This is a genomic window from Streptomyces sp. NPDC050703 (assembly GCF_040654435.1).
Taxonomy (GTDB): domain Bacteria; phylum Actinomycetota; class Actinomycetes; order Streptomycetales; family Streptomycetaceae; genus Streptomyces.
In genome coordinates this window covers 1-56,331 of the sequence record NZ_JBFAHX010000033.1, presented here as the reverse complement: position 1 = coordinate 56,331, position 56,331 = coordinate 1, and the positions used below count along the sequence as shown (strand labels likewise).

Here is a 56,331-nt window from a genome sequence, read left to right as displayed (position 1 = left end):
GGCCCCGGCGGCAAGGCCGTCAGCCACGTCAAGGGCATGACCGCCGACGAGGTGTACCTCTTCACGCGCCTGGCCGGTGACAAGGTCGGCGCCACGAAGATGGACCGGCCCGAGGACATCGAGCCGTCGCCGCACACCGGCAAGGTCTACGTGGCGCTCACGAACAACTCCGACCGCGGCAAGCCGGGCAAGGCCGGTGCCGACGAGGCCAACCCGCGCAACCTGAACAAGCACGGCCAGATCCTGGAGCTGACCGAGCGCCGCAACCGCGCGGACGCGACCTCCTTCGGCTGGTCGCTGTTCCTGGTCGCCGGTGACCCGGAGGACCCCGCGACGTACTTCGCGGGCTACCCCAAGGACCGGGTCTCCCCGATCTCCTGCCCGGACAACGTCACCTTCGACCCGCACGGCAACCTGTGGATCTCCACGGACGGCAACAACCTCGGCTCCCACGACGGCCTCTTCGGCGTCGCGACGCGCGGCAGCAGGCGCGGTGAGCTCAAGCAGTTCCTGACGATGCCGAACGGCGCGGAGACCTGCGGGCCGCTCGTCCAGGACCGGCGCGTGCTCGTCTCCGTGCAGCACCCGGGCGAGGTCGACGGGGCGTCCGTCGAGAAGCCCGCGAGCGCCTGGCCCGACGGACCCGGCAAGATCGTCCGCCCGTCGGTCGTCTCGGTCTGGCGCGCGGACGGCAGCGACATCGGCGTCTGACCCACGCCGGACGGCCGAGCGGCTCCGGCGGCTACCGGGACGAAGGAACCAGCGTTCCGGTGGCCGCCGCGCGCGTCTCGCCGGCGCGCAGGAGCCACTCGGCGTAGGCGGGGGCCTGCCGGGCGGCCTCCCAGTACGCGGCCTCCAGCTCGCCGTAGACCGCGTCCAGTTCGTCGTCGGTGCGGGCCGCCGCCAGGAGGCGTACGCCGAGGGGGTCGCCGGCGAGGGGGCGTACGGCCATGTCTGCGCGCCCCCGCGACGTGGGCTGGCAGAGGGTGACGACCTCGCCGGAGGCGACGAGGGAGGCGGCGGTGAGGTAGTCGCCGTGCAGGACCGGGGGGTTGAGGCCGGCCGCGGTCAGGACGCGGCGCAGGCCGTCCCACTCGCCGTCCACCGTGGGGTCCACCATCCAGCGGTCGTCCGCGAGGTCCCGGAGGCTGACGACCGGGTGCCGCGCCGCCGGATGGTCGGCGGCGACGGAGACGAACTGCGGCTCGCGGCCGAGGAGGACGCGTCTTCGGAGCGTCTCCGGCAGCCGCAGCGGGCTGCCCTCCACCTCGTGCACGAACGCGACGTCGAGCTGGCCGTCGGCCACCATGCGCAGCAGCGCGTTGGCCGAGACGTCCATCTGGAGCGAGATCTCCGTGCCCGGCAGCCGCACGCGCAGCTTGCGCAGCCAGCCCGGTATGGCACGGCTCGCCGTGGACCCGATGCGCAGCCGCGGCCCTTCGGTGGCACGGGCGGCCGCGGCCATGGTCTCCGTGACCAGCGCCCTCATCTCCGTGACCAGGGGGCGGGCACGGCTGAGGACCACGCGGCCGAGCGGCGTCGGACGACAGCCGGTGCGCTCGCGGGCGAAGAGCTGGCCGCCGAGCGCGTGCTCGATGCGGCGCAGCTGGGTCGTCAAGGACGGCTGGCTCATCCCGAGCTGGCGGGCCGCCTTGTGCAGGCTGCCGCTGTCGGCGATGGCGCACAGCGCGCGGAGGTGCCGGACCTCGAGCTCCATGGTCGATGAGCGTAGAGCCGCTACGGCCGCCGCACCAGATACCCAAACCCCATGAGAACCAGCCGTTTCGGGCGGGTGCGCGCGGGGTGATAGCTCCGGGCTATCGGGCGTTGCCATCATCCCCGGGCGTCACATGCTCCCCGAGACTCACACCCACCGATCCGTTCACCTTTCATCGACCCCCCACGGTCGTGGAACGAATAGGGAGCCCCCCACACATGAGCAAGCGTTACCTGTCCCTCGCCGCCGTCATCGGCCTCTCCGTCGCCGGTCTCGGCGCGACCTCGGCCACCGCCGCGCCCGCCGCCCCCACGGCATCCGCGCACTCGGCCACCTCGACCTGGGCCGCCTACGAGGGTTCGAAGGCGGAGGCCGAGAACAACAAGGCGTTCTTCGAGGCCGTCGTGAAGGCGGTCGCCGAGAAGCGCGCGGCCAACCCCGGCGCCAAGTCCGTGACCGTCGTCTACGACGCCTCCGGAGCGCCCACCTTCGCCTCGCAGATAGCCGGCAGCGCGTCGATCTGGAACAGCGCCGTCTCCAACGTGAAGCTCCAGGCGGGCACCTCCGGCGCCAGCTTCGAGTACCGCGAGGGCAACGACCCGCGCGGCTCGTACGCGAGCAGCGACGGCCACGGCAACGGCTATGTGTTCCTCGACTACGCGCAGAACGAGGAGTACGACTCGACGCGCGTCACCACCCACGAGACCGGCCACGTGCTCGGCCTGCCCGACACCTACGACGGCCCGTGCAGCCAGCTGATGTCGGGCGGCGGCCCCGGCCCGTCCTGCACCAACGCGCAGCCGGACGCCACCGAGCGCGCGAAGGTCGAGCAGCTCTGGGCGAACGGGTTCGCCAAGGCGTTGGAGAAGGTCGACGCCGGCCACTGAGTGACCAGTCGGAGGGGTCCGCGTCCCTGACGCGGGCCCACGGGGCCGCGCGGGCCGCCCACGTCACGTCGTCTTCGGCGACGCGATGGCCCGCGCGGCCCCCACCTCTTGCCGCAGGGGTTCGAGGACGCTGTCCTTGGGGCCCACGGTGAAATCGGCCCGCACCTCCCTGAGGTGCGCCGAGGCGCGCAGACCCGCCGCGAGCCCCCGCAGTTCCGCGACGACCTCGGCGATCTCCTCGGGCGCCGGTTCCTCGGCGCCGTGCCGGATGCGGACGCGCGCGGCGGTCGTGGCGTCCAGGACGCGTTCCACCGCGACGACCAGCGGCCACCAGGCGGCGGCGCGGGAACCGGTCGGCGGCGGCTCGGTCAGGGCGCGCTGGAACTCGGAGCGGATGGCGGACAGGTCGCGGTAGAGGCGGCGGCGCATCCGGGCCCGCGCGGCCGGGTCCTCGTGGGCGCCGAAGACGCACTCCACGTACCGGGCGGTGTCGGCGACGGTGTCCGCGAGCCGGTCGCCGATCCGGGTTCCCCAGCTCTCCGGCCAGAGCAGGTAGCCCGCGACGAGCGCGATGGCGCAGCCGATCAGGCTGTCGACGAGCCGCGGCACGACCAGGCCGAGCCCCTGGTGGTTGAGGATGTCGGAGAGCAGCAGGATGACGGGGGTGATGGCCGCCGTCTGGTGGCCGTAGCCGCGGGTGGTCAGGGCCGGGATGAGCGGGGCCAGCAGCATCATCACGGGCACGTCCCACCAGCCGTGCGGCACCTCGCTGAGCACGACGGCGGCGACGACCAGGCCCGCGGCCGTGCCGACGGCGCGCAGCACCGCGCGTGAGAACACCGAGCCGAAGTCGGGCTTGAGGACGAACGTGACGGTGAGGGCCACCCAGTACGACCTGGGCACGTCGATCAGCGACACCAGGGACTGCGCGATGCCGATGCAGAGCGCGAGCCGCAGCCCGTAGCGCCAGGAGGCGCCGGAGAGGATGACGTTGCGGGCGGCGCGGCGGGCGCGGACCCGCAGCGCGGCGGGCCTGCCGAGGCGGTCGTCGGCCTCGATGAAGCCGAGCGGGTCGGGGTCGCTGAGCGTCTCCGCCGCGTGCCGCACGGCGTGGTCGAGGGCCCGCGACGCGTGGTCCCGCGGCTCGGAGAGCTCAGGGAGGCCGGGGGCGCCGCCCCTGTCGGGGCCGTCGCCGCCGCGCCACACCGCCTCCGCGAGGGCGCGGACGGCCGCCGGGACCTCGGCGGGCAGGGTCACGTGGGCGTGGCGGGCCCACTGGTGGGCGGCGGGGGCGGCTTCGACGACCGGGGTGAGGGCGTTCAACTGGGCGACGAGCCGCACGAGGTCCGCGTTGCGGCCGTGGTCGAGGGCGCGGCGGGCGAGGACGAGGTCGTAGCTCTGGTTGAGGGAGACGGTGACGGCGCTGCGGGCGTCGTCGTAGGCGTCGGTGCCCGCGGCTTCGAGGAGCGCGGCCACGGAGAGGTAGGAGTCGGCGACGGCGGCGCGCTCGGGGACGCCGGACCGCAGCGGCCAGGCGAGCAGCGCGAGGACCAGGACGAGGAGGCCGCCGCCGGTCATCAGGGCCGGGGCGAGCCACCACTCGCCGGGCATCGGAAGGCCGGCGCCGACGACGCAGTTGAGCAGGAGGAGGAGGCCGGAGACGGAGGCGACGGCGCCGATCGTCGACATCATCCCGGAGACGAGCGCGACGAGGGTGACGGCGCCGACGGCCACCCAGCCGTGGCCGAAGGCGAGCGAGCCGAGGGTGACGCCGATGGCGCCGAACAGCTGCGGTACGGCGATGTTGAGGATGCGCATGCGGTAGGCGTCGGCGGTGTCGCCGATGACGCCCGAGAGCGCGCCCATGGAGGCGAGCGCCCCGTACGCCGGCCGCCCCGCGAGGATGCCCGCGGCCAGCGGCAGCGCCATCGCCACGGAGGCGCGGGCGACGGCCGCCCAGGGGATGGGCGCGGACTGCGGCTTGAGCGACCTGACCAGCCAGGCGGGCGGGGCGAGGGGGCGCTGGGGGCCGCGTGATGCGCGTGACTCGCGGGATTCCGGTGGGGTGGGAGGGGTCTCACGAGGCATGCGTCCAGTATTGCCGGTATACGTGGCTTTCCGGTCAGTCCGCGGACTCCGCGCGGTGCAGGGTCAGGGTCACCGCCAGGGCCCGGTGGTCCGTGTCGCCGATCTCCAGGAAGCGGGCCTCGCGGGCCGAGAAGTCCGGGGTCGCCAGTACGTGGTCGATCTGGGCGCCCAGCGGTGCGGGCGCGGCGGCGGGCCAGCTCGGGGCGCGGGACGTCCCGTCGAGGCGGGCGGCGTCGCGGAGCCCCGCGTCCAGGACGGAGCGGAAGGCGGCGTGGTCCTGGGTGGCGTTGAAGTCGCCCGCCACGATGGTGGGGCGGCCGTCGCCCGCCGCGGCGTAGTCCCCGATCCTGCCCAGCTCCTCGCGCCACAGGGCCACGCCCTTGGGCAGCGGCGGCATCGGGTGGGCGAGCTGCACCCGTATCTCGTGGCCCTCCACCTCGGCCACGGCTCCCGGCATGCCGAGGGTGCCGGGGATGCCCTTCGCCGGCTTCAGCGGGACCTTGGCGAGGATGACGGAACCCTCCGCGCCGTACGCCTCCACCGCCTCGCGGTAGGGGTAGTCGCCGCGGGGCAGCTCCTTGCGGAGCAGGGCCGAGCAGGCCGGGTCGCACTCCTCCACGAAGAGGAGGTCGGGGTCCTCGTCGCGGACGGCCTCCACCAGGCCCGGGGTGCCCTGGCCGAACTCCACGTTCGACGTCATGACGCGCAGCTCGGCCACGGCGGGGCCCTCGGGGGCGTCCGTGTCGCCGTACGGCTCCGTGTACCAGGCGACTCCGCCGAGCGCCGCCACCGCCCAGACCATGCCGGTCCGCCATCTCGCCAGGGCCGTCAGGAGCAGGGCCGCGGCGGCGGGGGCCAGGAGCCAGGGCAGGAAGGCGAGGATCTGGGGGACCGGGGTGAAGCCGTCGGAGTCCGCCGCGCGGAAGGCGAGGATCGCGGTGACCGCGGTCAGCAGCAGGGCGGCGAGGGTGGCCCTGCCTCTGCGGATCGGCCTCCGGCCCGGGGTGGCGGCATCGGCCTCGGCCTTGGCCTCGGGATCGGCCTCGGCCTCGGCGTCGGCGTCGCGGGTGACGGTCCTGCTCTTCAAGGCCGGCCTTTCGGGTTGGCTGGTGCTGCCGGGGTCCTCTTCCTGTAACGGTTGTTCGCCGGGGGGCGGTTCCTCGGGGGCCGTTTCTTCTTGGGCGGGGTGTTGTCCGCGGGTCGGCTGTGGCTCGTCGCGCAGTTCCCCGCGCCCCTGGGGGGCTGGTTGGGGTTTTTGGCTGCGGGCTTGTTGTGGTTGGTCGCGCAGTTCCTCGCGCCCCTCGGGGGGGGGCTCGGGTTGTTTGGCTGCGGGTCGGCTGTGGTTGGTCGCGCAGTTCCCCGCGCCCCTGGGGGGCTGGTCCGGGTTTTTGGCTGCGGGGCTGTTGTGGCTTGTTGCGCCGTTCCCCGCGCCCCTGGGGGGGCTTGGGTGCGGCGTTGCCCGTGGGTCTAGCGGGGGTTCTCGTGTCGGTGGTTGGTGCGGGGGCGGTGGGTCGTCAGCCAGGTCGTCAGGGATACCGCCGTGCCCAGGGCCATGATGATCCATGCGGCGATCCACAGGGATTCCGTCAAGGCGTCGTAGACCGCGCCCGCCGCGTCGCGGGAGACGTCCGCGGGGAGGTCTCTGAGCGTGAGGGCGCGGGTGAGGGCGACCGTCGTGGCCAGGACCGCTGCCGCCAGGGCCGCGCCCGCGGACGTGGCGATGACCGCCCTGCGGCGGCGGACGGCCAGGAAGATGCCGGCCGCCGCGGACACCACCGCCGCGGCCGGGAGCCAGAGGCCGGCGGTCTGGAGCATGTGGAAGCCCTCCCGTAGCGGGCCGAGGTCCCCGGAGTCGAGGATCGTGACCTCGGTGTGCCGGACCGGGATCCTCGACGCGAAGGGCACGCCGTCGTCGGACAGTTGCCGCTTGACGCGCTGGACGATGGGCGCCAGGTCGATGGAGACCTCGCCGTCGGAGTCGTCGTCGAGGGCGCGCTCCACGGCGTGGTGCGCCGCACGGTTCGCCGCGTTCCAGGCGGTCTCGTACGCCGCCGTCCCGGTGAACGAACCCACCGCGTCGCGTACGAACGCCGTGACCGTGCCCTGCAGCGGTCCCGCGTCGATCTCCTTCATCACCGCGTCGGTGACCGCGTTGCCCACGGCCGTGCGCACCGCCGGGTCCGAGGAGAGCGGCGCCATGGTCGCCACGTAGCCGTCCTCGTCCCCGATCTCGTACCGCGACCAGGTCGAGAGCGCCCCGAGGGGCACGAGGAGGCAGGCCACGACGAGGAGGACTGCGGACAGGCTGCTGCGGACGCTGCGGGGCACGCATCCAGGCAAGGCCCCGGCCGCGGGCGGCGCGAGCGGGGCGACTGCATATGGGGCAAGCGGGGGACGCGTGCGGGGCGGACCGCCGCGGCGGGAGCGGGCCGGGACGGCTTCCGGTGGAGGGCTCGGCCGAACGGGTGTTACCTGGATGAGGGGACGAGGAGGCCGATCATGAGCATCGCATCGACTCTGGGCGCGGTGGGCGTCACGGCCCTGCTGACCGTGGGTTCCGCCGCCTCCGCCACCGCCGCGAGCCCCGCGCACGACGACGACGGCGTCATCTGGGGCACCGTCGTCTCCACGCCCGACCTGAAGGTCAGGGACGAGCCGAGCACCGCGGGCAGGATCGTCGCGAAGCTGCCGAAGGGCAGTGAGGACCGCGTCGACTGCGCCACGCACGGCACCGTCGTCCACGGTGACTCCCTCTGGTACTGGCTGACCGGCGTCGGCGGCTGGGTGAGCGCGGCGTACGTCGACACCCACGGGTGGCACGTGCCGAGCTGCGCCGAGGAGGACCCGTGCCCGAAGTGGAAGGAAGCGAAGGACCGGGACTGCCACGAGCCGTGCGCCTACAGCAGGCACTGACCACCGGCGACCCGGACCGCTGACCACTGACCACTGACCACCAGAAGGGAACCGTCATGGCACATGCCGCCCCCCTCCACCACGTGCCCGCCTCGCGGTCCGCCTCGGCCGCGGCCTGGGCCCTGCCGCTGCTCCTCGGTCTCGCCTACGGCTTCTGGGTCGCGACGACCCGCATCCACGGCGGCCCCGTCACCGTCGGGAAGGTGCTGCTCGGTGTCCTCTCGGGACTCGTGCTGACCGCCCTGGTCACCGCCCTGCACCGGGTGGGGAGAAGGCTCCCCCGCGGGCTGCGCGCCCTGTCGTGGGCGGTGCTCGCGGGGGCGGCGCTGGGCTTCCTGTACAACCAGAGCGGGAAGAGCGTGCTGGCCTGCGTCGCCGTGTCCCTGGCGCTCGCGGCCGGCACCTTCGCGATGACGTACTACCGCTACTGCACGTCGGAGCCGTGAGCCGCTCCCGCCGGCGGGCCGGGCGTTCTCACAGGGCGCTCGGCCCGACCGCGTGGGCCATGGCCCGGTACCCGGCGTCGTTCGGGTGCAGGTGGTCGCCGCTGTCGTACGCGGGGGCGAGCCGCTCCGGGTTCCGGGGGTCGGCGAGGGCCTTGTCGAAGTCGACGTAGGCGTCGTACTCGCCCGAGGTGCGGACCCAGTCGTTGAACGCGTCGCCGACGGCCGCCGCGTGCTTGCCGTCGTGGTCGGAGCCGCCGAACGGCAGCAGCGTGGCCCCGACGATCCTGACGCCCTTGGCACGGGCCTGGCGGATCAGCTCCCGATGGCCCGCGATGAGTTCGCGGGCGGACACGACGGGGGCCGGCTTGTAGGTCGGGGTGTCGCTCTCGCTGAAACCGATGTCGTTGACGCCCTGGAGGACGACGACCGTGCCGACGCCGGGCAGGTCGAGGGCGTCCCGCGCGAACCGGTTGGCGCTCCGCTCCCCGTACCAGGCGGAGTCGTTGAGGACCAGGTTGCCGCCGATCCCCGCGTTGAGCACCGGCCGCGGGGTGCCCGCCGCCGCGAGGCGTTCGGCGAGCGCGTCGGACCAGCGGCGGTCGCGGTCGGTGGTGGAGGCGAAGCCGTCGGTGGTGGAGTCCCCGAAGAGGACGATGCCGTTCCGCTTCGAGCGTTCCTGGCCGCTCACGTCGACGCCGGAGAGGTAGTACCAGGACTCCGTGGACTCGTCGAAGGCCCCGCCCCCGGTGTCGGCGGTGTGCTCGCCGTCGGCCCGGTAGCTGGTGGCGAAGGACTGGGCGTGGAAGGTGGCGGGCCCGGTCGTCCCCGCCAGGTGCAGGGTGACCGTGACGGACTCGAAGGGGGCGAGCCGCAGTCCGGCCGCGTCACTGGAGAGCTGCCCGTGCGCCGGGACGCTCACCGACCGCTCGCCGCCGAAGGTGAGCCGCCGGACCGAGCCCTTCTCCACCGACGCCCCCTTCCCCGTACGGGCGACGGTGGCGCCCGCGATGCGGAGCGGCGAGGTCCCGTAGGCGTTGGAGAGGCGGACGCGGGCTCTGTCACCGCCCTCCGTGACGCGTATGACCTGGCGCAGGGTCTGGCCGCTGAAGCCGTCCTCCGACCAGTTGGGCTTGAACCCGGTGCTCGGCCGCTGCGGCGACGCGGCCCAGGCCGCGGTCCAGGCGGGGCCCTTGCCCGCGCGTTCCGTGGCGGCGTGGGCGCCGGTGAGGGCGAGCCCGGCGGTCAGGGCGAGGGCGGACGCGGCGGCGACGACGGTGGTGCGGGTACGCGAAATCATCGGGGGCTCCGGGGAGTTGGGAGGGAGGGGCCGGGTGCGGCGGCTGCCGTCCGGCCGGTGATCCCACGATCCGCCCACCGTGCGGGAGCATCAAGGGCGAACCATGGAACGATCGACGCACTCACGCTTATCGACGCAGGTCACGGGGGGTACGTGGTGGAACGCCAGGAGCTGGAGACCTTCTTGACGCTGGCCGAGGAGCTGCATTTCGGCCGTACGGCCGAGCGGCTGCTGCTCTCCCAGGCACGGGTCAGCCAGACCGTGAAGAAGCTGGAGCGCAAGATCGGCGCCCCGCTCTTCGAGCGCACCAGCAGGGTGGTCCGCCTCTCACCGCTGGGACGGCGGTTCTACGAGGACATCGCGCCGCTGCACCAGGAGATGGAGGCGGTGGTGGCCCGCGTCAAGGACGCCGCACGGGGCATCGAGGGCGAGCTGTCCGTCGGCTTCCTCGGCTCGGGCGCGGGTTCGCTGACCGGGGCGATCCTCGCAGCCTTCCGCGAGCGGTGCCCCGGCTGCGAGGTGCGGATGCGCGAGACGCAGTTCCAGGACCCGCTGGGCGCGCTGCGCGGCGGCGAGGTCGACCTGCTCTTCACGTGCCTGCCGGTCGAGGAGCCGGACCTGACGGTCGGGCCCGTGGTCATCAACGAACCGCGCCTGCTCGCCCTGCCGGTGGGCCACCCCCTCGCCGGGCGGGCGTCGGTCTCCCTGGAGGAGCTGGCGGGCGAGACGTTCTTCGGCGTGGTGAACGGCGCCCCCGCGTACTGGTGGGACTTCCACGTGCCGCCGCGCACCCCGAGCGGCCGAGCGATCCGCCGCGGCCAGGCGGTGGCGACCTTCCAGGAGCTGATGACGTTGGTCGCGGCGGGCCGGGGGATCTCCCCGGTGGTGGCGTCGGTGGAGCGCTACTACGCCCGCCCCGACGTCGCGTTCGTACCGCTGCGCGACGTGGCGTCCGCCGACGTGGCCCTGGTCTGGCGCACCGCGGGCACGAACGCCCGCACGGAGGAGTTCGCCGGGTCCGTCCGTGACGTGGTGAAGGCGAACGGGGGGCCCGCGGCGTTCTGACGCGGGCGGCGGACACGGGCCGGTGCGGACGACCGGCCGGCCCCGCGGCCTTCGGGGCGCCGTCAGGGGCCGGTGCGCTGCTCCGGGGTGTCCGTGCAGAGCGCCCAGATGACGAAGAGGCCGATCGCGATGGAGATGACCGCCCAGACCGGCGTGTACGGCAGCCACAGGAACTGCGCCACGATGCCGAGCGCGGCCAGCGCGACACCGACCGCCTTGGCCCAGCCCGCGCCCCTGAGGATTCCCCAGCCGGTGGCGGCGATGACGAGGCCGAGGACCAGGTGGACCCAGCCCCAGGTGGCGAGGTCGAACTTGTAGACGTAGTCGCCGACGCGTTCGTAGACGTCGTCCTTGGCGATGCCCGCGATGCCCGCGAACACGCCGAGCAGGCCGTTCACCAGCATCAGGACCCCGGCGAACATGGTTCCGCCCCCGGCCCAGGCACTGGCGTCGCTCCCGTGGCCGCGCCGGTGCGGGTGGCCGTGGTCCGGCCCGCCCTCGTGTGCCGTGGCACTGCTCATGGCCGCCCTCGCTCTCTGTCGGGGATTCACAGCGTGTGACGGCCACGCGGGGTGCGGCGAGCGGGCACGGCCCGAACGGGTGACGGGTCCTGGGCCCGAGCGGCGTCAGGACGCCTTCGCCACCGCGTCGGCGACCGCCGAGGTGATGCGCCGTATGCCCGGCGACCGCACGGGGCAGGGGCGGGACTCGGCGGTGGTCGGGGCGAGGCAGAAGTGCAGGGGGTCGTCGCTCCGGTGCAGCGCCGTGCGACTCTGCCCCGGCTCGGTGCAGAACTCCGGGTTCCGCTTCTCGTAGGGCGTGCACGGCAGCTTCTCGGCCCAGGTGTAGCGGGCCGCCGCGGGGGCGACCGCGCGTCCCGCGTCGGCGGTGAGGCCGCCCGAGGCGCGCGCCCTGGCCTCGTAGACCCCGTTGACGCGGCGGACGCGGTCCGGCGTCATGGGGTCGGGGCCCTGCAGCACCCACACCACACGCGTGCGGCCGGTCCCGGCGGCGCCCTCGATCTGCGCGGCCAGCCTCGCCGCGTCGGCGCGGTAGCGGGCGAGGTACTCCGCGCGCCGCCCGTCGTACGTGATGCCGTCCATGCACGGCGTGTAGCCCCACGCGTTGCCCCAGAACTGGAGCACCACGAAGTCCGGCCGCTCCTCGCGCACCAGCGCCGCCGCCTTGTGCTTGCCCGGCACCAGGGACTTCTTGCCGGTGCCTTCGAGGTAGTCGCACAGGGTGGTGCCGGAGTAGGGCGCGCTGCGGTAGCGGGCCCCGAGGCGGCTCTTGAGCCGGTCGCGCAGGTCGTCCTGGTTCTCCATCGCGAGGGAGTCCCCGAGGTAGAGCACCTTCGGGGCCCGCGCCCGGGTCTGTCGCGCGTGCCGCTGCCGCGCCGCGGCCGACGGGCCCGGACGCGAGGTCTCTTGGCGTGGCGTGGGGTCGGCCCGCGGGGCGTCGGCGACCGGTGCGTCGGGGACGCGGGCCGGCGGTGCGCCGCTCTCCGCCCCGGGGTCCCCGCACCCGGCGAGCAGCAGCGCACCGACCAGCGCCCCCGCGCTCCACAGCTTCCGCATGCGGCAACTCCCGCCCCAGTCCGCCGAAACGGCCCCAAGGCAAGCACAGCCGCGCGGTCCGCGGAAGGCATGCGCCTGCCAGAGGCGCGGGGCGCGGCGGAATGGCCGGAGTGCGACGGCCGTTCGCCTACCGGGCGACGAACTGGGTCAGGATCGCCTGCACCTCGTAGATGTCGACGCCCTTGGTGAACGTCTTCTGCAGGGGCGTCGCGTTGCCGGAGATCCAGATCTTCAGCTCGGCGTCGAGGTCGAAGTGCCCGGCCGTCTCCACCGAGAAGTGCGTGATGCTGCGGTAGGGGACCGAGTGGTACTCGACCTTCTTGCCGGTGATGCCCTGCTTGTCGACCATGATGAGCCGGCGGTCGGTGAAGAGCATCGTGTCGCGTATCAGCAGGTACGCGGCGTGCACCTGCTCGCCGTGGCCGAGCAGCCGCGCGTACTCCTGCTGGGCGCCGGCCGGGTTGATGGTGTGGGCGTTGCCGAAGAGTGCCATGTGGTCCCCCCTGGGACGAGATGTCGCCTAAGTCGTACGACCCTAACCGGGCGGACGCCCGGCCGGACCGTCCGGAAGGTGCCGCGGGGGCCGGTCCGACGCCCGGTCCGGCGCCCGGTACGCGGAACATGCGGCCGCACGAGGTGTGAAGCCCTGCCCATGGGTCTGCAAGAATCGGGGCCCGTACGAAGGGCCCGCGAGGGCCCTGTACCAGTGGGGTGGGATGACGATGATGGTGCTGCTGCTCGGCATCGCGGTGCTGATCGCTGCTGCGGGCCTGGGTGCCGTCATATGGGCGGCGCGGGGCGGACCGCGCTGGGTCAGGGGCGTGGCCAAGGCCACCACGGTCGCCGCCGAGATCGCGGCGTCGGCCGCGAAGTCCGGCGGCCGCAGGGGCAGCGGCTCGAACTCCGCCGACGCCTGAACCACCGCCGGCCGCACCGCGGTCGGTCCGGTCACCGGGCGAACACCCTCGCCCGCCGGTCCCGCCGCACCGTTCAGAAGTCGTCGGCGCCTTCACGCAGCTCGTACGTCCAGTAACCCGTCTTCCAGGCCGCCGGGACCACGGCGATGCCGCCCCGGCCGGGAGCGGTCACGGCCGCCGTGCCACCGCCGCCCCCGAGGGTGACGGAGAAGCCGCTGACCGGCTCGGTGGGCTCGTCGACGCCGCCGTTCGAGAGGCGGACCATGGCGTACGCGGGCGCGCCGGCCTCGAGGACGACGGGCGCGGCGGGCCTGCTCGCGGCGACCGGCGGGACGTGTGCGCGGTGGCCCTCCAGGAACTGGATCTCCGGGTGACCGGTCATCCGGCAGGAGTGGCCCGAGGTGTTCTTCGCGGTGAGGACGATGTGCGTGAACGGCGGACCGCCGTACCGCCCGGCGCTGATCTTCAGGTCCTTGGTGGTGCAGACGGGCGCGGCGGCGACGGTGGCCCCGGGGCGCGTGGCCGACCCGGCGGTGCCGGCGGTGCCGGCGGTCCCGCCGGTCCCGGGGCGCTCGGCGCGCTCGGCGCGGGAGACCGTGGCCGCCTCCGCGTCGCCACCGGTGCCCTCTCCCCGGGCCGCGCCCTTGGCGGGGTCCACCGCGACGGTCGCCTCCGCGGGCCCGGCCGCCCGCAGACCGGAGCCGTCCCCGCCGCAGGCGGTCACGGACAGGGTGAACACGGCGGCGCCTGCGGCGGCGAGGAAGGCGGTGCGGCTGCGGGACGTACGCATGGGAGTTCCCCCAGGGGTGGCGGCCGTGAGGCCGAGGAGACGTGAAGGCGAGGAGGCAGCGGAGGACGGGGAGGTGCGGCGGCGCGCGACGGCCCGGTCAAGTGCCGGTCGCGCCGCGGCGTCCTGCTGACGCCCCCGAGTCTTCCCCGCCCCGCTCACGTCCCGCTGCCACCCCGCTCACGTCCGGCTGCCGCCCGCGGGAGCTCTCAGCGCGCCAGGTCCGCCAAGCCCCGCAGCCCTTCGAGGACCTCGGCCGCGGTGGGCGCCGCTGCCGGGTCGCTCAGGTGCTGGATCATCACGCCCGACATCAGGGCCAGCTGGACGCTGCCGACCGAGCGCAGGGTGGCCCGCGGGACCTCGTCCTCGGGGACGCCCGCCAGGATCGCCGCCATGCCGCGCCGTCCCTCGGCGGTGCCCTGGGCGAGCGCGTCCCGCAGCTCGGGGTTGCGGCGGGCCTGCATGAACAGCTCCATCGACGCGAGCCACAGGTCGGGGTGGGCGGTGAACTCCGCGATGAGGCTCTCCCACATCTGCTCGAAGTGCCGCTTCGACGAGCCGTCGGCGTCGGGCGTGAGCGCCCGGCCCATCGAGTCGCCCCAGGCGTCGAGGAGTTCGAACAGGGCCTTGTTGAGCAGGGCTTCCCTTGAGCCGTAGTGGTAGCCGATGGCGGCCATGCTCACGCCGGCCGCGGTGGCGATGTCCCGGACGCTCGTGCGGTCGTACCCGTTCTCGCGCAGGCACGTCTTGGCGGCGTCGAGAAGGGCTTCGCGGTTCCCCATGCGGTCAGCGTACCAAGGCGATGGACGGCCGTATGAGGCGTTTGCGCAAGGCGTCGCCCGAGGTGAAAGCCCAGGAAGAGCGCCGAGACGGACACCTGGACGCACGTATGGGACGACCGATCTATACGAATGTATTGCGCGAGCGCCCAATCCTGGCCTACGGTCCTCGCCATGAGACACACACGGAGCGTTTCCCGGTGGTCCGTCACCGCCCTCGCGCTGGGCGCGCTGGCGTTCGGCACGGTCACGGCCACGGCACCGTCCGCGTCCGCCGCGCCCACCGCGCCCACCGCGCCCGGCACGGTCGTCACCACCACCGGCGGCGAGGTGCGCGGCACCGCCGACGGGAGCGTGCGCGCCTTCCAGGGCATCCCGTACGCGGCCCCGCCCGTCGGCGAGCGCCGCTGGGCCCCGCCGAAGCCCGCCGCGCCCTGGCCTGGCGTGCGCGACGCGACCCGGCCGGGCGCCCCCTGCGCCCAGCCGAAGGGCCTGCCGATCGGCGTGCCGAGCGAGAGCGAGGACTGCCTCTACCTCAACGTCACCGCGCCCGCCGCGTCCGACGGCAGGCGCCCGGTGATCGTCTGGATCCACGGCGGCAGCCTGATGTACGGCACCGGCGACATGTACGGACCGAAGCGGCTGGCCGCACGGGGAGCGGTCGTCGTGTCGATGAACTACCGGCTCGGCATCATGGGCTTCCAGGGCTCGCCCGCCGTCAAGGGCGCCGAAGGGCTCGGCCTTGAGGACCAGCAGGCGGCCCTGCGCTGGGTCCGCGCGAACGCCGCGTCCTTCGGCGGTGACGCGGGCAACGTGACGCTCATGGGCCAGTCGGGCGGCGGCTACAGCGTCTGCGGCCACCTCGCCTCGCCGAAGTCCGCGGGCCTCTTCGACCGCGCCGTCCTGCAGAGCGCGCCCTGCGCCACGGGCGGCTCCCGCACCCGGGCCGCGGCACGGGCGGAGGCAGCGCGCGTCACGGAGAAGGTCGGCTGCGAGCGGCACACCGCGGCCTGCCTGCGCCGGAAGCCGGTGGCCGAACTCCTCGCCGCCTACGGCGCGTTCCGCGAGCCCCGGCCCGTCGCCGGCACCGACCTGATGCCGCTCGCGCCCGCCGAGGCCCTGCGCACCGGCCGGTTCAACCGCGTACCGGTGCTCATCGGGGTCAACCGCGACGAGGAGCGCGGCATGGTCCTCGGCCGGGAACTGGCGCCCGGCGGCGCGCCGATGAAGCCCGAGGAGTACGAGCCCGCCGTACGCGCGGAGTTCGGCGCCGACGCCGACGCCGTGCTGAAGCGCTACCCCCTGGGCGCCCACGGCTCGGCGGGCGAGGCCATGGCGGCGGCCCTGACCGACGCCAGGTGGGCGACACCGACGCTGGACACCGCGCGGCTCCTGGCGAAGTGGACGCCCACGCGGATGTACGAGTTCGCCGAGGACGACACGCCCTGGTTCCACGGCTACCCGGAGCCCGGCTTCGCCCCCCGCGCCCAGCACATGGCGGAGCTGGCGTACTTCTTCGACCTGGCGCTCTTTCAGGACGTACGGCCGGAGCAGGAGCCGTTCCGCGACCGGCTGCTGCGCACCTGGGTCGGTTTCGCCGACTCGGGCCGTACGGACTGGCCGCGGTTCCGCGAGGGCGACCGGTACGTGCAGTCGCTGTCGGCGGAGCGCTGGGACCGCGCGGACTTCGCGCGCGACCACCGGTACGCGTTCTGGAAGAGCGTCGGCTGACGGGAAGAGCGTCGGCTGACGTTCGCGGCGGACGCGGACACGGGGGACAGGACGGCCGCGGCCCGGGCGGGGGCGCGGCCGTCGCCGTCGGTCGAGCCGCGGGGCACCGCGCACGATGCCCTCGGCGACCGCCTCGGGGGACATGCCTCGGCGCACGCGTGGGCCCTGATGAGCGCCGGCGCGTCGTCGACCCGGCGGCCCCGCCGGACGCACAGCACGCCCGCCGCCCGCCGCCTGCCGCACCGGCTCCCGCCGGCCGGTGCCGCCGTACAGGTCGGGTGCGTACGCCGGAGGACCACCGCCGGTACCCGCTTCCGCCGCCTCGCGCGGGCGGCGCGTCTGCACCCCAGGTAAGAGAGGCGAATCCCCCTTGGGCCGGAGACGGGCGGCCCACAGGCGCCCATAGCCTGGTCAGGACATGAAGCGAACCGACGACCGGCTGCTCCCGGTCCTGCTGATCTGCGCCCAGGCCCTGGTGTGGCCGGGGGCGCCGCTCGTGCGCGGGGCCGTGCCGTCCGGGGCGTCCCTGCTTGTCTGGGCGCTGGTCGCGGGCGTGGTGACGGCCGCGCTCGCGCTGCGCCGGACCCGCCCGGTCCCCGCCCTGGCCGTGACCGCGGCCGCCTGCGCGCTCGGCGCGGGCCCGCTGCCCGCGGGCGCGACGGCGGTGCTCGGCACGGCGGGCGTCGCGCTCGCCCTGTTCACCGTGGCGGTCGCGCGGGACACGTTCACCACCGTGCTCTGCGGCGCCGCGCTCGCCTGCTGGCAGCTCCTCCAGGACCTCAGCCTGCATGGGCTCAGCGACCGCGACGGCCTCGACCTCGTCCTCACCGCCCTGCTGTACGCCGCCTCGTGCGGCACCGGCATCCGCGTACGGCGCTCCCGTGCCGCACGGCGGGCGGCCGAACGGCGGCTGCGGCGCGCCGAGTCCGAACGCCACCGGTTGCCCGCCGCCGAACGCCGCCGCATGGAACGGGAGCTGCACGACGTCAGCGCCCACCATCTGACGGCCGTGGTGGTCACGGCGGGCGCGGCGCTCGGGCTGCGCGAGCGACGCCCCGAGATGGCCGACGAGGCGCTGGCGTTCGCGGCGGAGACCGGCCGCGAGGTCACCCGGGCGCTCGGCGAGGTACGCGGTCCCGCGCCCTCGCGCGAGGACCGGCCGTCCCCCGACGAGCGGCTGCGCGACCTGGTCGCGGGCTTCCGCCGCCTCGGCCGGGAAGTGGACTGCGCGATCGACCCGCTGCCGGAGGGCACCACCGCGGACGCGGCGTACGGCATCGTGCGCGAGGCGCTGACCAACGTGGCGCGGCACGCGCCCGGCGCCCGCACGCGGGTGGTGTGCCGGTACGGGGACACCCGCACCGACATCCTCGTGACCAGCGAGGCACCGCCCGCCGGGGCGGCGGCGCACGGCACGGGGCTCGGCGGCGGGCGCGGCACGGGCTTCCTGCGCTCCCGGGCGCGGGAGGCGGGCGGCACGCTGTCCAGCGGCCCCACCGAGGCGGGCGGCTGGGAGGTGCGGGCCGTCCTGCCGGGCAGGACCGCGTCCGAGGCCGAGCGGTCCGAGACGCGCGGCTACCGCGTGGCGCAGCTGGTGGCCGCCGCCGGCCTGGTCGCCCAGCCGCTGCTGCCCGCCCTGATCATCCGGGCGGAGACCGCGTCGGGCGGCACGGACGTCTCGGCGGGCGTGCTGTTCGCGCTCCTCGCGGCGGCCCAGGCCGTGGCGCTCCTCTGGCTGCGCGGGGCGCCGCTCGCCGCGAGGGGCGCGCTGCTCGGCCTCGCCCCGCTCTGGCCGGTGGCGATGGCCGCGGGCGACTACACGGGCCCGGCGGCCCTGCCGCCCGTGCTCGGCCTGGTGGCCACGTGCGCGGTGGCGGCTTCCGCGCACGCCCCCGCCCGGCCGCGGCTCGCCTTCTGCCTGGCGGCGGCGGTGGTGCACGCGGGGGCCGCGACCGCCGCCGTCCTCGGCCGGGGCACGGCGGCACCCGCCTGGGCGGTGGGGGCGTGCGCTGTCGCGGGGGCGTCCGCCGCGGTCGGCGCGGCCGGGTGGTGCGGCGTCCTGCGCGGCAGGCGGGAGCGGGCCGACCGGGGCGCGCGGGAACAGCGCGTCGCCGCCTGGACCGAGGAGGCCGTACGGGACGCGTGGGCCGAGCGGCGCCGCATCGCGGCCGGCCTGGAGACCACCGTGCTCGCCCGCACCACCGACGTGGTCGCGGAGGCGGAGGCGGGCAGGCTCGAAGCCACGGCGGAACGCGCCCGCGAGGCCCTGGCCGCGATGCGTGCCCTGCTCGACACCGTCAGGGAGGGCGAGGCGGCGCCGAGCCTGCGCCCGCAGCCGACGCTCCAGGCCCTCGACCTGCTGGCCCAGCAGTGCGGGGCCACGGGCCGCGACGTGGAGATCCACCTGACGGAGCGGGTACCGGAACGCCTGCCCGCGGCCGTGGACCTGGCCGCGTACGGCGCCGCCGAGACGCTGCTCGCCACGGAGGACGAGACCCCGGCACGGCTCGAACTGGACGCCACGGCAGCCGACTTGCTCCTCTCGGTCACGGGAGTGGCGCGGGCGGCCCGCTCCGCGGCGGTACGCGAACGCCTGGCGGCGCGGATCGAGGCGCTGGGCGGCACGGTGACGGCGGACCCGAAGGGCGCGGTCCTGCTCAGCCTGCCGCTGCGCCGGCCGGTCCCGGACGCCGCCGACGAGACGGTGGAGGAGCGATGACCCTCAAGGTGCTGGTGGCCGACGACCAGGGCGTGGTCCGCGCGGGCTTCGCGGCCGTGATCGACGCCGAGGAGGACATGACGGTCGTGGGAGAGGCCGCGGACGGCGCTGAGGCGGTGCGGCTCGCCGAGCAACTGGCACCGGACGTCGTCGTCATGGACGTCCGGATGCCCGGACTGGACGGCATCGCCGCCACCCGCGTCGTCACAGGACGCGCGGACGCGCCGCGCGTGCTGGTCCTGACCACCTTCGACCTCGACGCGTACGTGTTCGACGCCCTGCGCGCCGGAGCCTCGGGCTTCCTCCTCAAGGACGTACGGGTCCCCGAACTCCTGGACGGCATCCGCGTGGTGGCGACCGGCGAGAGCGTCCTGTCCCCCTCCGCCACGCGACGCCTGATCAGCCACTACGCGTCGGCGACGGGACCCCGCACGACCGCGGCCACGGCCGCCGGCGACCCCCTCCAGACCCTGACGGCCCGCGAACGCCACGTACTGGCCCTGGTGGCGCAGGGCCTGAACAACGCGGAGATCGCCGAGGAGTCGCACATCACGGTGGGGACGGTGAAGTCCCACGTGAACGCGCTCCTGCGGAAGCTGGGCCTGCGGGACCGGGTGCAGGCCACGATCCTGGCCTACGACCTGGGCCTGACCCACCCGAACCCACCGGGCCCCCACGCGTGACACCCCCACGCACCCCCGACCACCACCTCCACCCCACACCCCCACACCCCAGACCACCCCCACACCCCCAACGCCCCTCACACCCCAGACCACCACCTCCACCCCACGCCCCCCATCCCCCCACCCAAGGAGCCCCCGTGACCACGGACCCCGTCCGCCGCTTCTCCCCCGCCGACCTCACCGCCCTGGCCTACGCGGTGGTCTGCGTGGGGCTGCTGATCTGGGCCGTGGTGGTGACCGCCATGGACTCCACGGACGAGTCGATGGCGGGAGTGATCCCCCTCCTGGCCACGGCCCCCACGAGCCTGCTGTTCCTGGCCCTGCCGGACGGCGCGGCCTACTTCGCCGCCGCGGTCGTCGCCGGCACCCTGATCAACGCCGCGATCATCAGGTGGTGCGGCCACGCGCTGAGCCGGGGCGCGCGGCGGGGGGCGGGGGAGTGAGGCGGCTTCCGCCGGAATTGAGGCAGACAGGAGCGGGCGGCCTGCCCGAGTACTAAGGTTCCGGTGTGCACTGCATGTGGTGCACATCACATCGGTTCGACCGGCGCACCGGAGGGGACGGCCAACGCACGTTTGAGGTGTGCGCCAGGGGGTGGGGGCTATGTACGAGTTGAGCAAGGGCGCCAACGTGAGTCTGGCGTCCTTGAGCGGGAACGCCGAGAGCATCGACTCCGTGATCGTGGGTCTGGACTGGACGAGTCCGACCGGTGAGGGCGACGCCGACGTCTCGGTTCTGCTGCTCGACGCCGACGGAAAGGTCCGCAGCGACGCGGACTTCTACTTCTACAACAATCCGGTCGCCGCCGACGGCAGCGTGCGGCTCCTGGGCAAGACGCCCACCGGCGGCGGCAGCAAGGATGTGATCAGCTTCGACCTGAGCGCGGTCCCGGAGGCCGTCGACCGGATCGTCGTGGCGGCGAGCCGTTACGACGGCGGGCACTTCGGGGAGCTGGACGACTTACGGCTGACCGTGTCCGACGGCACGGGCGAGGACCTGCTGCGGTTCGCGATCGACGAGGCCGATTCGGTGAGCGCGTTCATCTTCGGTGAGATCTACCGCCGCGCAGGACAGTGGAAGCTGCGGGCCGTCGGCCAGGGGTACGACACCGGGCTGGCGGGCCTGGCCACGGACTTCGGCGTGGACATCGACGACGACGCGGCCGTCGAGCCCGCGGTGTCGCCCGCTGACGAGGAGTCCGCGCAGCCGGCCCCCACGCACGCGCAGCCGTCACCGTCCCTGTCGCCCTCGCTATCCCCTTCGCCTTCGCCTTCGCCTTCGCCTTCGATCTCCCCGTCCCCGTCCCCGTCCCCGTCCCCGGACGGCGTTCCGGCGCCGCGGCGGTCCGAGGAGCAGGCGGCACCGGTGAAGGCACCACGCCCCCGGACGGCGAAGAAGAAGGTCACCCTGCCGAAGGTGGCCAAGAAGTCGCTGGCGGAGAACGAGTCGTGGAAGGAGGCGAGGCTCTTCCCGGTGTCCTCGCTCAAGAGCGACCGGGACCGCGAGATGCGGGCCACCTCGGTGCTCCTGTCGGTGATGGCGAACATCCCCGAGTTCGGCAGAAGGCTCACCGCCGCCTTCGGAGCCCCCGCGGGCCGCATGGAAACGTTCACCGAGGTCTCCCTGCCGCACGGGGACACCCCGCGGCGACCCGACGGAGTGATCCGGGTGGAGCGGGCGGGCAAGCTCTGGACGGCGCTGGTCGAGACCAAGACCAACGGAAACGGGCTGAAGGCCGAACAGGTGCAGGCGTACATGGACATCGCCGCGCGCCGCGGCTACGAGGCCGTGATCACACTGTCGAACGACGTCGCCCTGGAGGGCAGCCCCCTGGTGGACGTCAGGACCGACGGCAGGCGCAAGCACAAGGTGGCCCTGTGGCACCTGTCGTGGGCCGAGGTCGCGCACCAGGCCCAGATGCTGCTCCGCCACGAGGGCGTGGGCAACATGGCGCACGCCTGGCTCCTCCAGGAACTGCTGCACTACGTCCAGCACGAGAACTCCGGCTGCCACGGCTTCCAGAACATGGGCTCGGCCTGGGTCCCCGTACGCAACGGCATCGACGACGAGACCCTGTGCCAGGGGGACCCGCGCACCGTGGAGGTGGTGGAGAGCTGGGAACGGCTCATCCGCCAGGTCTGCCTCAGGCTCGGCGGAGAACTCGGCCAGAAGGTCCTGCCCGTCCAGCGCGCCAAGCGGGGTGTGGACCCGGCGGCCCGGCGCTCCCTCCTGGCGGACACCCTGTGCTCCGAGGGAAGGCTGCGCTCCGAGCTGCGCATCGAGGGCACGCCCGGCGTCCTCGCGGTCACCGCCGACCTGCGGACGGGCCGCATCCGTACGTCAGTCGAGATCCCCGCCCCCGCTCAGGGCTACCCGCTGACCTGGGTCAAACGGCTCGTCAAACGCCTCGCCGAAGCCCCCGCCGACCTGCATGTCGAGACCTTGGTGGAGGACGGGGCGGGCGGTCCGCGGGGCACCCTGGAGCGGCTGCGGCCGGAGCCGGCCGACATCCTGCCGAAGAACGGCACGCGGATCACGGGGTTCCGGCTCTCCCTCTTCAAGGGCATGGGCAACGGCCGGGGCAACGCCGAGTCCGGCTTCATCCGCAGCGTGGACGACGCCGTGCACCGGTTCTACGCCACGGTGGTGACCCACCTGGACAACCCCGCACCCCGCCGCGCGGCCCCGGCGGAACCGTCCCTCACCACGTGACACCGCATCATCGACGGCCTCCGGCCTCCGCACGGCGGGGAACGGAGGCCACCCGCTGGCAGGCCGTTCGGTGGCCCCGTGTCACTCGGCCCGATCCGAGAAGTGGTGCAGCAGGGCGAACGGGGACGACAACGCGGTGCCGCTCAGGGTCAGGACATCGGTGTCCACCGCTTCGAGCACGACGGCGACCGCGAGATCCACGGCGTCGACGGGCCCGGTGGCCGTGCCCGTCCTCTTCGTGCCCGCCCCCGCGGGAACATACTGACCGGGCTCCATCGCGACCCGGACGTCCGCTCTGGTGAGGACCTTCGCCTTGCCCAGACCCTCGGTGGAGTAGACGTACTCCCGGCCCTCGTACGAGATGCGCAGCGCCCGGTCCTCCTTCCGCAGGGCGCGGGCGTTGAACCGCAGCTCCGCGGGCCGGCCGGCGAGGGTCAGCTCGGCCCTGGACAGCGAGGGCTGCCCCGACCTGCGCTTCCCGCGGAAGATCGTCTCCGGGAAGCCGGGACCGCTCAACCGAACGGTGTCCATGCCCTTCTCGGCCGGCCGGTAGAGCGGGCACCGTTCGACGGTGACGTTCCCGAAGCGCCCCACGTCCCCGCTGAGCCCCGCCGTGGGCACCTCGTCCTTGGTACCGGTGCCCTTGGCGCCGGAGCGTCTGGTACCCGATCCGGAGCTGAACGGAATCAGCTCGAACTTCAGGGCTGCACTGCTCGTCTCCATGGCGGCGGCGACACCTTTCTCGCGTAGGTCGCTCCTCGCGTCCCCCATTCTCGTCGCTAGTCGAACGGGTTGAGGGCGCTGCCCAGCTTCTTGGCGCCGCCCGCGAGGTCACCCGCCTTGTCACCGACCCAGTGGGCCGCCTCACCGGCGCCCTTCTCGATGTCGTCCCAGTGCTCGACGACCTTCAGCCCTCCATAGACGACGCCGGTTCCCACGGCGGCACCGACGGTGAACGGAGTGGGCGCCACCATCGCCGCGGTCAAGGAGGCGTTGAAGCCGACCTCCGCGTAGTTGGCCAGGTAGCCGGCCTTGCTCTTCTTCCACTCTTTGCCGTGGTCCATGGTGGCGACGTTGGCCACGGAGAACGCCGTGGCGCCCGCCGAACCGACGATGCCCGCTCCCCGCCACAGACCCGCCGTCTTCGCCGCCGCACCGAACCCGCCGGTCTTCCCGACCGTCAGGAGGTTGGCGTGCCCGGCGCGCGTGACCGCCTGCCCGGAATGGGTCAGCCCGCCGTAGGCGCGAGCCATGTCGTCCGACCCGGCGAAGAAGTTGATGCCCTGATTGGGGGTGAAGCCGAGCACCTTGGCATTCATGAAGCCGCGTGCACGGAGCCTGTCCCAGCCGCCGCCCCATCGGTCACCCAGGAAGCCGGAGCTCAAGGGCACGTTGGCGACGCGCTGGTAGGACGGACTCCGGGAGGCCATGTTGCCGAGCTGTCCGGGGAACCAGCTGCCGGGAGCCGCCAGCGAGCGGATCGGCGGGTTGTAGTTGCCGAGCTTCGTGCCCGCCCAACGGAGGATGGGGCTGCTGCCGGGCGCGGTCCACCGTGTCGCGAGGGCGTCCTTCAGCGGCCCGAGCTTTCCGGTCTTCACCGCGTTGCCCAGCAGCACCTTGGTCCCCGAGAGACCGCTCGCCGCCACGACCTGGGTGGCGGCGGCGACGTTGAACGCGTCGGAGCCGAACTTGATCATCTCGGTGAGGGACTCCTCGTGCGGCTCCAGACCTGGGATCTTCGCGAGCGCATGCGCTTCGAGCCGTGCGACGTAGTCGCCGAGCTTCTCCCCTGGCCGCCGCGACAGATCCTGGGCGTTGGGATCGTCGCTCGCCGCCACCGAGTTGGCCAGTAGCAGCGTCTCCGGCTTGATCCCCTTGCCGTCGTACTGCTCCAGGTCCTTGGCCGTGAACCCCGCCCACAGCAGCCCGGCCATCGGATCACCGTTCTCCAGGCGCAGGAGGGCGGCGCGCTTGCGCAGATCCGGGCCCTGGCTCCGACTCCAGGTCCGCAGCGGCTTCAGCGGCGACAGATGCCCGGTCACCCCGAGCTGCGCGGCCCGGGTGAAAGCCTCACCAAGGCGTTCCTCCAGGCCACCGCGCCCGTCCACGAGCTTCGCCAGCTGCTCCAGATCCTCGGCGTTCGCCCCCCGATACGACATCCCTGCCTCCGTCTCCCGGCCCGCGCCCGGCCTCCGCTGCTCGGCGCATCAGGGTAATCCGGGAAGGCGGACGGCGACGGCCCAGAAGGAACTCCCCGGGGCGGGGGCGGGGGCGGGGCGGGGCAGGTCGGGGCGGCGACGGCCGCCGTCCGCACGGGCATCTACGCCTCCGGGCTCTGCTCCCCGGGTTCTGCTCGCCCGAGGAAGGCTCGGTTGCTTTCACACATTCCGCAGGCTGAGTGGCCCCTCTGACTGCCCTGCGCCCGGTTCGGAGCTGGCCGAGGCCGATCTCCGCTGCGAAGCGGCGATGATCTACCAGCACTCCGAGGAGGAGCGTCAGCAAGAGGCCACGGGGATGCTCGATCGGAGTGTTCGGAAGGCCTGCCGGGCTGTGGCACGCAAACCGGATGATCAGACATCTGGCACGGATGTGGCACGCGGCGGCTGAGCGGAAGCGGACAGCAGAAAGGCCCGGGTCTATGACCTGGGCCTCAGCTATGGAGCGGGTGACGAGAATCGAACTCGCACTCTCAGCTTGGGAAGCTGATGTTCTACCACTAAACTACACCCGCGAAAGACGCCGCTCGAAGCGGTGTCGCAACGTCGCACAGTGTACCCCATACCGGGCCCCGGGCGCTCTCGCCGTGGGGTCCGAGTGCTGTCCGGACGGTGGATGCGCCGTGCGGGGCGAGGGAGTTGGGGCGTAGCGTGGCCGGTGGTCGTGGCGCCTGGAGAGGCGCCCCTTTCGTACCGTAATGTGTGGTTTCGGCGTCGGCCCGGTGAGGGGAAACCGAACGGGACCGAGGCGCCTGAGTGCCGCCTGAGCAGCAGCGGTACGAGTCCGATTACGGTTTTGGGGAAGGGACTCAAGGACTTGATGGAGCGCACCGTCGTCCGATGTGCCGAAGGGCACGTGTTCAGCACCGCGTCGTTCCCGATGCAGAAGGCGGACCGGCTCGGTCCCGGGCGGCTCATCCGATGTCCGCGCTGCGCCCGCCTCCGGCACTCCGTGCCGATCGCCGCCCAGAAGCGGTAGCGGGCGGCGCGGGGAGGAGTGGAGAAGCGCGTGGGCGGGCTTGATTGTGGTCGGCCCGCGCGCTCTGCGTATCCTCGGTGCGTGCTTCTCTCAGACAAGGACATCCGGGGCGAGATCGACTCCGGACGCGTACGGATCGAGCCGTACGACGAATCCATGGTGCAGCCCTCGAGCATCGATGTGCGGCTGGACCGCTACTTCCGGGTGTTCGAGAATCACCGCTACCCCCACATCGACCCCTCCGTCGAGCAGGCCGACCTGACGCGGCTCGTGGAGCCCGAGGGCGACGAGCCGTTCATCCTGCACCCGGGCGAGTTCGTGCTGGCGTCGACGTACGAGGTGATCAGCCTCCCCGACGACCTCGCGAGCCGGCTCGAAGGGAAGTCCAGCCTCGGGCGGCTCGGGCTCGTCACGCACTCCACCGCCGGGTTCATCGACCCGGGGTTCAGCGGGCACGTGACGCTTGAGCTCTCCAACCTCGCCACGCTGCCGATCAAGCTCTGGCCCGGCATGAAGATCGGCCAGCTCTGCATGTTCCGGCTGACCTCGCCCGCCGAGGCACCGTACGGCTCGGAGCGGTACGGGTCGCGCTATCAGGGGCAGCGCGGGCCGACCGCCTCGCGGTCCTTCCTCAACTTCCATCGGACACAGGTGTGAGCAGCGGTATGAGTGACGTGCGCGAGAACCTTACGTACGAGAAGTTCGGCGGCGCGGTGCGTGAGCTCGCGCAGACCATCGCCGACGACGGGTATCAGCCGGATGTCGTGCTGTCGATCGCCCGTGGCGGTGTCTTCGTCGCGGGTGGGCTCGCCTACGCGCTCGACTGCAAGAACATCCACCTGGTGAACGTGGAGTTCTACACGGGGGTGGGCACCACCCTTGAGATGCCCGTCATGCTCGCGCCCGTGCCCAACGCCATCGACTTCACCGACAAGAAGGTGCTCATCGCCGATGACGTCGCCGACACCGGGAAGACGCTGAAGCTCGTCCACGACTTCTGCCTCGACCACGTGGCCGAGGTGCGGTCCGCGGTGATCTATGAGAAGTCGCACTCGCTCGTGAAGTGCGAGTACGTGTGGAAGCGCACCGATGAGTGGATCAACTTCCCGTGGAGCGTCGAGCCGCCCGTCGTGAAGCGCGCCGGCCAGGTCCTCGACGCCTGAGAGCCGGAGCGACGTACGTATCTGCGTCGAGAAGTCGAGAAGTCGAGAAGTCGAGAAGGGCCCGGGGGCGTTGTCCCCGGGCCCTTTTCCTGCGGGGGGGGGCTGACCCCCCGCCTACGTACCGCTAGAACGTTCCCAGCTTGATGATCGACAGGATCGCCAGGAGCTGGATCGAGGCCGCTCCCAGCGCCTTCGGCCACGGCAGGTCGTGGGACTTGCTCACCATCAGGGTGAGCAGCGCGCCCGCCGCGATCCAGGTCGCCCAGCCGAGGAGCTGGACGAAGGTCTGGCCGCCGCCGAGGAACAGGGCCACGATCACGCGGGGCGCGTCCGTGAGGGACATGATCAGCATGGAGAGGCCGACCGTCGGCTGCCAGGCGCCGTCGCCGCCGAGCTGGCGGGCCAGGGTGTGCGTCACCACGCCGAGGACGAAGGCGCTGATGGTGATCGCGATGCCGGTCGTGAGGACGTACGGGACCACCGACGAGAGCGTGGCGTTGATCGCGTCCGAGCGGGCGTCGTCGAAGCCGAAGATCGCCAGCAGGCCGTAGAGGAACGTGACGACGGCGGCCGGGCCCCACATCGCGTAGTCCCGCATCTGCAGGAACGTCGGGGACGGGCGCAGCACGATGCCGCGCAGCAGGTCCTTCCAGTGCAGGCGCGGCCCCAGGGGCGCCGCGGCGGCCTGGCCCGCGCGGTAGGTGTCGCCCTGGGTGTAAGCGTCCTCGCCGATGGCGAATGCCTGGGTGTGACCAGGGTTGTTGGCCGCGTACGGGTCGTGGCCGCCCTGGGGGCCGTGGCCGTGGTCGCCGCCGAAGTACTCCGGCTCGCCGTGGCCGCCGTCGGCTTGGGGCCACCCCTGGCCGCCCCCGCCGTACTGCTGGCCGCCACCGGCGTACTGGGGACCGCCCCCGCCGTACTGGGGACCGCCGCCGTACTGCGGGCCGCTCCCGTAGCGGGGGCCGCCGCCCTGCTGCGGGTTCGGCGGCACGGGTGGGTAGCCGTACGGCTGCTGCCCCTGGGGGGCCTGCTGTCCGTACGGCTGCTGCCGCGGTTGTTGTTGCGGTCGCGATTGCGGGGCGCGGTCGTCCCGGCCGCGTCCGATCCTGAATCCAGCCACGAATCGAACGTACCTGGTCTTCGGGGGCGGGGTCGTCCCTCCTCGGGAGGAGACGGGGTTTGCGGCCGACCTGTGACAACCCCTAGGGGAACCCTGAAGGGTTTGCCACAGGCCCAGCACCGATAGCCCCGGAAGCCCCGGAAGCCCCCGAGCATGGCGCCTAGCGGCCGATCACCGCCCCGTACGCGTACGGGTGCGAGGACGCGGGCAGGCCGATGGACTTGGGGGTGACGTTCGTGCTGCCGGTGGACATGCCGCCGGGCAGGTTCCAGACGCCGCCCGCCGAGGCGTTCTCGCCGGGGGCCGCGACGGAGACGTCGGGGCGGCCGTCGCCGTCGTAGTCGGTGGTGGCGAGGGTCGTGCCGAAGGCGTCGCCCTTCTCGGCCGTGCCCGGGACACCGGCGGAGTCCTGCTGGTACGCGACCGCGTCCGCCGCGCCCGAGGTGTCGAGGATGCCGTTCTTGCCGCCCTTGAGGACGGTGACGGAGCCGGCGCCCGCCGCGCTGCCGATCGCCTCGCCGGGGGCGCCTGCGACCAGGTCGTCCCTGCCGTCGCCGTCGAGGTCGGCGGCGGTGAGCGCGTTGCCGAAGTCGTCGCCCGTCTCCGCGACGCCGGGGATGCCCGGGGTGTCCTGGTTGAGGGTCTGGCCCTCCCAGATGAGGCCGTTGGGGCCGCCGTAGTGGATGTGGACGCCGCCGCCCTCGGTCAGTTCCTCGGGGCCGCACGGGTCGTCGATGTTCTCGTCGGCGATCTCGCGGCAGTTGCCGAGAGCGAGGTCGTCGCGGCCGTCGCCGTTGAAGTCGCCGCCGGCGAGGGCGTTCGCGGCGCCGTTGGAGCTGCTCCAGGTGAGGTGGAAGCGGCCCTCGGTCTTGTCGTAGGCGTGCACTTGGACGTGGGACTGCGTGTAGGGCTGGTTCCGCGTGTAATAGGCGACGGCCAGGTCGTCGCGGCCGTCGGAGTCGAAGTCGCCGGTGGTCATGACAGGGGCGCGGCCCCCCATGCGGTCGCCCATGAGGGGCTCGGTGCGGGCGGCGAACGGGTTGACGTTGGCGACGACCTTGTCCTTGCCGCCGACCGCCAGGTCCACGTCGCCGTCACCGGTGAAGTCGGCGGCGGCCAGCGCGTTCCCGTACGCGTCGCCGGACTTCGCGCCGCGGGCCGCGGTGTTGGCCAACGCGAAGCCGTCGCCGGTGCCGTAAAGGACGGTGACGGAGCCGGCGTCCGTCTTGGTGTCGATGTCCTCCCCGGGGGCGCCGACGACGAGGTCGGCGTACGGGTCGTCGTCCACGTACGCCGTGGTCAGCGCCCCGCCGAAGCGGTCGCCCGCCTCCGGGGTGCCGGGGACCTCGACGGTGGCCTGGGTGATGCGGCGCACGCCGTTCGAGCCGGGGCCGCCGGGGCCGCCGAAGACGACGCTCACGTAGCCGGCCTTGGCCTTGCCGTCGACGGTGCCGCTGGGTATGCCGACGGCGAGGTCGGCGTACCCGTCACCGTCGAAGTCGCTCCGCACGGGCTTGTCGGGGGCGGCGGTCGCCGTGGCCGCGAGGGGCAGCGTGAGACCGCCGGCGGCCAGCGCGGTGGCCGCGGCGAGGGCGAGTGTGCGTGCGCGCACGGGGGCTCCAACTCTGCGGGATCGGGTGGGGAGTTGCTTCACCTCTGAGACATCTGAGGTTGGCGGAGGGTTGTGCGGGGCTTCAGCGCGCGACGTCTCGCCGGGGCGCGGGTAAGGGAAACCGGGCCCGCGCTGGGGCGCGGGCCCGGTGGATAGAGCGGCGGATGGAGCGGCGGCCGGACCGGCGGCCGGAGCCGGGGAATGGGCCGGGGAACGGCCGCGGTATGGAGCGGTGCGGCGGTGGCGTCAGTCCGCGAAGTTGGCGCCGAGGCTGGGCGCACCCGCGTCGGACATGCCGAGCGTGGACGTGTAGACGCCGCTCGTGCCGGAGAGCGAGCCGTTCTGCCCGGCGTCCAGGACGTACAGCGCGCCGTTGCCGCTGTTCTCGCCGGACGCGCCGACGGCGACGTCCCCGCGGCCGTCGCCGTTCAGGTCGTCGACGTGGACGTCCAGGCCGAAGAAGTCCTCCTTCTCGTCGGTGTTCGGGACACCGGGGGAGTTCTGGCTGAGCAGCTTGGAGCCCGCCGTGGCGAGGCCCGAGCCGTCCGCCGCGCCGTAGACGACGGTGATGGAGCCCGCGTCGGTGACGCCGTCCAGGTTCTCGCCGGGGGAGCCGACGACCAGGTCGAGGTGGCCGTCGCCGTTGATGTCACCGAGGTCGAGTTCGGCGCCGAACGCGTCGCCCTTCTCGCCGCTGCCCGGCACGCCCGAGCTGTCCTGCGTGATGACCTGGCTGCCGCCGTACGGGCCGTTCGCGTTGCCCTTCACCACGTGCACGCTGCCGCCCTTGTGGGCGCCCGCGATGCCGTCGTCCCAGGTCAGGCCGATGATGATGTCGCCGTAGCCGTCGCTGTCGGTGTCGCCCACGTCGGTGATGTGGCCGCCGGGGAGCCGCTGGACGCCGCTCGTCGTGACACCGCTGGGGCTGCCGGGCAGCCAGAGGTTGGCGTTGTAGCCGTCGGCGGTGGAGAAGCCGTCGACGATCAGGTCGTCCCTGCCGTCGCCGTCGATGTCACCGGAGTGCAGGTTGATGGGGCCCGCGTCCTCGCCGCTGATGATGGGCGGCAGGACGGTGTAGCGGCCGCCGGTGCCGCCGGTGCGGGTGAAGCCGCCCTTGTAGACGTCGATGGTGGCGGCGCCCGAACTGGAGCCGATGGCGAGGTCCGCCTTGCCGTCGCCGTTGAAGTCGCCCGCCTGGATGGGCCCGCCGAAGAGGTCGTGCTTGGTGGGGCGCGGGTCCTTCAGCGTGGTGCCGCCGGACAGGCCGTTCTTCGAGCCCCACAGGATCTGTACGGTGCCGCCGTCGACGTCGGAACCGACGTCCTCGCCGACCGCGGCTACCGCCAGGTCGTCGTATCCGTCGCGGTCGAAGTCGCCGTACGCGGTGTCGGCGCCGAAGAGGTCGCCCTTCTCCGCGCTGCCGGGCACACCGGAGCTGTTCTGGCTGTACGTGACGTGCTTGCGCCGGGCGCCGCCGTACGTCACGACGACCTGGCCGGCGCTGTCCTTGCCGTTGACGTGGGCGCGGGAGGCGGAGGTGGCGAGGTCGGCGTCGCCGTCACCGTTGAAGTCGGCGTCGGGCCGGGTGGCGGTGGGCGGCTCCGCGGCCGACGCGGTGGACGCCGTGACGGTGAGCAGTCCACCGGTCAGCGCGGCGGCGGCGGCCGTCGCCGCGGCGAGCCGCATGCGTCTGCGGGTGGTGGTGCGCTGGTACTGGGCCATGCGGGTCTCCTGCGGCGTGCGGGGATGCCTGGCGGGCATCCGCGGAGGGTGTGGTCGGCGGAAGTGCGCTGCCGGGCGCGTTCACCGGGGGTTCTCCGTGGTCTCGCGCCGTGGTCGGCGCAAGGGAGACCTCTGATGGGGGCCGAGGGTTGTAGGGGAACGCGGAGAACTTCGGGAGACGAGTGAGGGCCGTGACGGACATCAACTAAACGCCGCGCAAGGGCCGTTCGGGCACCCGCCCTTCGGTGCGGGTGCCGTGGGCCGGGGTCAGGGCCAGGGTCAGCGGACGGTGTGGCCGAAGCCCGCGTTCACGCCGCCGACGCCGAAGTCCGTACCGTTGAACGAGGCGACGGAGGACGAGGTCAGACCGGTCGCCGTGCCGCGCAGGACCCAGACGGCGCCGACCTCCTGGGTGGTGCCGATGTCCTCGGCCGTGGCGCCCGTGGACAGGTCGGCCCTGCCGTTCTTGTTGATGTCCTTGAGCCGTACGGAGGTGCCGAAGTGGTCGCCCGCCTCCGCGACGCCGGGCACGCCCGCGGTCTCCTGGTGCCACGCCTTGCCCGAGGTGAACGCGCCGCCGCTGGACTTCAGGAGCACGACGCTGCCGGCGCCCTCGACCGCGTCGACGGTCTCGCCGGGCGCGCCCACCGCGAGGTCGGCGAGACCGTCACCGGTGACGTCGCCGGCGGAGACGGCCGAGCCGAAGGCGTCGTCCGCCTCGTCGGTGCCGGGCACGCCCGCACTCGCCTGGCTGTACGTGACGGGGGCGCCGAACTTCCCCTCGCCGCCGAACCGCACGCTCACCGAACCGCCCTTGCCGCCGCGCCCGTTGCGGGAGGCGCCGGTGACCAGGTCGGCGTAGCCGTCGCCGTTCACGTCACCGGCGGTGGCCGCGTCGCGCGTGACGGACGGGTCGTCGCCCTCGCCGAGCACTTCGGCCCGGTAGCCGTAGTCGCCCACGCCGCCGTTCATGTGCGCGGTCCAGGCACCGCCGTCGGCGCGCTCGCCGTACAGGACGAAGCCGACCCCGTCCTTGCTCTTGAAGTTGCCCGCGACCATGCCCTCCAGGCGTACGCCCTCGGGAATGAAGTCGACCTCAAGGCCCCACGCCCGGCCGTCCTCGCCCGCGTTGGAGTAGAACCACCAGTTGTCGCCGCTGACCACGGCGAGCTGGGCGGAGCCGTCGTAGTCGAGGTCGGTCCACGCGGTGGCCTCGCCGAAGCGGCCCCCGGTGTCGGCGGGGGCGTTCACGACGTGGCCGCCGGAGGTGAAGCCGTTCTTGCCGCCCTTGACGACGGTGACGGAGCCGGAGGGCTTGCCGCTGACCCGCTCGCCGGGGGCGCCGACGATCAGGTCGGCGTAGCCGTCGCGGTCGACGTCACCACTGCTGACGTTCTCCCCGAACTCGTCCTCGGCCTCCTTGACCCCGGGCACGCCCGCGGTGTCCTGCGTGACGGTGACCGCGCGCCCCTCGGAGACGCCGCCCGCCGAACCGAAGGTCACGGTCACGGAGTTGCTGAGGGGCGACCCGACCGCGAGGTCCCGGTACCCGTCCCCGTTGAAGTCGTCCTTCAGGGCGGTGGCCGCGCTCGCGGTACCGGCCAGCGGCAACGTGAGCCCCGCGGCGGCGAGGACGGCGACGGATGCGGTGACGGCCAGGCTTCGTACGCGCACGAGGGCTCCCGGAAGTGGGCGATGGGGCGGGCTTCCGGTGGTGTGACGGGTGAGGTGTACGAAGGGTTGTGCGAAGACGGCGTACGAGTAAAAGGAACCCGCTCGCCCCCGCGCCCCATGCACTCCACACGCCCCACGTGCCCCACGCGCGTCTCACCCCGCTCACCGCAGGGTCAGGAAAGTCACCGCATGGTCAGGAACTCCGCGGTGGAGAAGCTGACGGACGGTGCGCGCGAGACGAGATCGCCCGCCGCACGGCCCGGATAGACGCCCACGGTGTCCTCGGTGTCGCCCCGGTAGGTGCGCAGAACGAGGTCGGCGCGCTCGTCACCGTCGAAGTCGGCGACCTGGAGCACCTGGGTCGTGCCCTTGCCCCGCGGCCCGACGAGGGCGGTGGCGTTGGCCGCGAACCCGGCCGCACGGCCGCGGAAGACCCGCACGTCGCCGGCGGCGCCCCCGGACCCGCTGCCGGGCCCGCTCATCACCAGCTCGCTGAGCCCGTCCCCGTCGAGGTCCCCCGCGTCCACGGCCACGTCCCTGGCCTCCAACGACTCCCGCAGGGTGCCGGGCACCTCGTACCGCAGGGCGACCCCCTTCGGCGTGGCGACGGCCGCGTCCATGCCCCTGCCCTTGCCGAAGCGGCCGAACACGACGTCCGTCCCCGCGGGGAGGAGCACCCCGGTCTCGCCGGGCCCGTCGGCGCCGCCGAGTACGACGGCACCGGGGGCGGCGCCCGAGGGGCCCGCGGCCTTGCGGACGAGCACGTCGTCGTAGCCGTCGCCGTCGACATCCGTGGCACGGCCGGACACGAGGTTGTTGCCGGGCGCGGCGACCGGGGCGCCTGCCGCGCGGGGCGCGCCCGTCCGCTTGAACGGGCCGCGCAGGAACGAGATGCGGGCCCCGCTGGCGTGCAGCACGAGGTCGCTCGCGCCGTCCCCGTCGAAGTCGCCGCAGACCGGCTGGTCGGGCCAGTCGTTGCCGAAGCGCGCCCGTTCGGGCACCCGCAGCTTGACCGCCTTGCCGCCCAGGCCCTCGGGCGAGCCGAAGAGTATCTGCAGCGGCACGGGCGGGCGGCCCTGTCCGTCGTACGGCGGGTCGGTGGAGACGATCAGGTCGCTGAAGCCGTCCCCGTCCAGGTCGCAGCTCGCCTCCGACTCGAAGGCCGCGGGCAGTTCGCCGTCCGTGCGGGCCCCGTTGGCGTGCGCGCTGAGCAGTTGCCGGGCGCCCGGCACGAGGCTGTTCTTGCCGCCGTTGCCGTTCTTGCCGCCCTTGCCGCCCTTGCCGCCGTAGACGATGCCGATGCCCGCGTCGTCGCCGTGGTCGCGGTGGACGAGGTCGTCGAGTACGAGGTCACGGGCGCCGTCACCGTTGAAGTCGTCGTCGGTCTCGCTGCCGTCGCCGCGGGGTACGGGCCGCTGGGGGGTGGCCTTGCCCGCCGCCAGACCGAGGGCCCGGTCGCCGGCGCCCTTGTCGCCGCCGCCGTCACCGTGGCCGCCGCAGCCGGAGAGCAGCAGGGCGCAGCTCAGGGCGGCGGCGCCCGCGACCGTACGGCGCCTCGCGCGGCGTCTCACACCGCCGCGTCCCGCACCTCGTACCCCGGCACCGCGCATGCCCCTCACCCATCCCGAAAGCCTCGGCGGACAACAACCAGCCCATGATGCTCTCGCTCCGCGCGCGGGATAAGGGCCGCGGGGTGCTGTCTGCGTCACGTCGGCCCGGCGGCCCGGCAGTGGCGCGGGCAGTGGCGCGGACACCGGCACGGGCCTGACACGGGCATAGGCGTGGCCCTGGCCCTGGTCGTGGTCGGGGCCCTGGCCCTGGTCGTGGAAATCCGTACAACCGTTCCAGCGCACCGGAGGTCTTGAACGCGTATCTCTGATCGACTTCTTAGGGGGAACCGGACGTGCGACGCCACATCCGTCACGCCATCGCGATCGCCGCGGCGGCCACCACGCTCGCCGGAGGGCTGCTGGCCGCCGGCGGCACCCGGGCCGAGGCCGCCGCCGCAGGCCCCGCGGCCACCCGGTACTCCGACGACTTCAACGGCGACGGCTACCACGACCTGGCCCTCGGCGCCCCGGACGCCGGCGTGGACGTCACCGGCACGGACGGGGCCACCACGAGGCTGGGCGCCGCCGGCTACGTCACCGTCTCGTACGGCGGCAAGTACGGTGCGCAGAAGACCGGCCTGCGCGCCCTCACGCAGAACAGCCCCGGGGTGCCGGGCGACGCGACCGGGAACGCGCGGTTCGGGCAGGTCCTCACCAGCGGCGACTTCAACGCCGACGGCTACGCGGACCTCGCCGTGGGCACGGCGGACGAACAGGTCGGCCTGCTCTGGGGCAGCGCCGCCGGCCTCAAGGGCGGCACGCGGATGGCCGACCCCCTGAACCGGCACGGCTTCGGCGCGGTCCTGAAGGCCGGTGACTTCACCGGCGACGGCAAGACCGACCTGGTCGTCGGCTACTCCACCTCGCTGCGCCTCTTCAAGGGCCCCTTCAAGGCCGACGGCACGCCCGCCTCGACGCAGAAGATCGAGATCGGCCGCGACTACCCCGTCTACGACGAGGCGGCCCAGGACAAGATCGCCGTGGGCCGCGTCAACAAGGGGTCCATCGACGACCTCGTCGTGCTCGGCGAGAGGCACACGCGGGGCCGCATCCTCCTCGGCGGGGCCTCCGGCCTGCGCTTCACCCCGGTCACCGTGCGCGGCGGCACCAGCGTGGCCGTCGCGGACCTCGACAAGGACGGCTACGGCGACATCGCGGTGGGCGACGGGGAGTCGGTGCTCGACACCGAGAAGGACGCGGGCGTGGTCCGGGTCAACTACGGCTCGTCCGCGGGCGTGGACCCGGACCGCGGCATGCGGATGTTCACCGAGGACAGCCCCGGCATCCAGGGCGGCGTGCGGCGGGGCGACCGGTTCGGCCAGTCCGTCACCGCGGCCGACCTCGACCGGGACGGTTACGCCGACCTGGTCGTCGGCGCTCCCGGTGAGGGGAAGCCCGACTGCGAGGAGTGCGGGAACACCGGCGGTGGCCTGTACGTCCTGAAGGGGACGTCCAGGGGCCTCACCGGCACCGGTTCCGCGTTCTACGCCTACGACGCGCCCGGCCTGCCGACTCCCGCCGGCGTCTACCGCGTCCCCGCGCGGCTCAAGGCGACCGACCTGAACAACGACAAGCAGCCCGAGATCGCCGTCCCGGTCCGGGCGGCCTCGCCGCAGGTCTGGTCGGTCGGCACGAAGTCCGGCAAGCTCGCCGGTTCCTCCTCCACGCGCGTCGTGCGGCCGCCGGTCGACTCCGCGGTCGGCACGGGCCCCGAGTTCGGCGTGCTCGCACGCTGACGGCTTGCCGTCCCCCGTCCCCGGGAGCGGCCGGCGGAACGCGACAGGCCGGCCCCGCCCGAGGGCGGGACCGGCCTGTGCGGACGGGACGCGGTGACGGTTACTTCACCGGCTCCGGCTCCGGCGCGTCCGTCGTCTCCTCGTCGCCCGCCGGGTCGACCGGCGTCTTCACCGAGTCGAGCAGGAGCTGCGCGACGTCCACGACCTGGACGGACTCCTTCGCCTTGCCGTCGTTCTTCTTGCCGTTGACCGAGTCGGTCAGCATGACCAGGCAGAACGGGCAGGCGGTCGACACGATGTCGGGGTTCAGCGACAGCGCCTCGTCGACCCGCTCCGTGTTGATGCGCTTGCCGATGCGCTCTTCCATCCACATCCGGGCGCCGCCGGCGCCGCAGCAGAAGCCGCGCTCCTTGTGGCGGTGCATCTCCTCGTTGCGCAGCCCGGGGACCTTGCCGATGATCTCGCGCGGCGGCGTGTAGATCTTGTTGTGGCGGCCCAGGTAGCACGGGTCGTGGTACGTGATGATGCCCTCGACCGGGGTCACCGGGACCAGCTTGCCCTCGTCCACCAGGTGCTGGAGGAGCTGGGTGTGGTGGATGACCTCGTAGTCGCCGCCGAGCTGCGGGTACTCGTTGCCGATCGTGTTGAGGCAGTGCGGGCAGGTGGCGACGATCTTCTTCGCCGACTTCGGCTTCGCCGACTCGGGCGTCACCTTGCCGTCGTCGTCGAGCTCCTCGCCGAACGCCATGTTCAGCGCCATGACGTTCTCCTGGCCGAGCTGCTGGAACAGCGGCTCGTTGCCGAGGCGGCGGGCGGAGTCACCGGTGCACTTCTCGTCACCGCCCATGATCGCGAACTTGACGCCCGCGATGTGGAGGAGCTCGGCGAACGCCTTGGTCGTCTTCTTGGCGCGGTCCTCCAGGGCTCCCGCGCAGCCGACCCAGTACAGGTACTCGACCTCGGTGAGGTCCTCGATGTCCTTGCCGACGACCGGCACCTCGAAGTCGAGCTCCTTGAGCCACTCAAGGCGCTGCTTCTTGGCGAGGCCCCAGGGGTTGCCCTTCTTCTCCAGGTTCTTGAGCATCGTGCCCGCCTCGGACGGGAACGCGCTCTCGATCATCACCTGGTAGCGGCGCATGTCGACGATGTGGTCGATGTGCTCGATGTCGACCGGGCACTGCTCGACGCAGGCGCCGCAGGTGGTGCAGGACCACAGGACGTCCGGGTCGATGACGCCGTTCTCCTCGACCGTGCCGATCAGCGGGCGCTCGGCCTCGGCGAGGGCCTCGGCGGGGACGTCGGCCAGCTGCTCCGCCGTCGCCTTCTCGTCGCCCTCCATCGTCTTGCCGCCGCCCGCGAGCAGGTACGGGGCCTTGGCGTGCGCGTGGTCGCGCAGCGACATGATCAGGAGCTTGGGGGAGAGGGGCTTGCCCGTGTTCCACGCGGGGCACTGCGACTGGCAGCGGCCGCACTCGGTGCAGGTGGAGAAGTCCAGCAGGCCCTTCCAGGAGAACTGCTCGACCTGCGAGACGCCGAAGACGGCGTCGTCGGCCGGGTCCTCCCAGTCGATCGGCTGTCCGCCGGACGTCATCGGCTGGAGCTCGCCGAGGGCGGTGCCGCCGTTCGCCTCGCGCTTGAACCAGATGTTCGGGAAGGCCAGGAAGCGGTGCCAGGCCACGCCCATGTTGGTGTTCAGGGCGACGACGATCATCCAGATGAAGGAGGTCGCGATCTTCAGTCCGGCGAAGAAGTACGTGAGGTTCTGGAGGGTGGCGGTGTCCATGCCCTCGAACCAGGAGACCACCGGGTACGAGATGAAGAACGACGCCTCGTAGGAGTCGACGTGGTGCTGGGCGCCCTCCAGGGCGTGCAGCGTGAAGATGCAGACGCCGACGATGAGGATGACGGTCTCGACGAAGTACGCCTGGCCGGTCTTGGAGCCCGCGAAGCGGGACTTGCGCCCCGGCTTGTCGGGGCGGTTCAGCTGCCGGATGACGATCAGCGTGAGGATGCCGAGCACGGTCATGGTGCCGATGAACTCGACGAACATGTTGTACGGCGCCCAGTCGCCGATGACCGGCAGCATCCAGTCGGCCCGGAAGAGCTGGCCGATGGCGTTGACGATCGTCAGCAGCAGCGAGAAGAAGCCCACCGCCACGAACCAGTGCGCGAAGCCGACGATGCCCCACTTGTTCATGCGGGTGTGGCCGAGGAACTCCTTGACCACGGTGACGGTGCGCTGCCAGGGGTTGTCGGTCCGCAGCCCGGCCGGCACGGGCTGGCCGAGCCGCACGAACCGGTAGATCTGCACGATGGCACGGCCGAACAGCGCGACGCCGACCGCGATTAGGACCAGCGACACGATGATCGCGGCGAGTTGCATTTGGGGCTCCTCGGGCCTGCGAGGCGAACTATTACGCGGACTATTACGCGGGACTATTACTAAGCGGTAACTTATGCAGTCCGTCTGAGACTACCCATTTAAGCGGCCCCGCTGCACCCGGCAACGCGGTGATCTGCGTCGCTCAGGCCACCCTTGCCGCGCCTCACGTCCGAGGTGCGCCCCGCCAGGGGCGCGGGGAACTGCGCGACCAGCCACGACGCGCCCGCAGTCGAGAAGAACCCGGAGACCCCCAGGTTGCGCGTAAGCAAGGGATAAGAGTTGAGCCCCCCAGACTCACTTCTGTTGACGCCGGCGCAGCGACCATGCATGCTTGAGTCAGATCCACTCAAGAAGTACACCTGGAGGAACCGAAATGGCACGTGCGGTCGGCATCGACCTGGGCACGACTAACTCCGTCGTCAGCGTTCTGGAAGGCGGCGAGCCCACCGTCATCACCAACGCCGAGGGCGCCAGGACCACGCCGTCCGTCGTCGCCTTCGCGAAGAACGGCGAGGTGCTGGTCGGCGAGGTGGCCAAGCGGCAGGCGGTCACCAACGTCGACAGGACCATCCGGTCGGTCAAGCGCCACATGGGCACCGACTGGAAGGTGGACATCGACGACAAGGGATTCAACCCCCAGCAGATCTCGGCGTTCATCCTGCAGAAGCTCAAGCGCGACGCCGAGGCGTACCTGGGCGAGAAGGTCGCCGACGCGGTCATCACCGTCCCGGCGTACTTCAACGACTCGGAGCGCCAGGCCACCAAGGAGGCCGGTGAGATCGCGGGCCTGAACGTCCTGCGCATCGTCAACGAGCCCACCGCCGCCGCCCTCGCCTACGGCCTCGACAAGGACGACCAGACCATTCTGGTCTTCGACCTCGGTGGCGGCACCTTCGACGTCTCGCTGCTTGAGATCGGCGACGGCGTCGTCGAGGTGAAGGCCACGAACGGCGACAACCACCTCGGTGGTGACGACTGGGACCAGCGCGTCGTCGACTACCTGGTCAAGCAGTTCAACAACGGCCACGGCGTGGACCTCTCCAAGGACAAGATGGCGCTCCAGCGCCTGCGCGAGGCGGCCGAGAAGGCCAAGATCGAGCTGTCCTCCTCCACGGAGACCACGATCAACCTGCCCTACATCACGGCCTCCGCCGAGGGCCCGCTGCACCTGGACGAGAAGCTCACGCGCGCCCAGTTCCAGCAGCTCACGTCCGACCTCCTGGAGCGCTGCAAGACGCCGTTCCACAACGTCATCAAGGACGCGGGCATCCAGCTCTCCGAGATCGACCACGTCGTTCTCGTCGGCGGCTCGACCCGCATGCCCGCCGTCGCCGAGCTGGTCAAGGAGCTGACCGGCGGCAAGGACGCCAACAAGGGTGTGAACCCGGACGAGGTCGTCGCCATCGGCGCCTCGCTCCAGGCCGGTGTCCTCAAGGGCGAGGTCAAGGACGTCCTGCTCCTCGACGTGACCCCGCTGTCCCTCGGCATCGAGACCAAGGGCGGCATCATGACCAAGCTCATCGAGCGGAACACCACGATCCCGACGAAGCGCTCCGAGATCTTCACGACGGCCGAGGACAACCAGCCGTCCGTCCAGATCCAGGTCTACCAGGGCGAGCGCGAGATCGCGGCGTACAACAAGAAGCTCGGCATGTTCGAGCTGACCGGCCTCCCGCCGGCCCCGCGCGGCGTCCCGCAGATCGAGGTCTCCTTCGACATCGACGCCAACGGCATCATGCACGTGACCGCGAAGGACCTGGGCACGGGCAAGGAGCAGAAGATGACCGTCACCGGCGGCTCGTCGCTGCCGAAGGACGAGGTCGACCGCATGCGCCAGGAGGCCGAGAAGTACGCGGACGAGGACCACGCCCGCCGCGAGGCCGCCGAGTCCCGCAACCAGGGCGAGCAGCTCGTCTACCAGACGGAGAAGTTCCTCAGCGACAACGCGGAGAAGGTCCCCGCCGAGGTCAAGACCGAGGTCGAGGAAGCCGTCGGCGAGCTGAAGGAGAAGCTCAAGGGCGAGGACACGGCCGAGATCCGCACCGCCACCGAGAAGGTCGCCGCCGTCTCGCAGAAGCTGGGCCAGGCGATGTACGCCGACGCCCAGGGCGCGCAGGCCGCGGGCGGCGCCGAGGGCGCGGCCCCCGGCGGCGAGCAGGCCAAGGACGACGACGGTGTCGTCGACGCCGAGATCGTCGACGACGAGAAGGACCAGAAGGGTGGCGCCGCCTGATGACCGAGGAGACCCCGGGCTTCGGCGAGAACGCCGAGAAGTCTGACGTCCCCTCCGGCGCCACCTCTGACGACGCGGCGCCGAAGGCCGCCGAGCCCTCCAGCGAGGAGGGCCCGGCGGCCCCGGCCGGGGACACGGAGAGCAAGACGTCCGCGCAGGACGCCGGCCTGACCGCCCAGCTGGACCAGGTGCGCTCCGCGCTCAACGAGCGCACCGCGGACCTCCAGCGGCTGCAGGCCGAGTACCAGAACTACCGCCGTCGGGTGGAGCGCGACAAGGTGTCGGTGAAGGAGATCGCCTCGGCGAACCTCCTGTCCGAGCTCCTGCCGACCCTCGACGACATCGGCCGCGCCCGTGAGCACGGCGAGCTGGTCGGCGGCTTCAAGTCGGTCGCCGAGTCGCTCGAAACGGTCGTCGCCAAGCTGGGCCTCCAGCAGTTCGGCAAGGAGGGCGAGCCCTTCGACCCGACGATCCACGAGGCCCTGATGCACAGCTACGCACCGGATGTCACCGAGACGACGTGCGTCGCGATCCTGCAGCCGGGGTATCGCATCGGCGAGCGCACCATCCGCCCCGCGCGGGTGGCCGTCGCCGAGCCGCAGCCCGGCGCGCAGACCGTCAAGGGCGACGAGGCCGAGGGCTCCGCGGCCTCCGCGGCCGCGGAGAAGACGGACGAGAAGGAGACCGGTGGCCCGGACGAGGGCTGAAGGTCACGACATGAGTGAGGAGGGACGTCGGGGATGAGCACCAAGGACTTCATCGAGAAGGACTACTACAAGGTCCTCGGCGTCCCCAAGGACGCCACCGAGGCCGAGATCAAGAAGGCGTACCGGAAGCTCGCCCGCGAGAACCACCCGGACGCCAACAAGGGAAACGTCAAGGCGGAGGAGCGCTTCAAGGAGATCTCCGAGGCGAACGACGTCCTCGGTGACCCCAAGAAGCGCAAGGAGTACGACGACGCGCGTGCTCTCTTCGGCAACGGCGGGTTCCGGCAGGGCCCCGGGGCCGGCGGCGGATCGTTCAACTTCGACCTGGGCGACCTCTTCGGAGGCGGCGCCCAGGGCGGAGGCGGCGGCGGTGCGGCCGGCGGCTTCGGGGGCGGCCTCGGTGACGTCTTCGGGGGCCTGTTCAACCGCGGCGGCGCGGGTGCCGGAGCCGGCACGCGTACGCAGCCGAGGCGCGGCCAGGACATCGAGTCCGAGGTCACGCTGAGCTTCACGGAGGCGGTGGACGGCGCGACGGTGCCGCTCCGCATGTCCTCCCAGGCGGCCTGCAAGGCCTGTTCCGGCACCGGCGACAAGAACGGCACGCCCCGCGTGTGCCCGACCTGTGTCGGCACGGGCCAGGTGTCGCGGGGCGGCGGCGGCGGTTTCTCGCTGACCGACCCGTGCGTGGACTGCAAGGGCCGGGGCCTGATCGCCCAGGACCCCTGCGACGTCTGCGGCGGCTCGGGACGCGCCAAGTCGTCCCGCACCATGCAGGTGCGCATCCCCGCGGGCGTCTCCGACGGCCAGCGGATCAGGCTGCGCGGCAAGGGCGCCCCGGGTGAGCGCGGAGGCCCCGCCGGCGACCTGTATGTCGTGGTGCACGTCGACAGTCACCCGGTCTTCGGCCGCAAGGGCGACAACCTGACGGTCACGGTGCCGGTGACGTACCCGGAGGCGGCCCTCGGCGGCGAGGTGAAGGTGCCGACGCTCGGCGGCCCGCCCGTCACGCTGAAGCTGCCGTCCGGCACGCCCAACGGACGTACGATGCGGGCCCGCGGCAAGGGCGCGGTCCGCAAGGACGGCACCCGGGGCGATCTGCTCGTGACGGTGGAGGTGTCGGTCCCGGCCGACCTGTCCGACTCCGCGAGGGAAGCCCTGGAGTCCTACCGCGAGGCGACCGCGGGCGACGACCCGCGGGCAGACCTGTTCAAGGCCGCGAAGGGAGCATGAGATGGACGGCCGTCGTCGACAGTCCGGATTCAGTAGCGCGTATCAACTCACCGACGAGACGCCGGTGTACGTCATCTCGGTGGCCGCCCAGCTCAGCGGCCTCCACCCGCAGACCCTGCGGCAGTACGACCGCCTGGGTCTGGTCTCCCCGGACCGCACGGCGGGCCGCGGCAGGCGTTACTCCGCCCGTGACATCGAGCTGCTCCGCACGGTGCAGCAGCTGTCGCAGGAGGAGGGCATCAACCTCGCCGGCATCAAGCGGATCATCGAGCTGGAGAACCAGGTCGCCGCGCTCCAGTCGCGCGTCGCGGAGCTGTCCGCGGCCGTGGAGGGGGCAGCCGCCGCGATGCAGCAGCGCGAGGCGGCGGTGCACGCCTCCTACCGCCGCGACCTCGTGCCGTACCAGGACGTGCAGCAGGCGAGCGCGCTGGTGGTCTGGCGGCCCAAGCGGGCTACGGACTGAGTCCGGCGGGCAGTTCCGCCGTCGCGCCGGGGCCGGGAGGTGGGAACCTCCCGGCCCCGGCGCACGTTGCGTACTGTCGACCTGAAGTGATCATTCGTGCCGGGGGAAGCGGTACCGGGGGAAGCGGGTAGTTCGTCATGGCCATGGTGGGACTGTTCTGGATAGCCGAGGGCGACGTGTACGTGGGCGCGAAGCCGTCGGGCCTCTCCGCCGGGGTACGGCTGACCCCGGAGGGTGTGCTCGCCCTCGGTGAGGCGCAGTCCGGGCTGCTGCTCTGGGAGGACGTGCGGTCGCTGACCGTCGACGACGTCCCCGTCAAGACGCTGAAGCGCCATGTCGGCGCGGCGGTCGACATGGTCCTGACGCTGAGCCTCGGCGGCCACGACGAGGCGCCGCTGATGACGTTGCGGGTCGGCGGCCCCGGGGGCGAGACGGAGCTGACGGCGTACACCGCGGCGGCGATCGGCTACTCCCAGCGGGAGTACGACCTCTCCCGCGCGCTCCTGGCCCGCCTGACGGAGGGCGCGGCCACCCTGCACACGACGCTGGCCGCGATGTCGGACTGGGGCCGCCGCCACGAGGGCGGCACCCCGCGCACGGCGGAGCGGGAGGCGCTGCTCACGCGGTGGGTGACGGGCTGAGGGGCCGTCACCTGGGGCGGCCCTGGTCGAGGATGCCCGACTGGGCGATGAGGTAGCCGAGCTGGGCCCTGCTGCCGCTGCCGAGGGCGGCGGCGATCTTGGCTATGTGGGCGCGGCAGGTGCGGACGTTCATGCCGAGCCTGCGCGCGATGGCCTCGTCGACGTGGCCCTCGATGAGGAGCTTGGCGATGGAGCGCTGGACGCCCGTGATCCCGTCCGTGGACGGGGCGTAGGGCACCTCGTCGAGCAGCGGTGTCGCCTTGCTCCACTGGTGCTCGAACACCTTGGCCAGGTACTCGACGAGGCCGGGGTGGCGGAGTTCGAGGGCGACCTGGCGGTCCTCCCGTGCGGGGATGAGCGCCACCGTGCGGTCGAAGATCATCAGCCGGTCGATCAGCTCTTCCAGGGTTCTGATGTGCACGTTGCCGCTGGCCATGCGCGCCGCGTACGCCAGGGTGCCCTGGCTGTGCCTGACCGTGTGCTGGTAGAGGGTGCGCATGGTGATGCCCCGGTCGAGCACGGTCTGGCCGCGCTGCAGCGCCACCGTGAGGGAGTCCTCGCTGCGGCCGCCGCCGGGCTGGGCGGTGAGGATCTCGTAGCGGCATTCGGCCGTGGCACGCTCGATGGCGGCGTCGATGTGCCCGTCGTTCTCCAGCACGGTTATCGAGTGGCCCGTCGGTTCCGTGCGCGCGGTGATGGCCATGAATGGCTCGAACAGATCGGTCAGCTGTACGGCGAGCCGCCGTCGGTCCTGTATTTCCCGTTCGATCGGATTGAGGCGTTGTGCGAGGGCCGCCGACGCGGGGATCGGGCGCAGCCAGTCGCCGTCGTCCGGGTCGGGGTGCAGCAGGTTGGATTCGAGCAGGCAGGGCGCGTTCTCGGCCTCCCGCCGCGCGAGGCGGCCACTGCTCAACGCGCTGGCGTAAAGCTTCGCACCCTCGTCGCAGAGCGGGGTCGAGGGGTGGGGATGTGCCGGTTTAGTGCTTGTTGTAATCAAATCTCCACCCCCCAGGGTCCTGAACGTGCAGGAACATGATGCATCGACCCTGTGGCTTTGACGTGCTCAATTGAGACATCGTCTTCTTGTGCCGGGGGAGAGGAACCTACCAAGTGAGGACGAAGCCGATCATGTTTAAGCGCATGCTTCGCTCGGTGCTTGTCACCACCTTCTCCGCAGGGCTGGCTTTGGGCGGGGTAACCATTCTCGATCTCTCCTGGAACAGCCAGCCGGCGGACGTCTCGACGGTGGCCGTACCGAACTCGGATCTGTCGTGGAATGTGCTCCCGAAGGGCGGCCGGGCGTGAGCACTCCCCCCGACGACCGCACCTTCCGCCGCGAGATGGCCACGGCCTACCGCTCCGGTTGGCACTTCATCGACCTGGTGACCGCGATCCCCCATCGCGGTGACTCGTTGATGGTGACCCTGCTCGGTGAGCCGATCGTCGTCACCCGTGACGACGAGGAGGAGATCCGCGCCTACCGGTGCCTGCGGCGGCCGCGAGGGGCGCCCCAGCCCGTGCGGTGTGCCATCAGGTACGGCATGGTCTTCGTCAACCTCGACCGGCGCGACCACCGGATCGTCGGTGGTCCTGGCCCGGACGAGGCCGACGTGTCCGACAGCATCACAGCCACCCCCCGCAGTGCCTGACGCGATTCCCCCGTCGTTGTAAATCGCGCAGGTACTTCCCCCAGCAGCGGCGCCACCGTGGACCTGAACACGGTGGCGCCGCTGTGGTGTGCGCGCGTTCTCACCCGCGCGCGCCGCCGTGCCGTCCCACGCCGTGCCGTCTCACGCCTTGCCCATCGCCCGCGTCACCCGGATCTCGATCAGTACGCGCTCGGGGTTCGGGGACGGCCTGCGCCCGTAGCGCTCCTCGTAGCGCAGTTCCGCCGCCCCGATCAGCGCGGGCTCCGTCCTGACCGTCGCGACGCCCTCCAGCGTGGCCCAGCGGCGCCCCTCGAACTGGCAGACCGCCACCCGCGCCCCCGCGCCGTCCTCGCCCGCCGCCGCGAGGACGTGCGCGACCTTCCTGCTCGTCCGGCGCGCCAGGACCCGCGCGACGCCCGCCTCCGGGTCGTACGTCACGCCGACGGGCACCACGTGCGGGCTGCCGTCGGGGCGCGGCGTCGTCAAGGTGCACAGGTGGCGTTCGCGCCAGAAGCTGAGGTAGGGCTCGGGCGGATCGCGCGGGTCGACCTGTCTGCTCGGTGGATGCGTGCTCATGGTCCGGAACATAGCCGCCCGGCCTTACCGCTCCTGCCTTGAGTGGAATAGACTCAACTTTGTGCACGTTGACCTAGTCAGTGTGGACGGGCGGTACGGGGTACTCGTAGGCCCGGGTGAGTGGCTGGACCGTAAGGAGGAGAGGCGCACGTGGACGCAGAGCTGACCAACAGGAGCCGGGAAGCGATCAACGCGGCCGGTGACCGCGCCGTGCACGACGGGCACGCGGACCTGACGCCCGCGCACCTGCTGCTGGCGCTGCTGGAAGGGCGGGACCGCAGGGACAACGAGAACATCACCGACCTGCTCGCGGCGGTCGAAGCCGACCAGGCGGCCGTGCGCGCCGAGACCGAGCGGATTCTCGCCGCGCTGCCCAGCGTGACCGGGTCCACCGTGGCCCCGCCGCAGCCCAACAGGGAACTCCTCGCCGTCATCGCCGACGCCTCGCGGCGCGCCAAGGAGCTCGGGGACGAGTACCTCTCGACCGAGCACCTGCTGATCGGCATCGCCGCCAAGGGCGGACAGGCCGGTGAGGTGCTGGCGAAGCACGGGGCCACCGACAAGAAGCTGCTGGACGCGTTCGAGACGACAAGGGGAGGGCGCCGGGTGACCACACCCGACCCCGAGGGCCAGTACAAGGCCCTGGAGAAGTTCGGCACCGATTTCACCGCCGCGGCCCGCGAGGGCCGGCTCGACCCGGTCATCGGGCGGGACCAGGAGATCCGGCGGGTCGTCCAGGTGCTGTCACGGCGTACGAAGAACAACCCCGTGCTCATCGGCGAGCCCGGCGTCGGCAAGACTGCCGTCGTCGAGGGCCTCGCGCAGCGGATCGTGAAGGGTGACGTACCGGAGTCGCTGAAGAACAAGCGGCTCGTCTCCCTCGACCTCGGCGCGATGGTCGCGGGCGCCAAGTACCGCGGCGAGTTCGAGGAGCGGCTCAAGACCGTCCTCTCCGAGATCAAGGAGAGCGACGGGCAGATCATCACCTTCATCGACGAGCTGCACACCGTCGTCGGCGCGGGCGCGGGCGGCGACTCCGCGATGGATGCGGGCAACATGCTCAAGCCGATGCTGGCCCGCGGCGAGCTGCGCATGGTCGGCGCCACGACGCTCGACGAGTACCGCGAGCGGATCGAGAAGGACCCCGCCCTGGAGCGCCGCTTCCAGCAGGTGCTCGTGGCCGAGCCGTCCGTCGAGGACTCCATCGCGATCCTGCGCGGGCTCAAGGGGCGGTACGAGGCGCACCACAAGGTGCAGATCGCCGACAGCGCCCTGGTGGCCGCGGCGACCCTCTCCGACCGGTACATCACCTCGCGCTTCCTGCCCGACAAGGCCATCGACCTCGTCGACGAGGCCGCGTCCCGCCTGCGCATGGAGATCGACTCCTCCCCCGTGGAGATCGACGAGCTCCAGCGCGCCGTCGACCGGCTGCGCATGGAGGAGCTGGCGCTCAGCAAGGAGACCGACCCGGCGAGCAAGCAGCGCCTGGAGAAGCTGCGGCGCGACCTCGCCGACAAGGAGGAGGAGCTGCGCGGGCTGACCGCCCGCTGGGAGAAGGAGAAGCAGTCCCTCAACCGCGTCGGCGCCCTCAAGGAGAAGCTGGACGAGCTGCGCGGCCAGGCCGAGCGCGCCCAGCGCGACGGCGACTTCGACACCGCGTCCAAGCTGCTCTACGGCGAGATCCCGGCCCTTGAGCGCGACCTGGAGGCCGCCTCCGAGGCCGAGGAGGAGGCCGCGCAGGACAAGGACACCATGGTCAAGGAGGAGGTCGGCCCGGACGACATCGCCGATGTCGTGGGCTCCTGGACCGGCATCCCCGCGGGCCGTCTCCTCGAAGGGGAGACGCAGAAGCTGCTGCGCATGGAGGACGAGCTCGGCAAGCGGCTCATCGGCCAGACCGAGGCCGTGCGGGCCGTCTCCGACGCGGTGCGGCGCACCCGCGCGGGCATCGCCGACCCCGACAGGCCCACCGGCTCCTTCCTCTTCCTCGGCCCGACGGGCGTCGGCAAGACGGAGCTGGCCAAGGCCCTCGCGGACTTCCTCTTCGACGACGAGCGGGCCATGGTCCGCATCGACATGAGCGAGTACGGCGAGAAGCACAGCGTGGCCAGGCTGGTCGGCGCACCCCCCGGCTACGTCGGCTACGAGGAGGGCGGCCAGCTCACCGAGGCGGTGCGGCGGCGCCCGTACAGCGTCGTGCTGCTCGACGAGGTGGAGAAGGCGCACCCCGAGGTCTTCGACGTCCTGCTCCAGGTGCTCGACGACGGGCGCCTCACCGACGGCCAGGGGCGGACGGTGGACTTCCGCAACACCATCCTGGTCCTGACGTCCAACCTGGGCAGCCAGTTCCTGATGGAGCCCCTCTCCTCGGAGGAGGAGAAGCGCCAGCAGGTGCTCGAAGTGGTGCGGGCCTCCTTCAAGCCGGAGTTCCTCAACCGGCTCGACGACCTGGTGGTCTTCTCGGCGCTCAGCAAGGACGAGCTGGCGCACATCGCCCGGCTCCAGATCGACCGGCTCGCCAAGCGCCTCGCCGAGCGGCGCCTCACCCTGGACGTCACGCCCGAGGCGCTGGCCTGGCTGGCGGACGAGGGCAACGATCCGGCCTACGGGGCGCGCCCGCTGCGCCGCCTCATCCAGACGTCGATCGGCGACCGCCTGGCCAAGGAGATCCTGGCGGGCGAGGTCAAGGACGGCGACGTGGTCCGCGTGGACCGCTTCGAGGACGGCCTCGTCGTGGGCCCGGCCACGGGGGCTCCGGCGGGCAAGTCGCTGTGACACGGCGACCCGGGCTTGCCCCGGGGGGCCCATCCTGGGAGAGGATGGGCCCCATCCATACGAAGGGACACAGCACGTGAGCATCGACCCGTCCTCGATTCCGAATTTCGGGGGCCAGCCCGAGCCGCAGCAGGGAGCAGGACCGGCGGGCCCCGTCGTCCCCGACCAGGACCTGGTCAAGCAGCTACTGGACCAGATGGAGCTCAAGCACGTCGTCGACGACGAGGGTGACCTCGCGGCGCCGTGGGAGGAGTTCCGCACGTACTTCATGTTCCGTGGCGAGGACGACCAGCAGGTCTTCTCGGTGCGGACGTTCTACGACCGGCCGCACCAGATCGAGCAGAAGCAGCAGCTCCTGGAGTCGATCGACGACTGGAACCGCCGGACGCTGTGGCCGAAGGTCTACAGCCACACGCACGACGACGGCACGGTCCGCCTGATCGGCGAGGCCCAGATGCTGATCGGCACCGGGGTCTCCCTGGAGCACTTCGTGTCCTCGACCGTCAGCTGGGTGCGCGCCGCGATCGAGTTCGACCGCTGGCTCGTCGAGCAGCTCGGCCTGGAGTCGGATGTCGACTCCGCCGAGGGCGAGAAGCCGGGCGACGACGAGGCCTAGGCTGCGGGGGCCCGGAGGGCCCGTGACATGCGGGAGCCCGTAGGGGGCGGTGTGCGCCCCCTACGGGCTCCCGTCGTGCCGTGGCCGTGCCGTGTCAGCCCGCGAGCGCCTTGCCGAGCCGGGAGACCGCCTCCTCAAGGACGGCGGTGCGCTTGCAGAAGGCGAAGCGGACGAAGGGGGCGCCCTCCTCGCGGTGGTCGTAGAAGACGGCGTTCGGGATGGCCACGACGCCGGCGCGCTCGGGCAGGGCGCGGCAGAAGGCGAAGCCGTCGGTCTCGCCCAGCGGGCGGATGTCGGTCGTCACGAAGTACGTGCCCGCCGGGCGGTAGACGTCGAGGCCCGCGGCCGCCAGGCCGTCGCTGAGCAGGTCCCGCTTGGCCCGCATGTCCGCCCGGAAGTCCGCGAAGAAGGAGCCGGGCAGCGCGAGCGCCTCGGCGACCGCGTACTGGAAGGGCCCGGAGGCCACGTAGGTGAGGAACTGCTTCGCCGAGCGGACCGCCGCGACGAGCTCCGGCGACGACGTCACCCAGCCCACCTTCCAGCCGGTGAACGAGAACGTCTTGCCGGCGGACCCGATGGTGACCGTGCGCTCGCGCATGCCGGGGAAGGACGCGAGCGGGATGTGCTCGGCGTCGTCGAAGACGAGGTGTTCGTAGACCTCGTCGGTGACGACGAGCAGGTCGCGCTCGACGGCGAGCCGTGCGATCTCCGCCAGCTCGGCCCGGGTGAGGACCGTGCCGGTCGGGTTGTGCGGGGTGTTCAGGAGCAGCAGCCGGGTGCGGGGCGTGACGGCGTCGCGCAGCTCGTCCAGGTCGAGGCGGAAGCGGCCTTCACGGGGCCGCAGCGTGACGGGCACGCGCGTGCCGCCCGCCAGCGCGATGGAGGCGGCGTACGAGTCGTAGTAGGGCTCCAGGGCGATGACCTCGTCGCCCGGCTCGACCAGGGCGAGCAGGGACGCCGCGATGGCCTCGGTCGCGCCCGCCGTCACGAGGACCTCGCGGTCGGGGTCGTACGCCAGGGAGTAGCGGGACAGCTGGTGCTCGGTGACGGCCGTGCGCAGTTCGGGGACGCCGGGGCCCGGCGGGTACTGGTTGCCGCGGCCGTCGCGCAGCGCCCGCACCGCCGCCTCCCTGACGGTCTCGGGTCCGTCCGTGTCCGGGAAGCCCTGGCCCAGGTTGATCGCGCCCGTGGTCACCGCGAGGGCGGACATCTCGGCGAAGATCGTCGTACCGAACTCGGTCAGGCGGCGGTTGAGCAGCGGGCGCCCGCTCCCGGATGTGGAGGTCATGGCCGCCATCCTGCGCCGAACCTCTGGAGTTCCTCAACTCTGCTTTGGGGCGCGGCGGGCCGGGGCATCCCCCTGTCACGCGAGACGGCGAGGCCCACGGGGGGACCCGCTGCGGGGGAACGGGAAGGAGCGTGGTGGCCGTGATCGTGGCCTTCATCTTCGCCGGAGTGCTCATCTCGGTGCTGGCCGTGGTGGCCGGGCGCCGGAGCGGCGGCAGGAGGCGCCCGGGCGTGCGGGCGGGCTCGGGCGCCACGTCGGGCGGTGCGGGGGGCGGCAGCTGGTGGGCCGGCGACTCGGGCGGCGGCCACTCCTGCGGTGGCGGCTCGTCCTGTGGTGGCGGATCCTCGTGCGGGGGCGGATCGTCCTCGTGCGGAGGTGGCGGGGGAGGGTGCGGCGGAGGCAGCTGACACGGGGCAGCTGGTCCACCGGTCCCACGGAGCGCCCGGCGGGGGCAGATCCCGCCGGGCGCTTCTACGTCGGGGGGGGCGCGAGGACGGTGGCCGCGCGTCGCGTCGGAGCGGTGGGGGCATGCTCGCCGAGCCGTGTCGAACGGGTGGCATTGAACTGATGAACTGCGCGGTCCCCCAGGGGATGGAAAGGCCACGAAGTTGGGTAAAAGTGCTGTGGCAGTGTCGTCGACCATGATTCCCTCTTCCATCAGCACCGCCCTCTGAGGTCCGTCACACGTTTCAGGGTCCGATTCCGGGACATCCGTAGGTGACGTGCTCGTGGGCACGAGCCGGTATTTCGGTGTCCCGGGTCCGATCCGGTGCGCCGGTCCCACTTCCATTGCGTGTTAGCGGAGCCGACCCATGCTCACGACCTTGAAGACTGTCTATTCCGACACGCGCGCCGAGGACCTCGCATGGGCCCTCGGCCGCGAGCCTTTGCCCGCGCTCGCCACCCTGGACCTCGAACTGGCGGACACGAAACTGGAGTTAAGGCTGCTCGGCGCCTCGCACCAGGTCCTCCTGGAGCAGGAACACGGCAGTTGTTCCGAGACCGTGGCCTGTATCCCCGGCAGCAGTACGCCGCTGCCGCTGGGCGTCTCCAAGCGCGTGGGCGAGTGGGAGTACGAGTTCGCCGCCCGCGTCGAAAGGCTTTCGCGCGGCCAGTTCGCCGGCCGCGCCCAGGAATTGCTCGCACTCGTCGCCGAGCACCCGCACGGTCTGGCCGGTGTCTTCCCCGGCAGCCCGCACGCCTTCACCGCCCTGCTCGCGCAGCGGCACGAGGATTCGGTGATGTGGCGGACCTGGCACGCCTATCCGCAAGAGGGCCAGTTGGTGGCCACGCGGACCCGGGTGGGCGTCCGGATGCCGCTGCCCGCCATGCTCTGAACCCGGCCGGGCCGGGCGGGCCGGGGCCCGTGGCGTTCACCCTGGTGCGTCCGCGTTACGCGAACCGACGTACACGCTGCGCCGAACCACCGCACATGGCGGCGGGCACGTGGGTAGGCTCGATTGTCATGGAGCATGAGGTGTTCGTTCCGGTTCCGGCGGCGCGTCTGGGACAGGTCCTCGCGGACCCCGAGAGGGTCGCGGGGGCGGTGCCGGGCCTGCAGCGCGACGCGGAGAGCACGGCGGGTCCGCTCGCCGGGCGCCTGAAGGTGCGGGTCGGCGGGCACTCGATCACGTACCGCGGGTCCGCCACGGCCGGTGCCCGCGGTGACGGGACGTACGCCATCGAGGGCGAGGGGGCCGAAGTGCGCGGCTCCGGTTCCGTCCGGTTCACGCTGACCGTGCGGATCGAGCCGGCCGCGGCGGGGGCGAACCTCGTCTTCGGCGGGACGGCTGCCGCGGACGGGCGCATCACCGAGGAGAACACCTCCCAGGCGGTCGATTCGGCCGTGCTGCGGCTCCTCGACCGCTTCGCCGAGGGGCTCGCGGCGGCGGCGCCCGCCGACTCCGGGCCACCGGAGGGCCCCACAGCGGACGACGGGGTGGACGGCGACGACCCGGGCGACGCGCTCGACCTCGACGATCTCGATGAGCTGGGCGAACTGGGTGAGCTGGGTGAGCTGGGCGGAGTGACCGGGTTCGACGGTGCCGACGGGCCGGAGCGGCTCGACGAGATGGACGACGTCGAGAATGTCGAGGACATCGAGAACGTCGAGGACATCGAGAACGTCGAGGACATCGACGTACCGCCCGCCGAGGCCGCGCACGCCCGCCGCACCATGATCGGCCGCAGCGCCGAGGAGGTCGACCACGCCCCGCCCCGCGGCCGGTACGCCCCCGCGCCCGCCCCCGAGGCGCTCGTCGCGGGCGCCACGCTCCGCTGGGCCGCGCCCGCGGCGGCCCTTGCGGTGGCATCGGCCATCGTGGTCGGCAGGGCCCTGCGCCGCCGCCGCTGACCGCCGACGCCGTAGGGTCGGCTCCGTGAGCAACGAAGACGTGATCCTCACCGCGGGCGACGCGGAAGTGACGGTGCAGCCGGGCAACGGCTGCCGCATCGGAAGTCTGCGCATCGGCGGCGTCGAGCTGCTGCGGCAGGGCCAGAAGTACGGCTGCTTCCCCATGGTGCCGTGGTGCGGACGGATCAGGGACGGCCGGTTCCGCGACGGGGCGGCGGTCCACCAGATGCCGCTGAACTCCCCGCCGCACGCCATCCACGGCTTCGCGCGGGACGCCGGGTGGCGCACGGCCCGCACGTCCGCCACCGAGGCCGTCTTCACCTATGACCTCACCGACCCCTGGCCCTACCCGGGGCGCGTCACGCAGATCGTGGAGCTGGCCGAGGAGAGCCTGACGCTGCGCCTGGGCATCGAGACGTACGGCGACTCCTTCCCCGCGCAGGCGGGCTGGCACCCGTGGTTCAACCGCTCCCTGGAGGGCGGCGGCGACCCCGTGCGCATCGACTTCACCCCCGCCTGGCAGGAGGAGCGCGGTGAGGACCACCTGCCGACCGGCCACCGGACCGACCCGAAGCCCGGACCGTGGGACGACTGCTTCGGCATGCCCGACGGCGTCGACGTCACGCTGACCTGGCCCGAGCGGCTTGAGGTCGCCGTCAAGAGCCGCGAGCAGTGGGTCGTCGTCTACGACGAGCAGGAGGCCGCGGTGTGCGTGGAGCCGCAGACCGGGCCGCCCGACGGGCTCAACACCGACCCGCGCCTGGTCACCCCCATCGAGCCCCTGGAGACGGCGACGACCTGGAGCTGGCGTCGGCTTTAAGCTTCTGTGCATGACTGACGTACGCGGCGAGCTGCTGCAGCAGATCAAGGACAAGGCCGTCGTGCACGGCAAGGTGACGCTCTCCTCCGGCCTGGAGGCCGACTACTACATCGACCTCCGCCGGATCACCCTCGACGGTGAGGCCGCCCCGCTGGTCGGCCAGGTCCTGCTGGACCTGACCGCGGACCTCGACTTCGACGCCGTGGGCGGCCTGACCATGGGCGCCGACCCCGTCGCGGGCGCGATGCTGCACGCCTCCGCCGCGCGCGGCAAGCGCCTGGACGCCTTCGTGGTCCGCAAGGCCGCCAAGGCGCACGGCTTGCAGCGCCGTGTCGAGGGCCCCGACATCAAGGGCCGCCGCGTCCTGGTCGTCGAGGACACCTCCACCACCGGCGGCTCCCCGCTGACCGCCGTCGAGGCCGTCCGCGAGGCGGGCGCCGAGGTCGTCGGCGTCGCCACCATCGTGGACCGCGCCACGGGCGCCGGCGAGAAGATCACCGAGGGCGCGGGCGTGCCGTACCTCTTCGCGTACTCCAAGGACGACCTCGGGCTCTGAGCGCCTGTCTTTGAACCCTCGCCTGCGCCCCGACGCCCGGCACGCCCGCACTCCGCGCGGACGACGGGGGTTCAAAGACAGGCTCTGAGAGCCGGACGCCTCCGGACCGCGGAGTCTGGAAGGATGGGGGCGACAATGTCGTCGCCCCCAGGTCAGGGTCAAGCAGCACAGCACCCACCCGCACATCACAAGGAGCGGACACATGCCCATCGCAACTCCCGAGGTCTACAACGAGATGCTCGACCGGGCGAAGGCAGGCAAGTTCGCCTACCCGGCCATCAACGTGACGTCCTCGCAGACCCTGCACGCCGCGCTGCGCGGGTTCGCGGAGGCCGAGAGCGACGGCATCATCCAGATCTCCACGGGTGGTGCGGAGTTCCTGGGCGGCCAGTACAGCAAGGACATGGTCACCGGCGCGGTCGCGCTCGCCGAGTTCGCGCACATCGTCGCCGCGAAGTACGACGTGACGGTCGCGCTGCACACCGACCACTGCCCGAAGGACAAGCTGGACACCTACGTCCGCCCGCTGATCGAGGTCTCCGCCGAGCGCGTCGCGCACGGCCGGAACCCGCTCTTCCAGTCGCACATGTGGGACGGCTCCGCCGAGACCCTCGCCGACAACCTGGCCATCGGCCAGGAGCTGCTCGCCAAGGCCGCCGCCGCGAAGATCATCCTTGAGGTGGAGATCACGCCGACCGGTGGCGAGGAGGACGGCGTCACCCACGAGATCAACGACGAGCTGTACACCACCGTCGACGACGCGATCCGCACCGCGGAGGCCCTGGGCCTCGGCGAGAAGGGCCGCTACCTCCTGGCCGCCTCGTTCGGCAACGTGCACGGCGTCTACAAGCCGGGCAACGTCGTCCTGCGCCCCGAGCTGCTCAAGGACCTCCAGGAGGGCGTCGGCTCGAAGTACGGCAAGAGCTCGCCGTTCGACTTCGTCTTCCACGGCGGCTCGGGCTCCACGGCCGAGGAGATCTCGACCGCGCTGGAGAACGGCGTCGTCAAGATGAACCTCGACACCGACACCCAGTACGCCTTCACGCGGCCCGTCGCGGACCACATGTTCCGCAACTACGACGGTGTCCTGAAGGTCGACGGCGAGGTCGGCTCGAAGAAGACGTACGACCCGCGCACCTGGGGCAAGCTGGCCGAGGCCGGCATGGCCGAGCGCGTCACCGAGGCCTGCGCGAACCTGCGCTCCACGGGCACGAAGCTGAAGTAGCACCCGCGTCGGGCTCGTTCCCCACGCGTGCGTGAAGGCCCCGGGTCACCCACCCGGGGCCTTCGCCGTACCCGTATGCCGCAGACTGGGTCCCATGGCCATTCACAAGGATCTGCTCGGGGGACCGCCCCCGACCCACCTGCCCGACGACCCGGAGCCGCGCGAGCTCCTCGCGAACGGCGCGGACCCCTCCGACGTCGCCGCGAAGTACCCGACGTCCTCGCTCGCGTGGGCGCAGCTCGCCGACGCGGCGTACGAGCGCGGCAGCGTCGTCGAGTCGTACGCGTACGCCCGTACGGGCTACCACCGCGGCCTCGACGCCCTGCGCCGCAGCGGCTGGAAGGGCCACGGCCCCGTGCCGTGGGAGCACGAGCCCAACCGCGGCTTCCTGCGGGCGCTGCACGCCCTCGCGCGGGCCGCGCAGGCGATCGGGGAGCAGGCGGAGTACGAGCGCTGCGCGGGCTTCCTGCGGGACTCCTCGGAGACCGCGGCGGAGACGCTGGGCTAGTCCGGCGTCCCCGGTGCCCGGGCGGGCCCGCGGCAGCACACCGCGGGCCCGCCACGCCCTAGCTGTATTGACCCGCAGGGTTGTTGACGCGGTTGATGGGCGGCTGGCCGCCGAGTGCGGTGTGGCAGCGGTGGTGGTTGTAGGTGTGGAGGAAGTCT

The 56,331-nt window shown here is 72.4% G+C and carries 50 protein-coding genes, 1 tRNA gene and 1 pseudogene (1 of these 52 only partly in view); 29 read left to right on the top strand and 23 right to left on the bottom strand.

Annotation, left to right across the window (positions count from 1 at the left end; translation table 11 throughout):
- A protein-coding gene (locus tag AB0I16_RS26525; RefSeq protein WP_363252081.1) for a PhoX family phosphatase crosses the window boundary here: on the top strand, positions 1-711 show its 3' end. Its footprint begins 1,383 nt before the window's first position; only the last 711 of its 2,094 coding nucleotides appear in the window; the start codon falls outside the window, past its left edge; it ends in the stop codon at positions 709-711.
- A 31-nt stretch (positions 712-742) separates the two neighbouring features.
- On the opposite strand, the gene AB0I16_RS26520 is transcribed toward AB0I16_RS26525, so the two are convergent.
- Positions 743-1,717, bottom strand: a complete 975-nt coding sequence (locus tag AB0I16_RS26520; protein WP_363252080.1) for a LysR family transcriptional regulator — start codon at positions 1,715-1,717, stop codon at positions 743-745.
- Between the two features lie 218 nt (positions 1,718-1,935).
- Here AB0I16_RS26520 and snpA point away from each other — a divergent pair, with 218 nt between their 5' ends.
- Positions 1,936-2,604 carry a snapalysin gene (snpA, locus tag AB0I16_RS26515; protein WP_363252079.1) on the top strand — a complete coding sequence of 223 codons (669 nt, stop codon included), beginning with the start codon at positions 1,936-1,938 and terminating at the stop codon, positions 2,602-2,604.
- A 63-nt stretch (positions 2,605-2,667) separates the two neighbouring features.
- Here the strand turns inward: snpA and AB0I16_RS26510 are convergent, their stop codons facing one another.
- From AB0I16_RS26510 to AB0I16_RS26500, 3 genes are all read right to left on the bottom strand, one after another.
- Positions 2,668-4,692 (bottom strand): FUSC family protein, encoded by a 2,025-nt coding sequence (locus AB0I16_RS26510; RefSeq protein ID WP_363252078.1) that lies wholly within the window; start codon positions 4,690-4,692, stop codon positions 2,668-2,670.
- A 34-nt stretch (positions 4,693-4,726) separates the two neighbouring features.
- Complete coding sequence (locus AB0I16_RS26505; protein WP_363252113.1) at positions 4,727-5,680, bottom strand: endonuclease/exonuclease/phosphatase family protein; 954 nt, start codon at positions 5,678-5,680, stop codon at positions 4,727-4,729.
- 479 nt (positions 5,681-6,159) lie between these two features.
- Positions 6,160-7,020 (bottom strand): hypothetical protein, encoded by an 861-nt coding sequence (locus AB0I16_RS26500; RefSeq protein ID WP_363252077.1) that lies wholly within the window; start codon positions 7,018-7,020, stop codon positions 6,160-6,162.
- Between the two features lie 171 nt (positions 7,021-7,191).
- Here AB0I16_RS26500 and AB0I16_RS26495 point away from each other — a divergent pair, with 171 nt between their 5' ends.
- Complete coding sequence (locus AB0I16_RS26495) at positions 7,192-7,605, top strand: SH3 domain-containing protein (RefSeq protein ID WP_363252076.1); 414 nt, start codon at positions 7,192-7,194, stop codon at positions 7,603-7,605.
- A gap of 56 nt (positions 7,606-7,661) precedes the next feature.
- Positions 7,662-8,051, top strand: a complete 390-nt coding sequence (locus AB0I16_RS26490) for a hypothetical protein (protein ID WP_363252075.1) — start codon at positions 7,662-7,664, stop codon at positions 8,049-8,051.
- A 28-nt stretch (positions 8,052-8,079) separates the two neighbouring features.
- On the opposite strand, the gene AB0I16_RS26485 is transcribed toward AB0I16_RS26490, so the two are convergent.
- On the bottom strand, positions 8,080-9,348 hold the full coding sequence (locus AB0I16_RS26485) for an SGNH/GDSL hydrolase family protein (RefSeq protein ID WP_363252074.1): 1,269 nt from the start codon (positions 9,346-9,348) through the stop codon (positions 8,080-8,082).
- 153 nt (positions 9,349-9,501) lie between these two features.
- On the opposite strand from AB0I16_RS26485, the gene AB0I16_RS26480 reads away from it, so the two are divergent.
- Complete coding sequence (locus AB0I16_RS26480) at positions 9,502-10,413, top strand: LysR family transcriptional regulator (RefSeq protein WP_363252073.1); 912 nt, start codon at positions 9,502-9,504, stop codon at positions 10,411-10,413.
- A gap of 62 nt (positions 10,414-10,475) precedes the next feature.
- Here the strand turns inward: AB0I16_RS26480 and AB0I16_RS26475 are convergent, their stop codons facing one another.
- The 3 genes from AB0I16_RS26475 to AB0I16_RS26465 form a co-directional block, all read right to left on the bottom strand.
- Positions 10,476-10,835, bottom strand: coding sequence for a hypothetical protein (locus tag AB0I16_RS26475; protein ID WP_363252112.1), 360 nt, complete (start codon positions 10,833-10,835; stop codon positions 10,476-10,478).
- A 204-nt stretch (positions 10,836-11,039) separates the two neighbouring features.
- Positions 11,040-11,990: an SGNH/GDSL hydrolase family protein gene (locus AB0I16_RS26470; RefSeq protein ID WP_363252072.1), complete on the bottom strand. Its 951-nt coding sequence runs from the start codon at positions 11,988-11,990 to the stop codon at positions 11,040-11,042.
- Positions 11,991-12,117: 127 nt separating this feature from the next.
- Positions 12,118-12,483 carry a PH domain-containing protein gene (locus AB0I16_RS26465; protein WP_076685265.1) on the bottom strand — a complete coding sequence of 122 codons (366 nt, stop codon included), beginning with the start codon at positions 12,481-12,483 and terminating at the stop codon, positions 12,118-12,120.
- 223 nt (positions 12,484-12,706) lie between these two features.
- Between AB0I16_RS26465 and AB0I16_RS26460 the strand changes: the two genes are divergently transcribed.
- Entirely contained in the window at positions 12,707-12,907 is a 201-nt protein-coding gene (locus AB0I16_RS26460; protein ID WP_363252071.1) for a hypothetical protein, read from the top strand.
- Positions 12,908-12,980: 73 nt separating this feature from the next.
- On the opposite strand, the gene AB0I16_RS26455 is transcribed toward AB0I16_RS26460, so the two are convergent.
- Both AB0I16_RS26455 and AB0I16_RS26450 read right to left on the bottom strand, forming a co-directional pair.
- A complete protein-coding gene (locus AB0I16_RS26455) occupies positions 12,981-13,697 on the bottom strand; it encodes a DUF4232 domain-containing protein (RefSeq protein ID WP_363252070.1) in 717 nt (238 codons plus the stop codon).
- Positions 13,698-13,903: 206 nt separating this feature from the next.
- On the bottom strand, positions 13,904-14,476 hold the full coding sequence (locus AB0I16_RS26450) for a TetR family transcriptional regulator (protein ID WP_363252069.1): 573 nt from the start codon (positions 14,474-14,476) through the stop codon (positions 13,904-13,906).
- A gap of 171 nt (positions 14,477-14,647) precedes the next feature.
- Here AB0I16_RS26450 and AB0I16_RS26445 point away from each other — a divergent pair, with 171 nt between their 5' ends.
- The 5 genes from AB0I16_RS26445 (at position 14,648) to AB0I16_RS26425 (ending at position 22,318) form a co-directional block, all read left to right on the top strand.
- Positions 14,648-16,204, top strand: coding sequence for a carboxylesterase family protein (locus tag AB0I16_RS26445; RefSeq protein ID WP_363252068.1), 1,557 nt, complete (start codon positions 14,648-14,650; stop codon positions 16,202-16,204).
- A gap of 418 nt (positions 16,205-16,622) precedes the next feature.
- Positions 16,623-18,923, top strand: coding sequence for a histidine kinase (locus AB0I16_RS26440; RefSeq protein ID WP_363252067.1), 2,301 nt, complete (start codon positions 16,623-16,625; stop codon positions 18,921-18,923).
- Positions 18,920-19,606 (top strand): response regulator transcription factor, encoded by a 687-nt coding sequence (locus AB0I16_RS26435; protein WP_363252066.1) that lies wholly within the window; start codon positions 18,920-18,922, stop codon positions 19,604-19,606. The genes AB0I16_RS26440 and AB0I16_RS26435 overlap by 4 nt, the downstream gene beginning before the upstream one ends.
- Positions 19,607-19,743: 137 nt before the next feature.
- The gene (locus AB0I16_RS26430; protein ID WP_363252064.1) at positions 19,744-20,049 is read left to right on the top strand and encodes a hypothetical protein; all 306 of its coding nucleotides are present in this window, start codon (positions 19,744-19,746) and stop codon (positions 20,047-20,049) included.
- Positions 20,050-20,209: 160 nt separating this feature from the next.
- Positions 20,210-22,318 carry a TerD family protein gene (locus tag AB0I16_RS26425; RefSeq protein WP_363252063.1) on the top strand — a complete coding sequence of 703 codons (2,109 nt, stop codon included), beginning with the start codon at positions 20,210-20,212 and terminating at the stop codon, positions 22,316-22,318.
- 81 nt (positions 22,319-22,399) lie between these two features.
- On the opposite strand, the gene AB0I16_RS26420 is transcribed toward AB0I16_RS26425, so the two are convergent.
- From AB0I16_RS26420 to AB0I16_RS26410, 3 genes are all read right to left on the bottom strand, one after another.
- Positions 22,400-23,041 (bottom strand): hypothetical protein, encoded by a 642-nt coding sequence (locus AB0I16_RS26420; protein WP_363252062.1) that lies wholly within the window; start codon positions 23,039-23,041, stop codon positions 22,400-22,402.
- 56 nt (positions 23,042-23,097) lie between these two features.
- The gene (locus tag AB0I16_RS26415) at positions 23,098-24,477 is read right to left on the bottom strand and encodes a PE-PGRS family protein (RefSeq protein ID WP_363252060.1); all 1,380 of its coding nucleotides are present in this window, start codon (positions 24,475-24,477) and stop codon (positions 23,098-23,100) included.
- A 498-nt stretch (positions 24,478-24,975) separates the two neighbouring features.
- Positions 24,976-25,049: transfer RNA gene (locus tag AB0I16_RS26410), tRNA-Gly, on the bottom strand.
- A 545-nt stretch (positions 25,050-25,594) separates the two neighbouring features.
- Between AB0I16_RS26410 and dcd the strand changes: the two genes are divergently transcribed.
- Both dcd and AB0I16_RS26400 read left to right on the top strand, forming a co-directional pair.
- The gene (gene dcd, locus AB0I16_RS26405) at positions 25,595-26,170 is read left to right on the top strand and encodes a dCTP deaminase (protein WP_363252059.1); all 576 of its coding nucleotides are present in this window, start codon (positions 25,595-25,597) and stop codon (positions 26,168-26,170) included.
- Between the two features lie 8 nt (positions 26,171-26,178).
- Entirely contained in the window at positions 26,179-26,676 is a 498-nt protein-coding gene (locus tag AB0I16_RS26400; protein ID WP_363252058.1) for a phosphoribosyltransferase, read from the top strand.
- 124 nt (positions 26,677-26,800) lie between these two features.
- Here the strand turns inward: AB0I16_RS26400 and AB0I16_RS26395 are convergent, their stop codons facing one another.
- The 5 genes from AB0I16_RS26395 to AB0I16_RS26375 all read right to left on the bottom strand — a co-directional run bounded on the left by AB0I16_RS26395 (position 26,801) and on the right by AB0I16_RS26375 (position 34,375).
- Positions 26,801-27,796 (bottom strand): Yip1 family protein, encoded by a 996-nt coding sequence (locus AB0I16_RS26395; RefSeq protein WP_363252057.1) that lies wholly within the window; start codon positions 27,794-27,796, stop codon positions 26,801-26,803.
- Positions 27,797-27,956: 160 nt separating this feature from the next.
- On the bottom strand, positions 27,957-29,408 hold the full coding sequence (locus AB0I16_RS26390) for an FG-GAP and VCBS repeat-containing protein (RefSeq protein ID WP_363252055.1): 1,452 nt from the start codon (positions 29,406-29,408) through the stop codon (positions 27,957-27,959).
- A gap of 246 nt (positions 29,409-29,654) precedes the next feature.
- Complete coding sequence (locus tag AB0I16_RS26385; protein WP_363252111.1) at positions 29,655-31,094, bottom strand: FG-GAP and VCBS repeat-containing protein; 1,440 nt, start codon at positions 31,092-31,094, stop codon at positions 29,655-29,657.
- Between the two features lie 315 nt (positions 31,095-31,409).
- Positions 31,410-32,804, bottom strand: coding sequence for an FG-GAP repeat protein (locus AB0I16_RS26380; RefSeq protein WP_363252053.1), 1,395 nt, complete (start codon positions 32,802-32,804; stop codon positions 31,410-31,412).
- Between the two features lie 182 nt (positions 32,805-32,986).
- The gene (locus AB0I16_RS26375) at positions 32,987-34,375 is read right to left on the bottom strand and encodes an FG-GAP-like repeat-containing protein (RefSeq protein ID WP_363252052.1); all 1,389 of its coding nucleotides are present in this window, start codon (positions 34,373-34,375) and stop codon (positions 32,987-32,989) included.
- Between the two features lie 332 nt (positions 34,376-34,707).
- On the opposite strand from AB0I16_RS26375, the gene AB0I16_RS26370 reads away from it, so the two are divergent.
- The gene (locus AB0I16_RS26370; RefSeq protein WP_363252051.1) at positions 34,708-36,150 is read left to right on the top strand and encodes a VCBS repeat-containing protein; all 1,443 of its coding nucleotides are present in this window, start codon (positions 34,708-34,710) and stop codon (positions 36,148-36,150) included.
- Positions 36,151-36,250: 100 nt separating this feature from the next.
- On the opposite strand, the gene AB0I16_RS26365 is transcribed toward AB0I16_RS26370, so the two are convergent.
- Positions 36,251-38,533 (bottom strand): (Fe-S)-binding protein, encoded by a 2,283-nt coding sequence (locus tag AB0I16_RS26365; protein ID WP_363252050.1) that lies wholly within the window; start codon positions 38,531-38,533, stop codon positions 36,251-36,253.
- Positions 38,534-38,906: 373 nt separating this feature from the next.
- Between AB0I16_RS26365 and dnaK the strand changes: the two genes are divergently transcribed.
- The 5 genes from dnaK to AB0I16_RS26340 all read left to right on the top strand — a co-directional run bounded on the left by dnaK (position 38,907) and on the right by AB0I16_RS26340 (position 43,807).
- Positions 38,907-40,766, top strand: a complete 1,860-nt coding sequence (gene dnaK / locus AB0I16_RS26360; RefSeq protein ID WP_363252049.1) for a molecular chaperone DnaK — start codon at positions 38,907-38,909, stop codon at positions 40,764-40,766.
- A complete protein-coding gene (grpE, locus tag AB0I16_RS26355; protein WP_363252048.1) occupies positions 40,766-41,473 on the top strand; it encodes a nucleotide exchange factor GrpE in 708 nt (235 codons plus the stop codon). Before dnaK ends, grpE begins: the two co-directional genes overlap by 1 nt.
- A gap of 33 nt (positions 41,474-41,506) precedes the next feature.
- Positions 41,507-42,703 (top strand): molecular chaperone DnaJ, encoded by a 1,197-nt coding sequence (gene dnaJ / locus AB0I16_RS26350; RefSeq protein ID WP_363252047.1) that lies wholly within the window; start codon positions 41,507-41,509, stop codon positions 42,701-42,703.
- A 1-nt stretch (position 42,704) separates the two neighbouring features.
- Positions 42,705-43,166: a helix-turn-helix domain-containing protein gene (locus AB0I16_RS26345; protein ID WP_062774569.1), complete on the top strand. Its 462-nt coding sequence runs from the start codon at positions 42,705-42,707 to the stop codon at positions 43,164-43,166.
- A gap of 137 nt (positions 43,167-43,303) precedes the next feature.
- Positions 43,304-43,807: a hypothetical protein gene (locus tag AB0I16_RS26340; RefSeq protein WP_363252045.1), complete on the top strand. Its 504-nt coding sequence runs from the start codon at positions 43,304-43,306 to the stop codon at positions 43,805-43,807.
- Between the two features lie 7 nt (positions 43,808-43,814).
- Here AB0I16_RS26340 and AB0I16_RS26335 read toward each other — a convergent pair whose 3' ends face one another.
- A complete protein-coding gene (locus AB0I16_RS26335; RefSeq protein WP_363252044.1) occupies positions 43,815-44,804 on the bottom strand; it encodes a helix-turn-helix transcriptional regulator in 990 nt (329 codons plus the stop codon).
- Between the two features lie 131 nt (positions 44,805-44,935).
- Here AB0I16_RS26335 and AB0I16_RS26330 point away from each other — a divergent pair, with 131 nt between their 5' ends.
- Together AB0I16_RS26330 and AB0I16_RS26325 are read left to right on the top strand one after the other, a co-directional pair.
- The gene (locus tag AB0I16_RS26330; RefSeq protein ID WP_363252043.1) at positions 44,936-45,112 is read left to right on the top strand and encodes a hypothetical protein; all 177 of its coding nucleotides are present in this window, start codon (positions 44,936-44,938) and stop codon (positions 45,110-45,112) included.
- On the top strand, positions 45,109-45,456 hold the full coding sequence (locus AB0I16_RS26325; RefSeq protein WP_363252042.1) for a hypothetical protein: 348 nt from the start codon (positions 45,109-45,111) through the stop codon (positions 45,454-45,456). Before AB0I16_RS26330 ends, AB0I16_RS26325 begins: the two co-directional genes overlap by 4 nt.
- A gap of 141 nt (positions 45,457-45,597) precedes the next feature.
- Here the strand turns inward: AB0I16_RS26325 and AB0I16_RS26320 are convergent, their stop codons facing one another.
- Positions 45,598-46,032, bottom strand: coding sequence for a pyridoxamine 5'-phosphate oxidase family protein (locus AB0I16_RS26320; RefSeq protein ID WP_363252041.1), 435 nt, complete (start codon positions 46,030-46,032; stop codon positions 45,598-45,600).
- A gap of 150 nt (positions 46,033-46,182) precedes the next feature.
- Between AB0I16_RS26320 and clpB the strand changes: the two genes are divergently transcribed.
- Positions 46,183-48,807 (top strand): ATP-dependent chaperone ClpB, encoded by a 2,625-nt coding sequence (gene clpB / locus AB0I16_RS26315; RefSeq protein ID WP_363252040.1) that lies wholly within the window; start codon positions 46,183-46,185, stop codon positions 48,805-48,807.
- 76 nt (positions 48,808-48,883) lie between these two features.
- Positions 48,884-49,423, top strand: coding sequence for a YbjN domain-containing protein (locus tag AB0I16_RS26310; protein ID WP_363252039.1), 540 nt, complete (start codon positions 48,884-48,886; stop codon positions 49,421-49,423).
- 94 nt (positions 49,424-49,517) lie between these two features.
- Here the strand turns inward: AB0I16_RS26310 and AB0I16_RS26305 are convergent, their stop codons facing one another.
- Positions 49,518-50,711 carry a pyridoxal phosphate-dependent aminotransferase gene (locus AB0I16_RS26305; protein ID WP_363252038.1) on the bottom strand — a complete coding sequence of 398 codons (1,194 nt, stop codon included), beginning with the start codon at positions 50,709-50,711 and terminating at the stop codon, positions 49,518-49,520.
- A gap of 812 nt (positions 50,712-51,523) precedes the next feature.
- Here AB0I16_RS26305 and AB0I16_RS26300 point away from each other — a divergent pair.
- From AB0I16_RS26300 to AB0I16_RS26275, 6 genes are all read left to right on the top strand, one after another.
- The gene (locus AB0I16_RS26300) at positions 51,524-52,048 is read left to right on the top strand and encodes a DUF2617 family protein (protein WP_363252037.1); all 525 of its coding nucleotides are present in this window, start codon (positions 51,524-51,526) and stop codon (positions 52,046-52,048) included.
- A 128-nt stretch (positions 52,049-52,176) separates the two neighbouring features.
- Positions 52,177-53,064 (top strand): SRPBCC family protein, encoded by an 888-nt coding sequence (locus tag AB0I16_RS26295; RefSeq protein ID WP_363252036.1) that lies wholly within the window; start codon positions 52,177-52,179, stop codon positions 53,062-53,064.
- A 25-nt stretch (positions 53,065-53,089) separates the two neighbouring features.
- The gene (locus AB0I16_RS26290; protein ID WP_363252035.1) at positions 53,090-53,884 is read left to right on the top strand and encodes an aldose 1-epimerase; all 795 of its coding nucleotides are present in this window, start codon (positions 53,090-53,092) and stop codon (positions 53,882-53,884) included.
- A gap of 10 nt (positions 53,885-53,894) precedes the next feature.
- Entirely contained in the window at positions 53,895-54,440 is a 546-nt protein-coding gene (pyrE, locus tag AB0I16_RS26285; protein WP_363252034.1) for an orotate phosphoribosyltransferase, read from the top strand.
- Between the two features lie 202 nt (positions 54,441-54,642).
- Positions 54,643-55,665, top strand: coding sequence for a class II fructose-bisphosphate aldolase (gene fbaA, locus AB0I16_RS26280; protein WP_363252033.1), 1,023 nt, complete (start codon positions 54,643-54,645; stop codon positions 55,663-55,665).
- A gap of 94 nt (positions 55,666-55,759) precedes the next feature.
- The gene (locus AB0I16_RS26275) at positions 55,760-56,173 is read left to right on the top strand and encodes a DUF3151 domain-containing protein (RefSeq protein WP_363252032.1); all 414 of its coding nucleotides are present in this window, start codon (positions 55,760-55,762) and stop codon (positions 56,171-56,173) included.
- 58 nt (positions 56,174-56,231) lie between these two features.
- On the opposite strand, the pseudogene AB0I16_RS26270 reads toward AB0I16_RS26275, so the two are convergent.
- Positions 56,232-56,331 (bottom strand): annotated as a pseudogene (locus AB0I16_RS26270) (IS481 family transposase); the annotation flags it as partial.

Excerpts from the sequence above, each read along its gene's own strand:
- AB0I16_RS26520 (WP_363252080.1), bottom strand. The coding sequence starts at position 1,717 with ATGGAGCTCGAGGTCCGGCACCTCCGCGCGCTGTGCGCCATCGCCGAC.
- snpA (WP_363252079.1), top strand. The coding sequence starts at position 1,936 with ATGAGCAAGCGTTACCTGTCCCTCGCCGCCGTCATCGGCCTCTCCGTC.
- AB0I16_RS26510 (WP_363252078.1), bottom strand. The coding sequence starts at position 4,692 with ATGCCTCGTGAGACCCCTCCCACCCCACCGGAATCCCGCGAGTCACGC.
- AB0I16_RS26495 (WP_363252076.1), top strand. The coding sequence starts at position 7,192 with ATGAGCATCGCATCGACTCTGGGCGCGGTGGGCGTCACGGCCCTGCTG.
- AB0I16_RS26490 (WP_363252075.1), top strand. The coding sequence starts at position 7,662 with ATGGCACATGCCGCCCCCCTCCACCACGTGCCCGCCTCGCGGTCCGCC.
- AB0I16_RS26485 (WP_363252074.1), bottom strand. The coding sequence starts at position 9,348 with ATGATTTCGCGTACCCGCACCACCGTCGTCGCCGCCGCGTCCGCCCTC.
- AB0I16_RS26475 (WP_363252112.1), bottom strand. The coding sequence starts at position 10,835 with ATGTTCGCCGGGGTCCTGATGCTGGTGAACGGCCTGCTCGGCGTGTTC.
- AB0I16_RS26470 (WP_363252072.1), bottom strand. The coding sequence starts at position 11,990 with ATGCGGAAGCTGTGGAGCGCGGGGGCGCTGGTCGGTGCGCTGCTGCTC.
- AB0I16_RS26465 (WP_076685265.1), bottom strand. The coding sequence starts at position 12,483 with ATGGCACTCTTCGGCAACGCCCACACCATCAACCCGGCCGGCGCCCAG.
- AB0I16_RS26460 (WP_363252071.1), top strand. The coding sequence starts at position 12,707 with ATGACGATGATGGTGCTGCTGCTCGGCATCGCGGTGCTGATCGCTGCT.
- AB0I16_RS26455 (WP_363252070.1), bottom strand. The coding sequence starts at position 13,697 with ATGCGTACGTCCCGCAGCCGCACCGCCTTCCTCGCCGCCGCAGGCGCC.
- AB0I16_RS26450 (WP_363252069.1), bottom strand. The coding sequence starts at position 14,476 with ATGGGGAACCGCGAAGCCCTTCTCGACGCCGCCAAGACGTGCCTGCGC.
- AB0I16_RS26445 (WP_363252068.1), top strand. The coding sequence starts at position 14,648 with ATGAGACACACACGGAGCGTTTCCCGGTGGTCCGTCACCGCCCTCGCG.
- AB0I16_RS26440 (WP_363252067.1), top strand. The coding sequence starts at position 16,623 with ATGAAGCGAACCGACGACCGGCTGCTCCCGGTCCTGCTGATCTGCGCC.
- AB0I16_RS26435 (WP_363252066.1), top strand. The coding sequence starts at position 18,920 with ATGACCCTCAAGGTGCTGGTGGCCGACGACCAGGGCGTGGTCCGCGCG.
- AB0I16_RS26425 (WP_363252063.1), top strand. The coding sequence starts at position 20,210 with ATGTACGAGTTGAGCAAGGGCGCCAACGTGAGTCTGGCGTCCTTGAGC.
- AB0I16_RS26420 (WP_363252062.1), bottom strand. The coding sequence starts at position 23,041 with ATGGAGACGAGCAGTGCAGCCCTGAAGTTCGAGCTGATTCCGTTCAGC.
- AB0I16_RS26415 (WP_363252060.1), bottom strand. The coding sequence starts at position 24,477 with ATGTCGTATCGGGGGGCGAACGCCGAGGATCTGGAGCAGCTGGCGAAG.
- AB0I16_RS26400 (WP_363252058.1), top strand. The coding sequence starts at position 26,179 with ATGAGTGACGTGCGCGAGAACCTTACGTACGAGAAGTTCGGCGGCGCG.
- AB0I16_RS26385 (WP_363252111.1), bottom strand. The coding sequence starts at position 31,094 with ATGCGGCTCGCCGCGGCGACGGCCGCCGCCGCCGCGCTGACCGGTGGA.
- AB0I16_RS26365 (WP_363252050.1), bottom strand. The coding sequence starts at position 38,533 with ATGCAACTCGCCGCGATCATCGTGTCGCTGGTCCTAATCGCGGTCGGC.
- dnaK (WP_363252049.1), top strand. The coding sequence starts at position 38,907 with ATGGCACGTGCGGTCGGCATCGACCTGGGCACGACTAACTCCGTCGTC.
- grpE (WP_363252048.1), top strand. The coding sequence starts at position 40,766 with ATGACCGAGGAGACCCCGGGCTTCGGCGAGAACGCCGAGAAGTCTGAC.
- dnaJ (WP_363252047.1), top strand. The coding sequence starts at position 41,507 with ATGAGCACCAAGGACTTCATCGAGAAGGACTACTACAAGGTCCTCGGC.
- AB0I16_RS26345 (WP_062774569.1), top strand. The coding sequence starts at position 42,705 with ATGGACGGCCGTCGTCGACAGTCCGGATTCAGTAGCGCGTATCAACTC.
- AB0I16_RS26340 (WP_363252045.1), top strand. The coding sequence starts at position 43,304 with ATGGCCATGGTGGGACTGTTCTGGATAGCCGAGGGCGACGTGTACGTG.
- AB0I16_RS26330 (WP_363252043.1), top strand. The coding sequence starts at position 44,936 with ATGTTTAAGCGCATGCTTCGCTCGGTGCTTGTCACCACCTTCTCCGCA.
- AB0I16_RS26320 (WP_363252041.1), bottom strand. The coding sequence starts at position 46,032 with ATGAGCACGCATCCACCGAGCAGACAGGTCGACCCGCGCGATCCGCCC.
- AB0I16_RS26305 (WP_363252038.1), bottom strand. The coding sequence starts at position 50,711 with ATGACCTCCACATCCGGGAGCGGGCGCCCGCTGCTCAACCGCCGCCTG.
- AB0I16_RS26300 (WP_363252037.1), top strand. The coding sequence starts at position 51,524 with ATGCTCACGACCTTGAAGACTGTCTATTCCGACACGCGCGCCGAGGAC.
- AB0I16_RS26295 (WP_363252036.1), top strand. The coding sequence starts at position 52,177 with ATGGAGCATGAGGTGTTCGTTCCGGTTCCGGCGGCGCGTCTGGGACAG.
- pyrE (WP_363252034.1), top strand. The coding sequence starts at position 53,895 with ATGACTGACGTACGCGGCGAGCTGCTGCAGCAGATCAAGGACAAGGCC.
- fbaA (WP_363252033.1), top strand. The coding sequence starts at position 54,643 with ATGCCCATCGCAACTCCCGAGGTCTACAACGAGATGCTCGACCGGGCG.
- AB0I16_RS26275 (WP_363252032.1), top strand. The coding sequence starts at position 55,760 with ATGGCCATTCACAAGGATCTGCTCGGGGGACCGCCCCCGACCCACCTG.